Source organism: Type-E symbiont of Plautia stali (assembly GCF_059731115.1).
Genome location: NZ_AP035908.1, coordinates 1 through 57,671, shown reverse-complemented (window position 1 = coordinate 57,671; position 57,671 = coordinate 1). Strand labels below are relative to the sequence as shown.

Genomic DNA, 57,671 nt, shown 5'->3' with positions numbered 1-57,671 from the left:
AACGATATAAACATCACCGGCGCCTCACTGAACGCAGGCGGCGACCTGCTGCTCAATGCCTGGCATGACCTCAGTCTCAACAATATCGCCACCAGCGAAAGTCGCAAAGTCGGCAACAAAGAAACTCACAGCTCCGGTGCTGAACGCTCAACTGTTTCCAGCGGGGGCAACCTGACGCTGGTCGCCGGACAGGATATTACCAGCCAGGCAGCAGCGCTGGCGGCGGAAGGTGATATCGGACTGAAAGCAGGCCGCGATATTAACCTGAACGCCGCAGAGTCGGGTTCCGGTAACAGCGAACGCGGCAGCAAGAAAACGGTCATTAACGAAACCGTGCGCCAGCAGGGTACTGAAATTGTCAGCGGCGGTAGCACCACGATGCTGGCGGGCAATGACATCACAAGCCAGGCCGCGACCGTAACAGCAAACAAAGATCTGGCGCTGCAGGCTGGTCACGACGTCAACATCACCACGGCGACAGAAAGCGATTACGCCTACAAAGAAGAAACCAAAACCAGTAAAGGGCTGTTCAGTAAGAAAACCACCCACACCGTCAGCGAAGATAGCTCCACCACGGAAAAAGCCTCCAGCCTGAGCGGCGACCACGTCGCTATTGTGGCAGGCCACGACCTGGCTGTGAGCGGCTCCTCTGTCGTCGGCGAGAGCGATGTCGGCCTGAAAGCGGGCAATGACCTCAGCATCACTGCCGTCACCGATACCCAGACAAGCTATCGCCTGAGCGAGACCAAAAAGAGCGGCATGTTCAGCGGCGGGGGCATTGGCGTGACCTTCGGCAGCGCGTCATCAAAACAGGAGCTGAAGCAGGACGGCACGACAGAAAGTCAGAGCGCCAGCACTATCGGCAGCACCGGCGGGAACGTGACGCTGGTTGCGGGACATGACGCACGCATTGCGGGTTCTGACGTGATTGCGAAGCAGGATATCAGTGTGGTTGGCGGATCAGTCACTATTGATCCGGGCAACGACACCCTGACCCGTCGTCAGAGCTTTGAACAGAAGCAGAGCGGCCTGACGCTGCAGCTGACCAGCCCAATAACAGATGCGTTACTGAGCCTTGGGTCCCAGGCAAAAGCGGCCAGCGAGGCGGGGGACGATCGTCTGAAGGCTCTCGGCGCAGTGAAAGCGTTAGAAAGCGGCTGGGCGATGTCAGGTGCGGCCGGCCAATCGGCGACAGCGCTGGCGAATGGCGATATGACTAATGCCGGCATTAAAATTTCGCTCAGCGTGGGGGCCAGCAAAAGCAAATCATCATCGGAATACAGCAGCAATACTGTCAGCGGCAGCTCGCTCAGCGGCGGCGGCAATGTCGCCGTAGTAGCGACCGGCGCAAACGGCACCAGCGGCGATGTGACACTGGCAGGCAGCGGGATCACTGGCAACAACGTCACCCTGGCTGCCGCACATGATCTGAACCTGGTTGCCGCCAGCAATAACACCGAGCAGAAGAGCAGTAACAAATCTTCCGGCTGGAGTGCCGGCGTGCACGTCGCCATCGGCCAGGAAACCGGCATTGGCGTACAGGCCAGCGGCTATATGGCCAGCGGCTCAGAGAACGGCAGCAGCACCGCATACGTGAACAGCCGCGTCAATGCCAAAGACAACCTGACGCTGAGCAGCGGCAACGACACGCTGCTGTCCGGCGCCCAGGCGCTGGGTAACAGCATCAGCGTGAATGCCGGCAATAACCTGACGCTGACCAGCCTGCAGGACACCGACAGCTATCACAGCCAGCAGCAGAGCGCCAGCGGCGGCTTCAGCTTCACCTTTGGCTCGATGACCGGCTCTTTCGGTCTGAGTCTGAGCAAAAGCAAGGTCAACAGCGAATATGCCAGCGTCGGCGACCAGAGTGGTCTGTTTGCCGGTGACGGCGGTTATAACATCTTCGTCGGTAATCATACGCAGCTGAACGGGGCGGTGATTGCATCAACGGCGGATGCGGCGAACAACAAACTGTCCACGGGCACGCTGGGCTGGGACAGCATTGATAATCATGCCGAATACTCAGCAAACAGCACGTCTGTAGGTATCAACATGAGTTCGTCGGGTCAGCAGTTTGCCGGCGGCGCACTCCCTGCGGTGGTAAACATGCATGAAAGTGCATCTGGCACCACGCGTTCAGCCGTGGCTGACGGGGCGATTACTGTTCGTGATGTGCAGAACCAGAAGCAGGACGTCGCGGGTCTGAGCCGGGATACCGAAAATGCCAATGGCAGCATCGGCAAAATCTTCGACAAAGAGAAAGTCGCCAACCAGATGGCGTTTGCACAGGGTGTGCAGGAGCTGGCCGGAAAAGTTGTAGGTGACGTTAAAGCTTACAAACTGGATGCGGCCGAAAAAGAAGCCTCCGACCGCTTGCTTAAAGAGCACCCTGATTACGCAAATCTATCGAAAGATGAGTTTAATGCGCGCGTACAGAGCGACCCTTCCTACAAAGCGGTGGCGGATTTGTGGGGTACTGGCGGGACCTATTCGATGGTCGCTACCGCCGTGGCTGGCGCACTGGGCGGCTTAAGCGCGAATAATCTCGGCGCAGCAGCGGGCGGAGCAATGGCGCCGTATATTGCCAACGCCATCAAACAGGCCACAACGTCGTATGACGCACAGGGCAACCCGCAAACTAACGTGTTGGCGAATACCATGGCGCACGCTGTTGCAGGCGCGGTGCTGGCACAGATATCCGGCAACAGTGCCGCAGCGGGGGCCTCAGGAGCGGCAGGCGGTGAGCTGGCAGCGCGGGCGATTGTGAAAGTGATGTATCCGGACACAGACATTAGCAGCCTGACAGAAAATCAGAAGCAGATAGTCAGCAGCCTGAGTCAGCTAGCTGCTGGCCTTGCGGGCGGGATTGCATCGGATTCGTCAATGGGGATTGGGGCTGGAGCAGGTGCAGGGAAGAATGCGGTTGAGAATAATGCACTGTGCAGCACCGTAACATGCCTCGCCAACCCAGTTGACGCAGGTAAACTTACTCCGGGTGGCGGCGGTTTAGTAGGGGCAGCCATAGGGGTTGCTGCTGGAACAGCAATTGCAGAATCCTTGAAGGATGATGATGATAAAGATCTACCTAATGTTGGCAAAGATAAGAGCCCTGATGAAAAGCTCGAACTGGGTGGAACAGGATCTAGCACACCTGGGGGGTGGGGCCCAGAAGATGAAGAGAATGGTAGGCAGGACAAGAACTCGACAACAGTCGATGAGCTCATCTCCTCATCAGATAAAGGAAGGGATACAACCGGTAGATCCAAACTCTTTGAGAGAAGTGGCGGTAATGATGCCGCAAATAGAGAATTTAACTCGTTAAACCCCACTGACGTTAGAGACATTCCAGGAGGAAGGGTAGGAAAACTCTCGGATGGCCGTAATGTAATTGTCAGAGAAAATAGTTCTGACGGTAGACCCACACTTGAAATACAATCTGGTAAAAACAGAATTAAATTCAGATATGGTGAGTGAGGAAAAATATGAGCATGAGAATTAAAGAGTTAGAAGGCACCAAGTTAAAAATGAAAAACATGCCCCTTGAAGGATTAAGTTTTCTGCAAGGAGTTTTAGAGATTTCGTTGCTATCTAACATTCCCGATGTTAGCACTAAAAACAAAATTATCTTTGACTGTGCAATGTCATTCCGAGTGACTGATGAGGGAGATCTATTAAAGACTCAGAACGACTTGAGTGGCGATATGATTTGTGGAGTTTATACTGTTGAAAAATCTGATTACTTAGTTTGGTATCATGAGCAAAGTTATGGTATTCATCAAACAGATTCGCTTTGTCATTACTTAGTGGTAACCAGCACTGAAGTGATTGACGTGTTATCAGCTTCTGAACCTGAAATAATCACTATAAACTAATTACCTAAGCCGTTTAAGAGGGCGTGTTAATTTATATAAAGTTACTGAAGGGGTGATGTAGGCACCGCAGCACAAGCCTTGGAGCCAAGTTGTTGACAATTTTTTGTATTACAATTCTTCAACGAACACATTTGCATCTAAAGACGCGATTGATGTGCCACGAACCATGTTTAAACCCCAAAAAGGTATGGAGTATTAGAATAAACAATGATTAATGCCCAGTTTCATCCTTGTGCTTGCTGTGGAAAAAATTTAATCGGAGAACCAGGCACTTATGAAATATGCCCTATATGCGAATGGGAAGATGATCCTGTGCAGTCAGGTGATCCAGATTTTACCGGAGGAGCTAACAGACCGGCCTTGAACGAAGCCAGGAAATTGTTTTTGGATAAGCAAAGAAAACCTCAGTATGATAGTAGTTTTTACAGGATTAAGAATTGAAAATGTTCGGTATTTTCCCCGAAGGCAAACCGATAAGAGAGAATGGAGAGTTAGTTATTCCTTCTTCAATAATAATTGGTGACTTCACTGAACGACTGCATATTCCAATATCATATTGGTCCTTTGGGGATTATAAGAGGAATTGGCTCTCATCTCTTCTGCAAGGTATTGATAATAAAAAACACTCCGCCTTGGCGGTGTCGATGTATGAACCTGATTTTACAAGTTTTATATTTGTTTGGGTGGTGTATTATCAAGGTGATGCGGCCTATATTCAGAATAAAATTATTTTTTTGGATGAATACCAAAATTTCACCCCTGATACCATAAATGAATTTATTGGTGAACGTGAAACTTACAATGAAGATGGTATGAAGATTTCCGAATGGGAAACTGATTTGAATAGTATTATTACGTTTCTGGCCAGCATTAGATAATATTTATTTCGGCTGATGAGGTTGAGAATAATACTCTGAGTCCCGGTTATTTTGGTAAAGGTTTTTCGGATAATGCTCAAGCGCAGAGTTCTCTGGGTATATCAATGCTGCAAAAAGGCGCGTCTCCTGATGAGATTGCCGCAGCTTTAGCTTATGCACTCGCAGGATACTGCCAACTCCTATTTGAACACCGTCAATCCGATACTTAATGACTCGATCGCGCTGAAGGTTGACCGGACATGGGGCCGCCCGAAACTTAGCACTAATACACAAACTGCTGCGTATTAAGACTTAAGTTGGTAATGCGTCGGAAGAGTTGGATGCATTGAATGGTGAGTAAATGGAGCATCACGCAGAATTGTCGCAACTCTTGATTGTTAATTTAACATAATAAGTATTTCGCGCACCTTAATAAAGCACTGATAATTATACATAAATAGCATTACCCGTACTTTTATTGAGAGCCCAATTTGATAATGTCACTTTTGGAGGTGCGGATAGTAAATATGGGCGGGTTTACCGTCAGTGACGTCAGGAGCCTGGCATGACTGTGCTGTTAACTGTATCAGTTCTCTATCATGGCCATTCAAAGACGCCACTGAGTCCGTGGCCTATTCTGTATTGTCTAAAAAAAACCCGTCAGAATACGATTTTAACGCCGGTGCTGGCACTGACTGGCGACTCGCTGCGCTCGCCGCGCGCCCAGCCCGCGTCCAGCCACAGCGTCGCGGCAGGCGTGACCGATACGCTGACGCCCGCGCGCCGCTGCCGGCGAAGTCGTCGGCAAAGTCATAGCGGTCGTTGATGCGCACGGTGCCGCCCTTTGCCAGCTCCTGCGTCAGCGCGGCCCGCAGGTAAGGCGTGACCGGCACGCCGCCCGTGCTGGCGGTCATCCCGTTGCTCAGCTCCACGCGCCCGGACTGGTTCTGATAGCCGGTGAGGCTCACGTAGGGGGTCAGGCTCAGGCCGCCGCTGTACTGCAGCTGGCGACCCGCCTCCAGCGAACCCCCGTAGCCCCAGGAGTTCCAGCTTCCGCTGACGTCAGCGCCGTCCCCCATGCGTGCAGACAGGCTGTTCTCAAAGCGGTTCAGTTTCAGCACCGCGTCGGCGTACCAGCCCGTGCCGGACTGCTGGGTAGCGTACAGACCGCCACCCCAGGCGTCGATACGACTTTTCCACCGCGGGCGTGCTTCACGCGACCGGACGAGGAGCTGACGAAGGCGCCGGTCACCAGCGAGCCGTAAGCGTTGTCCCGCGCGACGTCCGCGCCGAGCATCAGGCCGTCCTGCTGTAGCCGGTAGGCGGACTGCCAGGCACCCTGAACGCGGTCGCCGTTATGCAGGTAGGTGCCCCAGACGCCGCTCTGATGGCCACCGCGGACGGACTGCGCGCGGGCGCTCAGGCTGCTGAGCTCGCCGTAAAACATGAACCTGGGGGCGGAGGCCATGCTCAGCACGGCGTCGGTGGACGCAGAGGTGGACGGGCCGGGCTCAGGCTCCGGACCCGGTTCAGGGTCTGGCTCCGGTTCGGGATCAGGAGCAGGTCCGGTACCGGCCTGAACCAGAGCCCATTCGTTGCCATTCCGGACCAGCGTGTACTGCCAGGCGCCGATGTCGACCCGCCCGCCGTTCAGGGTAAAACCGGCGTCGCCGCCGCCGGTGCGTACCAGGCGCAGCGCGTCTTCGGTCTGCGCGGGCTCGGCGCCGGTGTTGGCGACGTGCAGGAGATAGCTGCCGCTGGCGCTGCCGGCAACGTCGATAAAGTCGCCCTGCATGCCTGCGGCGTCGGTGTTCATGTAGAAGCTGCCGCCGCCATCGAGAGTGCCGAGAGACAGGGTGCGAAAGCCGTCGCCGGAAGACGGTGCAAATCGCACGGTTCCGCCATTCAAGGCCAGATTAGCTACGTCAGAGTCGGCGGTTACATTCCAGGCGGAGGAGTCATCAAGCGCAACGTGTCAACGCCAAGATTATTGACCGTTTTGGGGGTGCGGACGATTTCCTGGACTCTCAGGAGATAAGTTATGTATTCCGAAGCGGATCGCCTTCGTGCAATCGAGCTGTACTTTAAATATGGCAAAAAGATCGTAGCCGTTGTTCGTGAGCTGGGTTATCCCACAGAACGTCATCTCAGACGCTGGATAGAAGCATGGAAGGCAGGTGACGGTACTATAAAGAGTGTTAAGCGCAAACCACGCTACTCCACTGCGCAAAAACAGGCTGCTATTGATCATTATCTAACACACGGGCGTTGCCTGGCCTTCACGTGCCGTGAGCTGGGCTACCCCTGCACCGCAATACTCAACTGCTGGCTGGATGAACTTCTGCCGGGAAAGCGTCGTATCATGACCAGCACCTCAAATCCTGCAGCGCCCTTTACATCAGAGGTTAAGCGTAAAGCCGTTGGTGAGCTGTGCACGCGTAACAAACCCGCCCGGGAAATCGCTCAGCATGTGGGTGTCAGCCGCCAACTGTTGTATATGTGGAAGGATGAACTTGTTGGTGACGAGGCCTATCGTTCAATGCGCAAACTCAAAACAGCATCCGAAACAGAAGATATCGATAAGCTGCGAAATGAGCGGGACAGGCTCAGGCAGGAAATCCAGCGGTTACAGATGGAACACGATATCCTGAAGAAAGCGGATGAAATAATAAAAAAAGACCCGGGCATCAGCGCAGGTCTCCTGACAAACAGGGAAAAGACTAAGGTCGCTGATGCCCTGAGAGAAACATATCCGCTGTCGGCGCTGCTAAGCACACTGAGGCTCGCCCGTAGCAGCTATTTTTATCACCGCGCTGCGCTGCAGGCCGGTGATAAGCACGCTGTTGTTCGTGTGACCCTGGCCGGTCTCTTCCACACCAACTACCGGTGTTACGGCTACCGCCGCCTGCACGCCATGCTCCGTCATGAAGGCGTCCGGCTCTCTGAAAAAGTCGTACGCAGGCTGATGTCAGAAGAAACACTTGTTGTGAGCAAAGCACGCCGCCGACGCTACAGCTCGTACTGTGGAGAAATCGGCCCAGCCCCTGATAATCTTCTTGCGAGAGACTTTAATGCAGTGCTGCCCAATCAGAAGTGGCTGACGGATATCACGGAGTTCCAGCTGCCTGCGGGTAAAGTGTGGCTGTCACCGGTGGTGGACTGCTTTGACGGTAAAGTGGTTAGCTGGTCGGTAGGCACAAGGCCAGACGCAATGCTTGCAAACAGCATGCTGGAAAGTGCGATCGAGACGCTACAACCCAACGAACGCCCGATCATACATAGCGATCGTGGCGGGCATTACCGGTGGCCGGGGTGGTTACAGCAAATATCCTCCTCGGGGCTCACTCGTTCAATGTCTCGTAAAGGGTGCTCGCCAGATAATGCGGCATGTGAAGGGTTCTTCGGGCGGCTGAAAAACGAGATGTATTATGGTCGCAACTGGTCTGGTGTAACGCTTGAAGACTTCATGAAGAAGGTGGATGGTTACATCCGCTGGTACAATAGTCATCGGATCAAGCTGTCGCTGGGTGGAGTGAGTCCAGATATGTACCGGCAAAAACTGGGGTTATTATAATAAATCAGTCCAGGAAATCGTCCGCACCCCCGACATGACATTGACTTCAGGCTGAATTTTTAGATTTCAACGAAGAGACGATTATGGATGCGAGTCATTCCCTAAAAATTGAAAATACGCCGGTGACGTTACGTGAACTGGCACTGGCCAAAGTTCGTCAGGCCATTATCTCGGGATACTTTAAAGCTGGCGACCGTTTGGTTGAACGCTCACTGTGTGATGAATTAGGTGTAAGCCGAACCGTGGTGCGCGAAGTCATTCGCTATCTGGAAGCGGAAGGTTTAATTGAAAACCTGCCGAAAAAAGGCCCGATTGTGGCGATATTAACCTGGGAAGTGGCCGAGCAGATTTACGATATTCGTATCCTGCTGGAATCCGAAGCGGCGAAGGATTGCGCAAAATTAGCCACCAGCAGTGATAAAAAGAATCTGCACAAGAAACTTCTGCGCATTGCTAAAGCCTCGCACGATCATGATGATATTGTACGTGTAGAAGCGTCTCAGGCCTTTTATGAAGAACTCTTTTCCATTGCAAAACATCATATTGCGTGGGAAATCGTCCAGCGTCTGAATAGTCGTATCAGTCGACTGCGCGCACTGACCCTGCGTAGCCCTGAGCGTCAGGTGGCAGGCTTTGAGCGTATGTCGCGTATTTATGAAGCGATTGAAGAAAACAATGCCGAACAAGCGAAAGAGGCCGTCAAACAGCATCTGTCTGAAGCTGCGACCCTGGCTAAATCTATTCTGACTGCCGAGGAAAAATAATGTCTGCTTATTGGATCGCCCACGTCAATATTGAGTATGCACAGCAGTACCAGAATTATATTGAGCTGGCACCGCTTGCGTTTAAAAAATATCAGGCGAAGTTTATCGCTCGCGGTGAAAATGCCACCTCACTTGAGGGCGATGAATTTAAGAAGCATGTGATCATTGAATTCCCCGATTATCAAACGGCGCTGGACTGCTATCATTCTGACGAGTATCAGTTAGCCAAAAGCAGCGTGAGAACGTGGCAACAGCCATGATCACCATTGTGGATGGGCTGGCGTAGAATTGGACCAACTCCCCTGGGTTGATTTGCCGCTCAATTCCTCAGTTTAAAAAGCTAAGCAATCAGATCGCTCTGCCCCGCTTCAGCCCCGCATATCCTTAGGTGCAAAGCCATATTTTTTGCGGAAAGCGACGGAGAAATGGGCGGGCGAATAACCGACTTGATAGGCCACTGAAGAGACGCTGGCTTCCCCCGTCGACAACATACGCCAGGCGGTTTCGAGTCGCAGCGTTTGCAAATAGCCGTAGATGCTCTGATTAAACAGGCGTCGGAACCCGGCGGTGAGTTTACGCGTGTTCAGGCCAACTTTAGCGCTGAGATCGCGAATGGAGGGAGGTGAGTCGATGTGCTCAGCGAGCAAGTTTTTCACATCATGCAGCCGGGCAATATCGCAGGCGCTTAGGCGTAATGTTGATTGCTGCAACGTCCTGTCTTCACTGACCAAACTATCCAGCGTGTGAGCAACGATCTCCAGCGCTTTGCCCGTCATGTACAGCTGCCGGGCGACCCCCTGAAGTGGATTAGTAAACAATTGGGCTCTCAGACCACACAGGCATTTCGGCGTCGTTTGAATGCGCATGCCGGGATTTGCGGATAAGTCGAGATGCATACCTGCTGTAAGCGTATTAATGGAGTCGGCGCAAAGATGCTGACTTAACGAGTGTGTAGAAATATTCACTGCGGTGTAACTCAGATTCGCACCAGGCAGTAAGCACTGACTTGCGTGCGCTAAATCCTGACTCCAGACAGCACAAAGTGCCGGACCTTTGATATGCCGCTCTGCTTGCTGAGGAAAACGGCACAGCAATTCACCGCTCTCAATAATGATAATTTTCAGACCCATAAACAGCTGCTCATCCTGCCAGACCGCGCGCTGCGGACTCACGCTGCCACTGCTTAGTGAAATATCACCATGTAACAACATCTGTACTTCACCTTCGCCCGACTGGCGAAGGCTGTTCTTCCCGGCGGTTAGCTTGTGCGAATCCATGGTTGTCCCTGCTGTTCAGATGATTGGTATTGATAATCATTCTCATTGTAAGCGTATTGTAAATTTCTGTCTATGACTTTGACTAAGCCATTTAATTCCCGCAGCTATCCAACCTCATTATAAATAAGGTTAATCAATTTTAACTGGTCCGATTTTCATCAATTTCTAAAGAATTAGTTTCTATACCTAAAACTTTGGTGATTGTCATAAATAACCTATCGGCATAACAATATTACCGTTTAGCATTTGGCGTTGGTCATCTGCATTTTGTTCTCACACATTATTCTTAGAGCTGGTGAAGTTATGCAAAACTCGTCTTCAGGTGCTGCAAGTTATAAAATTCCGGATTGGCCTAAGGATTTTCGTGAGAATTATTTCCGCGAGGGACTCTGGAACGATGAAACTTTCGACCAACGTATCAAGGATATTTCACAAACTTATGCTGACGATATTGCCTTGTGCTTTAATAACGAGAGACTGACGTATAAACGGCTTTATCTGCGTGCTGTTCAACTGGCGAACAAACTTCATAGCTTTAATCTTAAAAAAGGTGATGCAGTTATATTGCAGTTACCAAATTCAATTAATTATGTCGAAACGCTTTTTGCTTTGTTTATCTCAGGTATCGTCCCTGTATTCGCCCTACCCAGCCACCGGGAAAACGAGATATTGTCATTTGCCCGCGCAGCGCAAGCCAAAGCATGGATCTATCAGGATACCTTTGAAGGTGAAACAACCATCGGTCTAACAAATGCTGTGAATCAGCATTTTCCGACCCTCCTGCAGCTAAAAGTGTCAGCAGGAAGCACCCTGCATACTTCCTTTGAAGCCCATCTTGCGCCAGCAAAGCCAAGGGTCGTGAACCATCCTGATGATTTAGTCTGCTTTCAGCTTTCTGGTGGAACAACCGGTACGCCCAAGCTGATCCCCAGACGTCACCGCGATTATCTTTGCAACATTCGGTCTGCGATCTCAGCCTGCGATTTTTCGCGAAAAACCGTTTATCTGGCGGTACTCCCCCTGGGACACAACTTCCCACTGGCCTGCCCTGGTTTTATCGGTACGCTATTTGTGGGTGGCCGTGTGGTCATCAGTGACCAAACCTTTCCCGATCACTGCTTCTCTTTAATCAAACAGCAAGGCGTCACGGTAACCTCATTAGTTCCTCCACTGGCGATGGTGTGGCTGGACGCGGCGGAAATGTGCCCTCCTGATATCGACTCGCTTAAAACTCTGCAGGTAGGTGGTGCGAAAATGAGCTACGAGGCGGCGAAGCGTGTCACTCCAGTACTGGGATGCGCTCTACAGCAAGTTTTTGGCATGGCGGAAGGACTGATTTGTTTTACCAAACCCGGTGACATGTCACTACGTACATTAACCACTCAGGGCCAGCCGATGACCCCGGCTGATGAAATACGTGTGGTGGATGAGGAGGGAAAAGATGTCGCCGCAGGAGAAGTAGGATATTTATTAACTCGCGGACCTTACACCATCAGGGGGTATTATGGACCTGACTCGTTAAATGTCGGCAACTTTAATAATGATGGTTTTTATCGTAGCGGTGATTTAGTTCGTCTGACCCTCGATGGCGATGTGATTTCCGAGGGTAGAGATAAAGATCAGATCAACCGTGGTGGTGAGAAAATTGATTGCGGCGAATTGGAGGATATATTACTTCGCCACCCTAATATTAAAGATGCAGCGATCGTGGGGATACAGGATGATTATTTAGGCGAAATCATCTGCGCATTTCTACTGTGTGATGCGCACCCACCCACTGCTGTCGCATTACGCCAGTTCCTTGCTGGTGAAGGTGTCGCGCGCTTTAAAATCCCCGATCGTTTCAATTTCCCGCCTGCTTTTGATCTGACCGGTGTTGGTAAAGTCAGCAAAAAACAACTGCGCAGTAAATTAAAACAGGAATATCTTCTGAGCATTGAGGGGAAATAAATGCATCCAGCCTATATTCAACTCACAGAACATACCGCAGCGCTACTGGGCTTAACCGTTGCAGAAATCGACTTTGACAGCTCACTGCTGTTGCAAGGTATGGAATCGATTGGCTTAATGCGCACGGTCAATCTGCTACGCAAACAGGGAGTGGCGTGTTCTTTTGATACGCTGAAAAAACATCCCACGCTGAACAGCTGGCTTGCCATGCTTGACGATGGCGCCTTAATCCCCTCATTAGAGAGGGGATTGCCGGCATCAGATATGAGCAAGCCTTTCGCATTAACACCGGTTCAGCAGGCTTACTGGATGGGTCGTCAGGAAGATCAGCCACTGGGCGGTAACAGTTGCCAGGTTTACATGGAATTTCAGGGCGCTGACCTGTGTCCAGAACGCCTTGCCCTGGCTTGCAATCGTTTGATTAAACGGCATCCCATGCTGCGTGCACAATTTACCGACCAGGGAGAACAGCATGTGCCGACTAACTTACGGACGTTCAAACTCTCAGTTGAGGATCTTCGGACGCACTCTGCTGAGCAAATTGCTTTTCGCCTTAATCAGCATCGTGATGACTATTCTCATTATTGCGCGGATATAAATGAGGGATGGCCATTGCGTGTAGCGCTCTCACGCTTACCCGGAAAAAGCAGCCGTCTTCACCTGAACCTCGATTTGCTGGTCGCAGATGTGCTAAGTATCAGCATTCTATTGCGAGATTTAGCCTATTACTATCAGCATGACGCACCAGAATTAGCGCCCTTCACGGCTAACTTTTCCCAGTACCTGCAACGGCATGAGCTTGAGAGTGACAAACGCCGGCGCACCGCGCAGGATTACTGGAAGCAACGTTTACCTTTCTTACCGGGTGCACCCACATTACCACTGGCGCAACAACCTGAAAAACTGACTAAACCACGCTTTACCCGCCGTGACTATTTAGTTAAAAACCCTCAATTAGATGCGCTTGAAACCAAGGCCAAAAAGCAGGGGGTGACACTCGCAACCGTGTTTTTAACGTTATATTGCGAGGTGCTGGCACGCTGGAGTGAGAACAAGCATTTCCTGCTCAACATTCCACTCTTTAACCGCCATGAACTGGTTCCCGCGGTATCCGATATGGTGGCCGACTTCACCTCTCTGCTGCTGCTTGAAGTGGATTTCCGTCGCCCGGCAAGCTTCACCGAACGTCTTCAACAATTACAATCGCAATTGCATCGCGATATTACGCACGCTGACTATTCGGGCGTTGAAGTGTTACGCGATCTGGCGCGCGCCGATGGCACGGCTCCCCGCAGCGCACCGGTGGTATTCGCTCTCAATCTCGGAAAACCGTTCGTCCCCGATGAGGCAGAAAAGACGCTCGGGCAGTTAGGCTGGATGATTTCGCAAACCCCACAGGTCTGGATAGATCATCAAAGTTACCCCACCCGCGAGGGGCTGATACTGAACTGGGATAGCGTCGATGCCCTATTTCCAGCCGGTATGGTCAGCGCGCTTTTTAACAGCTGGCTGGCACGCCTGCATCTGCTTATTGAACAAGAGTGGGATCTCCTGCCAGAGAGGGGACTACTGCCCGAAACGCAGGCAACGCGGAGCCGCATTAACGCCACCACAGAAAGTCTGCCACAGGCGCAGCTGCATGACGGATTCTTCGCACAGGCGCGCAGGCAGCCTGATGCCCCTGCCATTTTCACCGCAGAAGGCTGTCTGAGCTATCAGGTGCTGTCACAGTACGCCTTACAGATGGCACATCGGCTTCAGCAGCTAGGTGTTAAACCGCAGGATCGCGTCGCGATCAATCTCCCTAAAGGTGGCGAACAGATCGCTGCTGTACTGGCCGTTCTGGCTGCTGGCGCGAGCTGGGTGCCACTGGCGATGCACCATCCCCTCGCCCGCCGAGCTCTAATTTGCCAGCGAGCAGAGGTCGTCTGTGTGATCACGCAACTGTCAGAAATCTGGCCTGAAACGATCGCCGTTTATGATCTACAACAGCATGGGTTTAATGCATCCTCTGAATCTTTGCCTGCTCCGTTACCAGGCGAGGGCGAGAGCCTGGCATATATCATCTACACCTCAGGCTCAACGGGCGAACCCAAAGGCGTTGCTGTCACACATCGAGCCGCCTGGAACACCATCGCCACCTTAAATCATCGTTTTGACATTAATCGCGATGACCGTGTACTGGCGCTATCCGGACTGGAGTTTGATCTGTCGGTTTACGACATATTTGGATTGTTGTCAGCAGGTGGCGCCATCGTGATGCCCCGAGAGGATGAGCGGCGCGATCCGGATACGTGGCGACGCTTGTCGCAGCAGCATCGCGTGACGCTCTGGAATTCGGTACCAGCCCTGATGGAAATGCTGCTACTAACGAACTCAGAGACACCGTTTCTGCCTCATTTGCGCCTGGTGTGGGTATCCGGAGACTGGGTCGCCCCCGACCTTGCACAACGCCTCAGGCATAAGCTCTTACAAGCGGTACGTATCGTTGCCATGGGCGGCGCAACAGAAGCCGCTATCTGGTCAAACGCCTTCGAAATCACACCAGACTTTGATGTCAGAGAAGGTGTGCCTTACGGCTATCCCCTTTCCAACCAGCAGTTCAGAGTCATGGATGAGTGCGAATGCGATTGCCCTGATTGGGTACCCGGCGAGTTATGGATTGGCGGCGAGGGGCTTGCTTGCGGTTATGTAGGCGATTTGCAACAAACGGCGCAACGCTTTGTGCAGCATGATGGCCAGCGCTGGTACCGAACCGGCGATCGCGGCTTTTACTCGCCTGAAGGGCTGCTGCATTTTCTGGGACGGCAGGATAGCCAAATTAAACTCGATGGTAACCGTATTGAACTGGCTGAAATCGAATCGGCTTTACGTCAGCTAAGTGGCGTTAAAGCGGCGTTTTGTCTGGTGGTTAACCACCACCTTGCTGCGGTAGTGACTTCGCATATCGCCATAAATACCTCTGCACTCGTAGAACAGCTGGCCACAACGCTACCCACTTACATGGTGCCAAAACGCATTTTAGTGACAGAGGATTTGCCCCTTACGCCAAATGGAAAGGTAGACAGAGCCGAATTAAGCCGCCGGGTTATCAACGCTTCGACTGAAGTCGAGTCCCCCGGCACGGTCACCACTGAAGAAAACCCGCTGCAGGCACAGCTCCGCCATTACTGGCTGGAAGTGCTGGATCTGCCGTCACTGGATGCAGAGATGAGCTTCTTTCAGTTGGGCGGCAACAGCTTACAAGCCATGAGGCTGGTAAACCGTATCAATCAATCATTGAGTATCCAGCTATCACTGCGCCAGTTCCTGAGTCACGCCACATTGTTGGCGCTCACCCATTTCATTGAATCAACTTGTCCTGCCGTCATAACGACTGAAGAGGGAGCACTATGAATTTGTCCACATTAATCCAGGAGTTTAAAGCGGCCGGCATAACGTTATGGTGTGAAGGTGATGCACTCCGATATCGTGCCCCTGCAGGCGCGATGACAGCAGAAAGAATTGCTCTGTTGCGCCAGCACAAATCCGATCTGCTCAACGCGCTGGCAACACCCGACTGGATAGAGGACAGCGAAAACCGTTTTGCACCCTATCCGCTCACCGGATTGCAATCCGCCTACCTGATGGGCCGCAACGAAGCCTTTACCTATGGTGGTGTGGATTGTCACGGTTATCTTGAGTTCTGCTTTACCGAACTGGACGTGCCCCGTCTGCAGGCAGCGTGGCAATCGCTGATTGCTGCACATGATATGTTGCGTACGGTGGTCTATGAAAATGGCACACAGCAAACACTCCAGGACGTACCCAAAGCCATGATTTCGGTCGAAGACCTTCGCTCTCATTCTCTGGCCACTCAGCAGCAACGCTTGCTGCAGCGAAGAGAAGCCTTTAGCCATTATCAGAGTCAGCCCGATTGCTGGCCATTAATCGGTCTCAATGTGACAAAGATGCAAGACAGTGCCGTGTTGCATATTTCATTCAACCTGCTGGTCTGTGACTTCCAGAGCGCACGACAGCTGCTCGCACAATTAAACGCGGCCTATCAGGGCGAAAACATAACAGCGCCGACAGTGACATTCCGGGATTATGTGATAAACAGCCAGCGCCGGGATTCAAACCGCGCCTTTCAGGACGCAAAAGACTACTGGCTCACACGTGTGGATAGCCTACCCGCTGCGCCCCTCTTACCCTCTTGCACACTGCCTGTGACAGCTCGCTTTTATCGTGAAGGTTTTGTGTTGCCGCCTGATCAGTTCAGCCAACTCAGTCAGCAAGCCGCCGATCATGGCACAGGCCTTAGCGCTTTGTTCGCAACGATCTATGCCGCAACCTTGCAGCGATGGGGAGCCGGCAATCACTTTGGTCTGAGCCTGACCATGATGCAACGCCAGCCCCTGCATCCGTCGATTGACGCGGTGATCGGCGATTTCAGTGCGGTGGAGTTGCTTGAAGTGAACTATAAGCCGCAGCACTCACTGATTGCGCAGGCCACTGCGTTACAGGATCAATTATGGCGTGATCTTGACCACAACGCGTTCACGGGCATTGATGTGATGAGGGAGATTGCGCGCAGACGCGGACGTGAGGCCGCACTCTACCCGGTGGCCTTCACCTGTGCCATCAGCAGTGGAATGGATTGCTGCGCTCAGTTACTGCAGGGTGCACAGCAAACTTACAGCATTACCCAAACGCCGCAGGTTGCACTCGATTGCCAAATCGCGCCGGGCGAAACCGGGTTGAATATCAACTGGGATATTCGAGAAGGCACGCTGGAACCGCAGACTGCCGCAGAAATGTTCAGTGCGTTCCGGGAAACCATCCTGTCCTTATGCGACAACCGTCAGGACTGGCAACAGCCCATTACCATCCCCCTCCCTCTGGCCCAGCGTCAGCGCCATCAGGCGCTAAATGAGACAGATATGCCATTGCCGCAAGGCCTGATGCACACCCCCATCTGGCAACAGGCGCAAAAAACGCCCTCTGCTTTGGCCGTCATGGACACGCATGAACAGCTTAGTTATCAAGAATTGATAGCAGAAGCCGATGCGCTTGCCGCGTGTCTCATCACGAAGGGTATCCAACCCGGTGGACGGGTGGTTATCGCCCTGGAGAAAAGTGTGCGCCAGATTATCGCTGTGCTGGCCGTGATGCGCGCGGGCGCAGTGTGGATCCCACTGGACATCTCTTTACCCCATAAACGCCAGGCGTGGCTGCTGAGCCTGGCACAACCGGATATCATTCTGGCGCACAGTACTTATCATCTCAACACAGATGAATACGCGATGATCAGCACTGATCGCGTTGAGGCCACACGCATGCCTGCCTTCTGGCCGGAGGTCAGCCCAGCGTCGTTGGCTTATGTGATTTATACCTCAGGTTCAACCGGTGAACCAAAAGGCGTGATGATCAGCCACCAGGCAGCACGCAATACCCTGGAAGCGATGAATCAGCGACTGCAACCCACGCAACATGACCGTCTGCTGGGATTAGCCAACCTGAGTTTTGACCTCGCGGTTTACGATGTTTTCGGTATCCTTGCTACCGGCGCCGCACTGGTACTCCCGGCTCCAAAATACCGTAGCGATCCCTGGCAGCTAACCCAGCTGATTCGCGAGCATCAGATCACATTATGGAACTCAGTGCCTGCGCAACTCGCCATGCTGGTGGACTATCTGCATAGCGATGGCGACACCCAATGCCCTTCTTTGCGCGCAGCGCTGCTCTCGGGGGACTGGATTCCGGTCGACCTTCCTGCCCGCACCCGAGACCTCTTACCGAATGCTCAGCTTTTCAGCTTAGGGGGCGCGACCGAAGCCGCAATCTGGTCAGTCATATATCCGATTACCACCGTCCCCGCAGAGTGGGTCAGCATCCCTTATGGCCGTCCTTTGCCTAACCAGCACATCTATGTGCTGGATGCAGCAATGCGTGAGCTTCCAGACGGCGTGGCGGGAGAATTGTATATTGGCGGATCCGGTCTGGCACTGGGATATGCCGGCGATGCGGAAAAAACCGCGCAGCACTTTCTCACGCACCCCGTGAGTGGTGAGAGACTTTATCGCACGGGTGATTTGGGCGCCTACCTGACGGATGGCAATGTGCAGTTTCTCGGACGGGAGGACGATCAACTCAAGGTGCGTGGCCACCGTATTGAGCTGGCGGAGATTGAAAGCACGCTCATTCGCCACCCTGATGTTGCCTCCGCCAATGTGCTGGTGATGGATCGCGGACAAAGTACGCAACGCTTAGTGGCTTTTGTGACCGCGGCACAGCGGCATTGTGCCCTGAACGCCTCACAGGTTGGACACATCCTGCCGCAACAGGCGCAATCTATTGCCAGCCAACTGGATCGCGCGGCCGTCCTTCAATTGGCACAGGGCATTGAAGAGGTGTCATTGCTGGCAATGGCCCAGGCATTGTTGAGCCTGCCGCAGTTTGCCAGTGCGAGAAAAGCCCCGGTTGCATTGACTGACCTGGTTAGCAGCGGCGCGGTGGCTTCACGCCATGAACGCCTGATTGGGCGCTGGCTGCGCGCGTTGACGGAACAGGGCTTTTTACAACAGGTCGATGAAGAGCGCTTTGTTGCACAGCGCCAGGTCACTTCGCACGACGTAGAGCAACGCTGGCAGACGCTCCACCAGTTGGGGCACAAAGTGAACTGGGGAGCGGCCATCCTTCGCTATATGCATGACAGCCATCTGGCGTTACCGGCACTGATGCGCAATGAAGCAGACCCGTTGGATTTACTGTTCCCGGAGGGACAAACACATGTAGCCGAAGCAGCCTATCGCGATAACCTGGTGAGCCGCACGGTCAATGAGCTGGTCTGTGCCACCATTTGCCAGATTGCTCGCGAAAAGAACGGTGAAACATTACGTCTGCTGGAAGTCGGAGCGGGCGTTGGTGGAACCAGCCTCGACCTCATTCCCGCACTGGCAGCCTTCCCGGTGGATTACCTGTTTAGTGATCTATCCAACTACTTCCTGAACGAGGCGGAAAAGCGCTTCAGCCAGTGGCCCTGGGTACGCTACGGTCTCTATGACATTAATCAGCCCGCACTGCCGCAAGGTATTGAGCCTGCGTCACGCGATGTCATTCTGTGCGCAAACGTACTGCACAATTCACGTCACGCGGCAGATGTTATTGCGAAACTGAAAGAAATTCTGGCACCCGGCGGGTGGCTGGTGTTTATCGAAGCCACCAGTAACAGCTATCAGATTATGTCATCAATGGAGTTCAAAGAGGGATTAACCGGCTTTAAGGATTGCCGTCTTGAACAGGGCACCACATTTATTAGCCTTAATGAATGGCATCACTATTTGGAGCAGGCGGGCGCGACGGAAATTGTTATCGCGCCACAGGAGGCATTAGCGTTGAACGATTTGGGGCAGCATGTATTTGCTGCGCGATTTAAGACTCATCAAGCCACCGTGCATCCAGATGAATTGCGTCACCATCTAAGCCAATGGCTACCCGCGTGGATGTTACCGGATGAGATCCACCAGCTCGATCACCTGCCCTTAACGTCTAATGGGAAAATTGACCGCCGGGCGCTGGCATCACTGATACCCACCAAAAGGACAGAACGTTCAACAACTGCAGCAGCACCCGCCAGTGCTCTGGAAAAAGATATTGCCAAAATCTGGCAGTCGGTGCTCAAAATCGACAGCGTCGGTCGTCACGATAACTTCTTCACACTGGGCGGAGATTCACTGCTGGTGGCACAAGTCGTGAGCCGACTCCGCGCTACCTTACCGCAAGCTTCGGGATGGCGCTGGGATACGCTGCTGCGCGCCATGATGAACGAGAAAGATTTGGCCGCGCTGGCGCAGCGTTTTAGCCAGCCACAGGCCTCTCACTATACGTTGCAGGAAATCCAGCCCGGGGAGGCGAGCGCTACGACGCTGCTACTGGTTCACGATGGCAGCGGCACGCTGGCACCTTATCGCGCGATGCTGGAAAAAATCGACAAGCGCCAGCGCGTTCTGGGCCTGGCACTGAATACGCCGGAACAGTTCCTTGCTCAGCCAGCGGAAAGCGGGATTGCGCGACTGGCAAAGCAAGCTGTCGAGGTTATCGTTCAGGACATGAACTCGGCTCCACTACACATTGTTGGCTATTGTCTCGGAGGGATGCTGGCGCAGGAAATCGCCTCTCTTCTGCACGCAACAGGTAAAGAGATAGCGCAACTCAGTATCATCAGCAGTTATCCAGTCCCATTCCGTATCGACGATGATTTATTGGCTGAGTATATCTTTGCGCGTGTCGTCCAGGCTGACCCGAGAGCCTTGGGATATCCCGAAGATGAACAGGCTTTCCAGCGTTTGATTAATGACATACTCCAGGAAACGCCAGGTGTCATTCCGCAAGGTTCACTCGCCGCTTTCTCGCTCGGTAAACAGGATGCGGGTTCGCAAGCGATTACTGCGTTAGCCAGTCGCAGTCCCGATACACGACTGGAAGCTATTCGCCGCCATTGTGCCTTAGGCGATAGCGACCTGAATACGCCGGCACGCGTGGCAGAACAATTTAAACTGATTCGTCACAGCCTGCTGGCGGTAAACGGTCATCCTCTCCAGGCTTACGATCATCCTGTGACTTTCCTGCGTCAGCTGGGAGAAATGCAGGTGCTGCCCGGCATGAATACGGAGATGACCACTTTCTGGCAGCAACACACTACTCTGCCACTACATATCCACGATATCCCAGGCGATCACTTCAGCTGCCTGAACAGCAAAAATTGCCATCACATCCTGAATGCACTGGCACTTTCAGCTGGAGAACACAATGATTAATCGGCCGGTCATTGCTCTCCTCGGTGCGCGCGGCGCGGTTGGTGAACAGGTTATAGCGCAATTGGCTCCAGTGGGTCACCTGCGTGCCGGAAGCCGGCAACTCCCTGTCCAACGTCATCCCGATGTGGAATACCAGCGTGTTGACTTGTTAGATGAGCGCGCGTTGCGTCAGTTCTGCCAGGGTGCTCAATTAATCATTAACTGCGCAGCACCCGGTCACCTGATTGGCGATCGCGTCGCACGAGCGGCTGCGGCGCTGGATTGTGATTATCTCGATCCTGGCGGGGATGAGCCGCTCTTCGCACGACTGCAAAACACGCAGAAAGCTTCTCCGTGCGCAGTTCTCTCTGCGGGCATGCTTCCGGGGTTATCCGGACTGCTGCTGCGAAGCGCTTTTTCCGCTTTTGACCGTCTCTACGAAGCCAAGGGCTATGCGCTGAGTTGCGAGCCCTTCTCACAAGGCGGGGCGGCCGATTTTCTTGCCAGCCTGGATAACGGTTATGGCGTCACAGGAGTAGCACTCCGTCAGGGTGAGTTGCAGCACTGTCCGGGTGGGGCTCGCATCCAGCTACCTCTGGCACGGGCGAGCGCCATGGCGTATCCCTTTATGACCAGTGAGTGGCAGCGCATTGGGCAAGCGCATCCTCATATTGACCTGACATGGTACAACCTCTTTTCTTCTGAAGCGCTCGTGCACTGGCTCAGCCAGCGCATTAAGCGTGATGCGCGCGCTGTAGATGATTTAGTCGCGTTAAGTGTACAGGCATGTGTTGGACAGCAGCCACAGCATCTGGTCGCCGTTGAGGCCAGTGGTGAGCGCCAGGGGATATTTGAGCGCCGGGCCTGTGTGATTGAATGTTCTTCTGGAGCACAGTTAACCGCAGCCGTAACCACCTTTACCGCATTAAATATGGTGCAAGGCAAAATCCCTCCCGGCCTGCATTTTGCAGCCGATGTTTTACCCGCCACAGCAACTCTGCAATTTATGCAGCGACAGCTGGAGAACTTCTGCTGGCTCGAACTTCCCTCGTTAACAAGTCATGAAGAGGGGGCAATTTGATGCATGCTTCGCTATTGCAACAACTTAACTGTTGCCCCGCTCCACGCAGCGAAATTCTGTGTTTTCCTCATGCTGGCGGCAGCGCCAGCTATTTTCAGCGCTGGGCGGCCCATCTGCCTGAGGGCGTGATTTTACGCGCACTGCAATTACCTCTACGAGAGGACCGACTGGAGCTCCCACCGCTGACAGACATGGCTGAACTGGTCAGGTTGTTGATAAAAGAAGTCACCGCCTTACCCAAAAGGCCGCGCATCCTGCTGGGGCATAGCATGGGCGCAATAATCGCCTGGGAAATGGCACTGGCATTAGAGCAATGCAGGCAGCCGGTTTCTCATTTGTTCATCTCCGGGCAAACACCCCCTGATGTGATGCGGCAAACTCAGTTCCATCTGGGGTCTGATCAACAGTTAATCGCTGAGGTCGCACGTTTTTCGGCGACACCCGCGTCCTTGTTTGAATTCCCTGCTCTACGCGAGTTAGTGCTGGAGCAATTGCGACATGATTATGCATTGATAGAGCGCTGGCAGCCCACCACTACAAAGAAGCTTTCCTCTCCGATTACGGTATTGCACGGGCGAGAGGATAGCGAAGTCACTCAGCACCAAGCGCAGTGCTGGAGCAAGTTTACGTCCAACGAATTCAGGTTGTACAACTGGCCCGGAGACCATTTCTACCTGACGACGCACTGGCAGGCCATATTACATCAACTGTGCCAAAGACTTTTTTCACACACATCGGATATGCCGTAAGGAGCTTCTGTGATCGCCGCTAATGAGTGTAAAAACCTGATGGAGATTCGCGCCGGAATTGATGCTATCGATCACCACATCGTGTCCCTGTTGCAGCAACGAATGGAGTACGTTCTGTCAGCGGCACAATTTAAACCTAATCTGGAAAGTATTCCTGCTCCCGATCGTGTTGAGCGCATGCTGAGCGAACGTCAGAGGTGGGCCGTGGAGAAAGGATTAGATCCACACTTTGTCATCGGCTTATTCCATCGCATCATCCCCTGGTATATCGAAACGCAAACCCTCTACTGGCAGCAGAATCAGCACAGATCCTAAATAAACTTCCCGGCCACACCGGGAAGTTTCATTTTGCATTTTTTTCTAAAGAAAGAGTTCGGCAAGCGAAAGTGTTGCTGATTGTCTGTCCACATTCTCACTGACACACTTTTAGCCGACAAAAAAGTCGCTTCTATTGTGGAGAATACCTTGGAAAACAATAATAAAAATTGGGCGCGCTGGACCACGCCCCTTACCTGCCTTGCGCTGTTAATCCATGCTCATTGCGCGCTGGCAGAAGATACCTTGCAAGTCACGGCAGACAGCAAAACGGCACCAGAAAAAGGCTATGTTGCACAGACCAGCACAACGGGGAGCCGCACCAATGAATCCCTTCTCGCCACGCCCCAGTCAGTATCGGTGATCACCCGCAGCGAAATGGACGATCGTAACGTGCAGAGCACCACCCAGGCCCTGCAATACACTCCGGGAGTGTATGCCTCAACCTCTGCGATCTCGTCCCGCTTTGACTACTTCAACATCCGTGGTTTTGATTCAACACTGAACGGGACCTTGCTGGATGGATTGCGATCCACCACTCAGCAGTCCTACGTCCGCTACGAACCTTACGGATTGGAACAACTGGACGTGCTGCGTGGCCCCAATGGTTTCCTTTACGGCGCAGGATCGCCAGGCGGTATTATCAACGCCATCAGCAAGCGTCCCACGTTAAATGCACAGCATGAAGTGGCCATTCAGACCGGCAGTCATGGCCGCATGCAGGGCCAGTTCGACACCTCCGGGCCGCTTAACGATGATAAAACACTGCTCTATCGCGTGGTGGGTGTGGGGCGTGACAGCAATACCCAGTTCAACAACGTCCCGGATGACACCCTGTACCTGGCGCCTTCCTTGACCTGGCGCCCCGATGCAGACACCTCATTGACCGTATTGGCCTCGGTTAGCCGCAATAAATTTGGCCCGCCACGCCCTTACCTGCCGCTGTATGGCACCTTACTCAGCAACCCTAACGGGCAGGTTAACCGCAACAGTTATCTTGATGGGACCAATCTCGATAACCATATGACCCAGAGCAATCTGGGTTACGAACTGGACCACCATTTTGGCGACCGCTGGACCTTCCATTCTGCCAGCCGCTACACCGAAACCGACCTGATGACGCAAACGCTTTCAGGCGCGTCGCTGGCGGCGGACATGCGCACGCTGAATCGCGTCGCCTATGAGTTCGGTATTAAAGGGAAAGTCTTCGCCACTGATAACAACCTCAAGACCGAATGGGATGCAGGGCCCGTGCACGGTTCCAGTGTTGCGGGCGTGTCGTTCCGCCACACCGGGGAGGATTACTATCTGAACTATGGCCGGGCCAGCAGCATTGATATTTACCAGCCGACGGGTAATGGTCGCTTCCCGACAACCTCGCCGTATACCAGCACGCAGCAGAATGCTAACGAAACCGGCGTTTACCTCTCTAACAGCCTCGCGTTGTTCCAGCATCTGAACCTCGACCTCTCTGCGCGTCAGGACTGGGCTTCGGTGAACACCAAAAACCGTCTCAACGAAACTTACACTTCGCAGGACGATCAGCGCTTTACGTGGCGGGCAGGCTTAAGCTGGATAACGGATATCGGGGTGGCACCTTATGTCAGTTATGCCACCTCATTCGCGCCAGTGCTGGGCACCAATTTCTATGGAGACGCCTACAAACCCACCACCGGCAAACAGTGGGAAGTCGGTGTGAAGTATCAGCCAGAACAGTTTGACGCACTATTTACGCTGGCATGGTTCGACCTGACGCAAGACAACGTGCAGACCACCGATCCCGACAATACGTTGAACAAAATTCAGACCGGACAGGTCACCTCGAAGGGAATTGAAGCCTCAGCCACCGCCAACCTCACCGACGACTGGAAACTGATTGCCAGTTACAGCTGGAACAATCTTGAGACCAGCAAGACCACGGTGGCCGGTGTACAGGGCAAAACGCCCACCGCCATGCCTGAACACATGGCCTCTCTGTGGAGCAATTACACCGTTGCGAGTGGCCCGCTGGCTTCACTGGGCTTAGGCGCGGGTGTGCGCTATGTCGGCTCGACCTGGGCTGACACCAACAACACCATCAAAGTACCGGACTACACCCTGGTTGATGCCGCCATTCACTACGATTTGGGACAGATCAATGCCCATCTCCATGGACTGAATGTGGCGCTCAACGCCAATAACCTGCTTAACAAACATTATTGGGTCAGTTGCTCAACCACCACCTGCACCACGGGTTATGACCGCTCGTTAAGCGCCACCCTGTCCTATCGCTGGTAAGTTAAGGAAAACATCATGATGAGAAAATCCAACCTGATAATGTGGCTATGCGCACTCTGCCTGATGTGCAGTGCTTCTTCAGCGTGGGCAGCGATTACGGTCACCGATATGCTGCAGCGTAAAGTGACTCTGCCTGGACCAGCAAAACGCGTGGTGTTGGGAGAGAGTCGCCACATCATTACGCTGGCGCTGCTGGAGAAAGATCCTTTCCATAATCTGGTGGGCTGGGGAGACGATCTCCAGCGCTACTCACCGGCCACCTGGGAGGCGATAAAAAAACAGTATCCCGCGGCCAGCCACTTACCGGTGCTGGGCACCATGAACAGCGGCACCTTTTCAATGGAAGCGACGATCGCGGCTAAACCCGATCTGGTGATCTTCACCCTGTATGGACCGATTCCACCGGGACTCGATGCTCTGGATGCTGCCCACATCCCCTATGTGTTTGTTGATTTCTTCCGCAAACCGCTGGTGAACACCGTGCCAAGCCTGAAGATGCTCGGTCAGTTACTCGGTCAGGAGGCGCAGGCCGATCAGGTGATCGCGTTCTGGCAACAGCATATGGATGAGGTTGCAAAACGCCTGGCGAATGTCAGCGATCGTCCCTCGGTATTTTTCCATCTCAATCCGGGTAAGGGCGATTGCTGCTTTACCTCGGGACCCAGCAATATGAGCGATTTCATTGCTGCGGCAGGGGGACATAACATTGGCGCCGACATGCTGAGCGCGCCGATCGGCAAACTGAACCCGGAATACATCCTGTCACGTAACCCTGATTTTTATCTGATGGGCGGTGGCTCCGCCGTGAGCCGCGACGGATTACAAATCGGCACCGGAGTCGATGCAAAGCAGGTCGCCCAGAGCAGTCAGCATCTCCTGACCGCGCCAGAAATCGCCCATTTACCAGCGGTCAAAGCCGGGCATACGGGTGGCGTCTGGTTATTCTTCTTCGACAGCCCGCTCTATTTCGTCGGGATCGAGGCCATGGCGAAAATGTTCCATCCCGCGCTGTTTGCTGATGTGCACCCTGAGGCGACGCTAAACACCGTAACCAGCAAGTGGTTGTCGGTGCCGCTAAAGGGCACATTCTGGACGGCACTGCCTGCGCAATAAGCACTGCAGGGCAGCGCTGTTTGGCGCTGCCCTCGGGGAAACCACGATGAAATCACCCTTGAAGCTTCTGACGGCGCAGATCCTTCCTGCGCTAACACTCAACCTGCTGTCAGGCGTGTTGATTACCGTAAGCTACCTGCTACAGGCACTGCTGTTCACGCAATTGATCATGGAGCTGAACGCATCCACATCGAATACGCTTATGACGCTGATTGTGATGCTGACGGGAAATGCACTGCTCAGGGCCGCGTTGATGGGTTTCAGGGCCATGCAAACCGAGCAGTTAGCTGCAAATGTCCGTACCCGTTTGCGTCTGCAGCTGTTTCGCCCTCTGCTGACACCTGGCTTTGATATCATGCAACACCATTCAGCGGCAAAATTACAGGCCACGCTGGTTGAGGGCGTGGAAGTGATGGAAGGATTTTACAGCCGCTATCTGCCCGCACTGCTACTGGCTTTACTCAGCGGTGCCGCCACGGTGATCACCCTGGCCAGTTTCGACCTGCTCTCAGGGGCCATATTGCTGCTCTTTTTGGTAGCCTGCCCGATGATGGATCATCTGTTTATGCGTCAGCAACGTCGGCATATTGTGGGTGTGTTTGCCGCCATGCAGCACTTTGCAGAGGATTTGATGGATGCGCTACGCGGCATGCTGACACTGAAAGCCTGTAATGCTGTGCCACGCTTTCGCGCCAAAATAGCAGACCACGCGGCATCACTCCGCCGCGAATCCATGACAACCCTGCGAGTGACGATGATGCGTGGCGGTATCACTCGCTTCGTATCGCTACTCGGTACTTCCGGGCTTCTTATCATCAACGCCTGGCGCACCATGCAGGGTACTGTGGATCCCGCCCTGTTGCTAATGACGCTGTTTATCACCTGGGAGGCGTTTCGCCCTATCCTTCAACTGGAAACGGTATTCCATACCTTGTGGGCCGCGCAGGAGATGCGCCCGGCAATGCAGGAATTGGCCGCCTCCACTGCCACCCTCCACGATCCTGACTTTCCCCACCCGATGCCGGCTGGCAACACACTGTATTTAGAGGCGATCACTTATCGCTGGCCAGGTCAGCATCAGCCGCTTTTCAACAACCTGACGCTGACCATTGCAGAGAATCGCCACACCGCCTTTATCGGACCTTCAGGGTCGGGCAAGAGCACGCTGTTTCAGCTGATCACCCGATTTATCGCACCGCAATCAGGCGCGATTTTTTTAGGGGATGAGCCGATCAGTGAGCTTTCGATTGCCGCATTTCGCCGTCGTATCAGCTGGGTGTCGCAGCAGGTTTTCTTGATTGACGGCACCCTGGCTGAAAATTTGCGGCTGGGCCGCCCTGACGTCACTGAAGCGGAAATCTGGCAGGCATTGCATCAGGCGCAACTGGCAGAGTGGGTTCAATCACTGCCTCAGCGCCTGAATACACTGGTGGGTGAAAATGGTGCGTTGTTATCCGGCGGGCAGCGGCAACGGCTTGCCATCGCGCGCGCGTTGCTCAAACAGTCCCCTATTCTCATTCTGGATGAAATCACCTCGAATCTTGATGTCGTAAACGAGGCAGCCATCCAACGGGTCATCTCATCACTCAGCGGTCATTGCACACTCATTAGCATTGCACATCGGCTGAACACCATTGCGCAAGCCGATCACATCGTGGTGCTGCAGGACGGTGACATCATCGAACAGGGTTCACCCTCCCGTCTGAAGTTTGAAAACGGCTATTACGCTTCGCTGCTTCAATCGCAGGAGACAATCCTTTGAACACCAACACGCCTCCCGTTGCCCCATCACTTTGGCGAGCGCTGCTTTCGCCCCTCAGGGCACATCAGTCTCGGCTCTTCTCCACACTGGCAGCAGGGATCGTAGCGCAATGCACAACCTTCACCTGCATGATTATCGCGGGCTGGATCTGCACCCTGGTGCTCAGCGGTTCATCGCCCGATACCTTGTGGTTCTTCACCGCTGTTCTGGCCTTCTACGTGGTGCTGACCGCCCTGGCCCGCTGGGCTCTGGCGTGGTTATCACATGACCTGGCCTTCGCACTGATTGAAACGCTGCAAATGGGCATTTTTGATGGCATCGCACGCACCACACCCGGACGTTCAAATCAGCATCGTATGGGGGATATCGCGGCGACAGCCACCAGCGATGCCGAGCTGATGGAGCGTTTTTATGCGCACATGCTGGTGGACTACCTCACCGCGTTTCTGATGCCTGGGATTGCCCTCGTCATATTGCTGTTCGTGAGCCCCTGGCTGTGTGTGATTTTTTTGCCTTGTGTGTTGATGATTGTCCTGGCGCCGTTGTTCTCTGCGCGATGGGCGAAAAAACAGGGAAAAGCCGTCGCAGAAAGCAAAAGCGTGTTAAACAGCCATATTGCCGAACTCGCACAGGGCTGGAGAGACATTCAGATGTTTGGTGCTGAAGGTCGCTACAGCATGACGTTGCAGCAGGCCAACGCCAGATTAAACAACGCACAACGCAAATACGGGGCGCGTAACGGACTGGAGCAGGGATTGCGGGATGGCCTGATGGCGCTTTCACTGATTGCACTGCTTGTGGCCAGTCTTAACTCCTCTCATGACGCAGGACTGTCGCTCGCCTGGCTGCCGTTTATCCTCAGTATCGGCGCCGCGGCAATCGTTCCTCTGCTGGAAGTTTTGCAGGTCGGCGGGCAATGGGGCGCATTGAGAGCCAGTGCCGAGCGCATCTTTTTACTCCAGCAGTTACCTGAACAGGTTCATGACGGCCTGGCGTCAATAAATCCTCAGGGGCATCGACTGCAATTTAACAACGTCAGTTTTTGTTACCCGCAAAGCGATACCCCAGTGCTGAATAACCTGAGCTTCACCATTGAACCGGGAGAAAGAGTAGCCATCGCGGGTATGTCAGGCAGCGGTAAGACCACCCTCGCCTATTTATTGCTGCGCTTCTACGATCCGACATCAGGCACGCTTTCACTCAATGGCACAGACCTGTCGGCATTTAGCCTGAAGACGTTGCGACAGCAGATTGCCTGGGTATCGCAGGAGAGTTGGCTGTTTAACGATACCATTGAGAACAACATTCGCCTGGGCCGCCCCGATGCCACCTTTAGCCAGATTGAACAGGCAGCGAAATCCGCCTGTGCGAATGAATTCATCTGCAAATTGCCACAGGGCTATCAAACCATCTGCACTAAAGGAGGCGAAAACTTGTCGGGAGGCCAGCGTCAGCGTATCGCTTTGGCACGAGCTTTAGTCAGTGACGCACCGGTGATAATACTGGATGAAGTCTCTGCCGGTTTAGATGGGGAAAATGAGCGCATGATCCTTGCCGCCCTTGAGTCTCTTCCTAAAACCTGCACCCTTATTATGATCGCGCATCGTATCCCGATGCTCAAATCCGCCGAACGCATTCTGCTGCTCGCCAACGGACGAATCGCAGCAGCGGGCAGCTTTGATGCGTTAACCGCTGAAGGCACATCTCTTTCAGCATTGCTGGAGAATCCACACACAAAGTAAGCACTCGCCTATCGCGTGCTGTAAGGTTCAGTAGCACGTACACCCTCATGATGACGCTGGTGACGCCTCAAATTCTGGCGTCACCATTCTCTTTGAATTTGATCACCCCATAATCTGAATACAGATCACAAAATCGGCACGCATAATTTTGTAATCGATTACTTTAAGTTAGTTTGTAATCGATTACTTATGATAAGGAGCTGAATTAAGATGAAAAAATTGATGGTTTTAGCTGGGATATTATCCATGTTGAGTGCTGTGCCCTCGCAGGCGTCAGCAGCAGGTGTTGAAGATGAAATTGGACTGCAGATGTACACCTTACGTAATGTCGGCACCCCGGCAGAACAGTTCACCATGGCCCATAAAGCGGGCTTCGAGCACGTTGAGCTGGTAGGCACGCAGGGTCTGGCAGCCAAAGAACTGAAATCCTTGCTGGATAAAAATCACCTGACCGTAACCTCATCCCACGTGCAATTAACGGCACTGGAGAGCGACTACATGCAGACCGTGGCGTTCAATAAAGCGGTGGGTAATCACACCATCGTGGTTCCGTGGATCAAACCGGAAGATCGCCCGGACAGCACCAAAGCATGGATAGACTATGCACAACGCCTGGATAAACTCGGCGCGAAACTGCGTAAAGACGGCATGCAGCTCGCCTATCACAATCATAATTTCGAGATGAAAAAGTACGATGGCGTGACCGCGCTGGAGATCATCTTCAATCATTCACGGGCAGAAAATCTGAAACTGGAGATGGACGCGGCGTGGGTTTCACGCGGCGGTCAGGATCCGGCGCGCCTTTTGAAAGAGTATCCGGGACGGATCTATGCGATTCACGCCAAGGATAATGCGTCGATTGGTATCCGCGACGATGAGATGAATTTTGCGCCGCTGGGCGAAGGCTTGCTGGACTGGAAAACCATTCTGCCTGCCGCCAAAGCCAGCGGCGTGAAGTGGTTTATCATCGAGCACGACAAGCCGAAGGATGCCTGGAGCATCATCACCACTTCACATCAGAATCTGCGTGCGGCGCTGGAAAAACTGCCGCATTAAGCAATCAGGCACTGGCGCGCACGATCAGGCGCCAGTCCATCATGACGCGTTCAGTTGGCGATTGCGGATCGTCTATCTTCTGCAGCAGCAGGCTGAACGCGGTCCGCCCGATATCGCGCGAGGGCTGCGCTATGGTCGTCAAAGGCGGAGAGATCATTTCAGCCAGTTCCGAGCCGTCAAAGCCCGCAACGGCGATATCTTGTGGCACCTGATGTCCAGCGGCCTGGATGGCGGCCATCGCCCCGGCCGCCAGCGTGTCCGATACGGCAAATACAGCGTCCGGTTGCGTGTCGGCGTTGAGTAACGCTTCCATCGCACGCTTGCCAGCGTTGTAGCTTAGATCACTGGCGTAATTCACCGCCTGCCAGGACAGACCGCGCTGTTCCAGCTCCTGCTGATAGCCCTGCTGACGCAGTTGGGCGTACTTATAGCTCAAATCATGATTGATCAGGGCAATGCGTTTACGTCCGCTGGCCACCAGATGCGCCACCAGCTGGCGCGAAGCATGGACATCATCGATGCCCACACAGGAGATATCGCCGGCATCGGCGTATTCGGCGCACTGCACCCAGGGCATGTTGCCAATCAGCTGTGTCAGTTCAGTCAGGGTGGTGAAGGCATCCATGGTGATCACCCCATCGACCATTTTGCCTGCCAGCAGTTGCAGGCTTGAGCGGGAGCGATTGATGTCCGATCCGGAGTTACACAACAGAATGCGATAACCATTCTGCTCGGCCTGCTCTTCGATACCTTTCACAATTTCAGCGCAAAACGGGTTGGAGATATCAGAAACCAGCACCAGCACCATGGAGCTCCGCGCCGTACGCAGCTGACGGGCTAACAGATTTGGCTGGTAGTTGCTGGCTTTAATGGCTTCCAGCACCTTATCCCGGTTTTTATCCTTTACGGTGTCACTGTTATTAAGCACGCGTGACACCGTGGCCACGGAAACACCGGCCAGCTTCGCGATTTTCTGAATGGACATGATGACTCAACTTCCTGCGTCAGTTTCTGAATTGCAGGCTACCATAAATCGACGCGTGACAATAAGTTAGGCAGGGTGGCTAATGCGGAAGATCAGGCGCGCCGGAACGCGCCTGTGTGTCAAATGCGAACGTCGACCCAGCGTTGATCGCGGTGGCTTTTTACAATCGCCTCAACGATGGCCATCACCTGCGCGCCGTCGCTGAAGTCAGCAAAGTGTCGTTCATCTTGCGCCGGCATCTCACCCTTCTCCACCGCCTGATAAAACTGCTGCATCATGGCGCGAAATGCATCTGGCCAGCCTTCGATGTGCCCGCCAGGAAAACGGGCACGGGCGGCAACATCGCGGTTCATCAATGTTGCATCGTCCGTCAGGGTTTGATTGGCCTGATGACGATGACCGACCCACAACTGCTGTGGCACTTCCTGATCCCACGCCAGCGAGGCCTGACAGCCGTTCACCTCCAGATAGAGGCGATTTTTGCGCCCCGCCGCCACTTGTGACACGCTCAAACAGCCTTTACTGCCATCATCGAAACGCAGCAGCACAAAGCCCAGATCTTCCGTATTCACCTGACAATCCTGATACTGGGCCTGCTGCGTCTGCGCGCTGAAGGTGGCCTGCCCGGTTAGATTGGCTTTGCGGGTTGGCCAGACGATGGCGAGGTCGGCCATCACCGCCACTATCTTGCGGCCTGTAACAAACTGTACAGTGTCGCACCAGTGAGAACCGATATCCGCAACTGCACGCGATGCACCGCCCTTGTCGGCCTCCACACGCCAGTTGTAATCCGTCTCTTCCAGCATCCAGTCTTGTAAGTAGCTGCCCTGAACGGCAAAGGTGCGGCCCGTTTCGCCGCTGCGCACCATGCTCGCGGCTTGCTGGACCATGGCAAACTGTCGGTACACAAAGCTGACTCCGTTGACCACGCCAGCCTGTTCTGCCAGTGCCACTAATTCACGCGCTTCGCCCATCGTCATGCAAAGTGGTTTTTCCGAGAACAGGTGCTTGCCGGCGAGTAAAACCTGCTTATTGATGGCGGCATGAAGGTGGTTTGGCGTGCAATTGTGCACAGCATGCAGGTCTGGATGCTGCAAAAAGGTGACAACGTCACCATAGGCGTGCGGCACGTGCAATTGCGCCGCCTGTGCTTGTGCTTTCTCCAGCGTGGAGTCGCACAGTGCCACAACATTAATATTGCCAAGGCGCCTTAGAGCCTCAATGTGCGCAGGGCCGATAAATCCGCTGCCGATAATCCCAACATTAATCATTTACGACTCCTCATTAAGTCCGAGCTGCGCACGGATACTGCCGCTGTCATCCTGCGCGGCAAAATCATCAAATGCCCGACTGGCGACCGGAATGATGTGACGTTGAATGAATTCAGCGCCTTCCCTTGCACCGGTTTCCGCATCTTTCAGGCAGCATTCCCACTCCAGTACCGCCCAGCCGTTGAAATCGTACTGCGCCAGTTTGCTGAAGATGCTTTTGAAATCAATCTGCCCGTCGCCTGGCGAACGGAAACGCCCGGCGCGATCGATCCAGTTTTGATAGCCGCCATACATCCCGCTGCGGCCGTTGCGCTGATACTCCGCATCTTTGACGTGGAAGGCTTTGATGCGCGAGTGATAGATATCGATGAACTGCAGGTAATCAATGTGCTGAAGATGCAGATGGCTGGGATCAAACAGGATATTGCAACGAGGATGGTGGTTCACCTGTTCAAGGAAACGCTCAAAGGTAGCGCCATCGTGCAGGTCCTCGCCTGGGTGTAATTCGTAACACACATCCACGCCATGCTGATCGTAAACATCCAGCACCGGCTGCCAGCGACGGGCGAGTTCCTTAAAGGCCTCATCCAGCAACTGCGGGTTGTGCGGCGGCCACGGGTAAACATAGGGCCAGGCGAGCGAGCCAGAGAAAGTGGCATGGGCAGTCAGTCCAAGTTTACTGGAGGCGACTGCGGCATGTTTAACCTGCTCGATCGCCCAGGCCGTGCGCGCTTCCCGCTTGCCGCGTAGGTGTGACGGTGCAAAATTATCGAAAGCGGCATCATGCGCGGGATGCACGGCAATCAACTGCCCTTCCAGATGCGTCGATAACTCGCTGATGCTGAGGCCATACTGCTTCAGCAATCCCAGCACTTCATCGCAGTAAGTCTGGCTGGTGGCTGCGCGTTGCAGATCAAATATCGCTGGGTGATTGCACGGGATCTGCAATGCCTGAAATCCCAAAGCGGATGCCCATTTCGCCAGTCCTTCCAGTGAATTGAACGGGGCATCAGCGCCGATAAACTGTGAAAGGAAAATGCCCGGACCTTTTAACGTTTTCAAAAAACCACCTCCAGTAACAACAAAAACTCAATCGCGATACTTAAATGTGAACATAAACAACAGGGCAATCACGGCAGCCGCGATCGCCGGGATCCACCAGAACATGCCCCAACTGGCGGCCGATACCTGACCCGCGACCAGGTGGTTATACAGCGCACCTGAAATCTGCGATCCCAACAGCATGCCAATGCCGTAGGTGAACATCACAATCATGCTCTGCGCTTGTCCTTTGACTTTGTCTCCCGCAATGCGATCGGTGTAGATGAAGCCGACGACAAAGAAGAAGTCGTAACAGACGCCGTGTAGCAGAATCCCCAGCCAAATCAGCGCGCGTCCCTCTTCGCCCATGCCCATGGCAAACAGCGCATAACGCACAAACCAGGCGCACATGCCGACCAGCAGCATGTATTTCACGCCCAGTCGGCGAAACAGCAGCGGAATCACCAGCATGAAGAAGATTTCAGACATCTGGCCGAAGGACATCAGTGAGCTGACGTTTTCAACACCGGCGTCGGCCAGCCAAGAAGCGGTGTAGGCGTAGTAAGTGCCCAGCGGAATGGAAATCAGCGTGGCACAGAGCGAAAAAATGAAGAAGTGACGGATTTTTAGCAGGGCAAACGCATCAGCGCAGAACAGATCGCGCGGTCTGAATGGCAGGCCTTTAGCGGGTGCGGGTGTATGCGGCAGCGTGAGGCTGTAGATTGCCAGTGCCACGGAACAAATCGCCGCCACCGTGAAGACACTGACGCTGGAGGCGATTCCCGTGAACCCGATGAATAGGCCAGCGACAATCCAGCCGATGGTGCCGAACACGCGCACTACCGGGAAACTCTTCTCACTGCTGGCGAGACTGTGAAAAGCAATATTATTGGTCAGTGCCAGCGTGGGCATGTAGCACAGCGTGTAGCCAAACAGTAAGCCGATCAGCAGCGCGCCGTTCTCGGCGATCATCGCCTGAGGCACAAACCACAAAATCACTGCACCGGCCAGATGCATCACTGCCAGGACTTTTTGCGAGGGGAAAAATCTGTCCACCAGCATGCCGAGACAAACGGCGAGAGAATGGATGCAATAGGCCCTGCCGAAAAAGCATCACCAATCAGCAAGGACATGTTGTGCTGCGTCATCACCAATCCCAGCGTGACCGACCAACTGCCCCAGATAAAGAACTGAAGAAACATCATCAGTGACAGCCGTGGAACCAGCATGCGCTGCATTGCCTGGTCTTGCGCGGTGCCTTGTGTCGCAGCAACCATTTCCAACCCCCAAAAAGTAATCGATTACAAAATGCGAGAAAATAAAAGTAATCGATTACAAAATGGAAATCATCGTGGTTGATCACAAATTTTTAATTATGAGGAAAGAGAGGATGGATGGCTGGTGTGGGAGATGGCGTAGACCCTATTAGGACTGAGCCGCTTAACGATGAGTTTTTTTGGTTTTTTAAAACACTCGAGCAAATCCAGGCGCAAAACAGGTCAGGGTTTGATCTGAGCAGTTTATGCCTTAACTCGTTTTTTTGTGTAGCTGAAGAGTAGCGGGCTACTTTAATAGTGACTTTAAACACCCTTAAACAAGGTTTTAGCCATTAAAAGACTTTATAAACACCTTTAACCAACTCGCGCTACAATTTTTACTTTAAAAGCCTTATAATGAGCTCATAATCTTATTTTATGACGCCAGGAGGTTTTAAAATGTCTCTTAACCTCTTCTCTGAATCTGAGATGATTGCTGAACTTGGGCTGCGTCTCAAAGCATATCGCCTTAAGCGCAATATGCTGCAGAAAGAATTGGCTGATAACGCCGGGATTTCAGTTTCCGCACTGAAAAAGCTGGAAAATAACGGTAAAGTGACGCTTGAAAACTTTATGAAGGTCGTGTTTGCACTTCGTCTTGAAAGAGAAATGATGAATTTGTTTACGCCACCCGCATTAAGCATTGCGCAGGTTGAAGCGCTCAACGCCCCAGGCCGGCAAAGAGCAACGAAGCGTAGTTCAAAAAAATCAACCCTTTCATCTTCCAAACAAGGACCCCTTAACCATGAATCCTAGTTTTTCGGCTCTTCAGCGCCTGGAAGTCATGTATGAAGGCTGGGGAGAACAATGGAGCATGGGCGTGCTGGCGGCAGGCAGGCAGCGTGGCGAGTGGCTGTTCGAATATTCCGAGCAAAGTCTTCAGCATGGCATTGAGTTTTCGCCGCTGCTACATCCACTTGCTAACACAACATACGCAAATTTTGAACGTCATCAGGAAGGCATACCGGGCTTTATCGCGGATTCGCTCCCCGACGGTTGGGGACGTTTATTGATGGATCGCCTGTTACGCCGTAACAGTATCGAACCCGCACGTTTGTCCATACTTGATCGGCTGGCAATGCTGGGCAGCAACATCATGGGTGGATTGACCTACCGTCCGGTATTAGATATTCCAGGCCAGCAAGGAAATGCGCAAAATATTGATGATTTGATTGTTCTTGCGCGGGAAATTCAGGTGGAAGTGGCTGGCCTGGATTCCGATATATTACCCGAACTGGTACGTCTGGGCGGTTCACCACATGGAGCACGTCCTAAAGCGTTGCTGGAGTTTAATCCTGCCAGCGGTAGGATGAGCTCTTACCCTGCAGAAGGCTGCGAGCCCTGGTTAATTAAATTCCCTGCCGCACAGGAAGAATCCTGGGTGTGTGCGCTGGAGGAAGTCTATGCACGTATGGCACGGATGTCAGGTATTGATTTTCCGGAAAGCCACTGGTTTGCCTTGGGGAATGGCTTGTCCGCTTTTGGCGTCAAACGCTTTGATCGTATCAATGGCATGCGGATCCCTACTCTGAGCATGGCTGGAGTGCTACAAGCTGATTTTCGGCTGCCGTGCCTTGATTACAGCGATATTCTGCGTGCAACTGCGATGGTGACACGTTCAGTAAAACAGCGTGAGGTTCAGGCCCGTCGTATGGTATTTAACGTCATCATGAACAACCAGGATGATCACGCGAAGAATTTCGCTTTCACACTCAATGAAAATAAAGAGTGGCAAGTCTCACCGGCGTACGACCTGACCTTTCAGAGCGGTCCGGGTGGCCAGCACCAGTCATCTGTAGTGGGTTATGGAAGCAGTATCTCTCGCAATGCATTGCTTAAGGCTGCCAAGTCTGTGGATATTAGCGAGAAAAACCTGAATCTTATTATTGAGGAAGTCAGTGATGTTGCCCGGACATTTGTTCACACCGCCAACGCATTGGGAGATATGATTCCGGCTACGGTCATCAAAGCAATCGATGCGCAAATACAAGCCAATCTTAGAGCGCTTTAACAGCGTAGGATGCGGAATGACATCAATCTGACCGCTCCATGGATTCATGATTGCGCTTTTACACGCATATAAACATCTAGCTTGCTTGATATTCACTGCCAGAAATTTACACGAGTAACCTCTCACCACGCAAAATTGAGCCCCTATCCATCATAGCTATCTTGTAAACCGTTAAGATGATTAGCAGTGACGCAACGTGAGGTTATCTGCACGAGTGAACACTTTATCCGGTCATTAATTAAGTAGCCATTAACGTTTGCTTCCTCCCAAAGGTGGGCTTGACAATCATTGTGACCGGGTAACATAAGTTTTTCTGCGTCGACATACTTAAAAATATAACCAAACGCTAAAATCACTGATAGTTAAAATAGAGTTCATAGCGCAATTATCGACTTCTCAACGCATGGCACACCCCGAATTTTTGAGAAATATCTAAAAATTGACACTTTGCGGGCTTTATTCTTGATATCTGATGTGTTGTACTTCTGCCAAGAGAGTAACATCGATATACTCTTCCCTAATTTGTTATCTACTGCACCACTTAATTTATTTCGTTCAGCGACAAAATATTCAGGAGAAGTTCATGAGTGATTCACTTAAAGCGTTAAACAATATCCGTACGCTTCGCGCGCAGGCACGTGAAGTGCAGCTTGCCGATCTGGAAGAAATGCTGGAAAAATTCACTGTTGTTGTGTCTGAGCGCCGTGAAGAAAACAACGCCAGCGAAGCCGCCGTGCGTGAAAAAGAAGAGAAACTGGCTAAATATCGTGAACTGCTGCTGCAGGACGGCATTGACCCGAACGAACTGCTGGGCGCCTTAACGCCAACCGGTAAGACTCGCGCTAAACGTGCTCCACGTCCGGCTAAATATAAATATACGGAAGAAGGCGTTGAGAAGCACTGGACCGGTCAGGGTCGCACGCCAGCTGTGATTAAAGCTGCTGTTGATGCCGGCAAATCTCTCGATGATTTTCTTATCTAATCGGGCTTTCCCCGTTTAATTTGAGTTATCGAACATTTTTGGTGGGTGTTTCGCCCACCAGAACTTAAATACTGATTGATATCTTCGCTCTCTCCCGCTTTCGTGGAATCCCCTTATTAAGATAATGACGGGGTTAACTATCAACTATTGTCATAGTCATGTTCAAATCGCCCGTCCCTGACTTTAATAACGCACAATAATGAGTGCGCCGCTATGACATTGTTCTGCCTTACTCAGGTTTAGCTCGCCTTAAAATCAGGTTAAATTCCCGATCCGATTCCAGACTGTTATTTTCAAAACCTTATAAAAGCCAATATATGACTCAATGTGCGGCAGAAGTGGGGTTGATTGCAGCACGAACATACTCACCACTCATTCAACCGGCTTCTGCAATATAAACACTTGATGACCAGCAAACGAAAATGACGTCCCCGGCTGAGGCCAATCACCCATCAGACAAAAACCGTGGTGCACAAATGCCTGCAGCCAGGCTTCACGCGAAAGAGATAACGTGAACTGCAAATTATGCCCTTCTGTTGCCTGCTGCAGCACCGCAGCGGCAGTTATCCACCTCAGCGAGGAATCTTGTGTGGGTTCCACCACAATCAGTACACCTTCAGGTTTTAATGCATGCCAGATGCCCTGGAGCATGGCTTCGAGGCCTTGAGTTGTGTGCAATACGTTGGTTGCCAGTACGGCATCGAGTTGTGACGATGGACAACCTGGCCAGTCCCGCAATGGTTGAAGGTCACCATGGTCAGTGTTTGCGTTAATTTCCAGCACCTTTGGACAATCACTTCCCTGCATTGCCGTTTGTAGCAGTGAGGCGGTAATCTGGCCGAGGTAATCCGCCAGCATGCTCTTTTGATGCATCGCTGGATAAAGGGGGCAGCTCTCGTGCGGTGATAATCGGCTGGATGCTAACTCGGGATAGCGCATCACCTCGCACAGTGAGTGCTGGTCTGCGAATAATGTGTTGAGGAAAGCCTCTCCCTCAACGTGCCAATCGAGACAACGGCGCAGACGAATTTTTGCATCGTCGATACGCTGTTCGATGGAAGGCAGACTCGGGGCACAATCGCCAGCAAACCAGCGCTGATCGCGCTGCTCCACAATCCCTTCTTCCTCCAGAATGCCGTGCCATTTTTCCAGCATAAACTGAAAACAGTCGGCAATCCCTGCTCGCTGGCGCGCATCCGCAATCAGCCAACCTTCAACGGAGATAAAAGAGAGTTCATGCAGGAGTTGCCAGATCATTAACGGCGCCATTGACTCGCTCTCCGTCTGGAAAGCAGCCAGTGAAGCAATCATTTCAGGCGTCGGTAATCGATGCGCAGCCTGATGCCCTGCCCGTTGCCAATCTTCATATTTTGATGAGGCAGCAGTAGCGGGCGAAAAATGGCTGTCCGTCTGTGAGTTCGCTACGCCCTGATGCGCGCTTTTATCTCCATTCATAACCACTCCAACGATCAAATGGGGTGTGAATTCATCACATTCTTTGTAAGGGTAAAATTGGCTTTGCTAATGATGCGTGCAATTTTAAGCCTTAACCCTGTAAATGATAATCATTATTATTCATCGTACAAATAAAATTTATAACACTTCACCCGATCTGTTTGTTGAATACAGAGTCATGGAGCAACGGGGAAAAGGTGAGTTCATAGTGGAAGGAGGTTTAGATGGGTCAAATGATGGCATCCATTAATCTTTAAGAGAGTGACGATTTTTGCCAGAAATGCATGAATGAGAGTCGTTGAGAATAAACTTTATAAGCGCAGCGTTAATTATGATTAAACTCTTTATTTACAATAGCGTATGAGGACAAATTTATATTTAAAAATTAGGAATGCCGGAGATCCAATTATTTAAGGGTATCGGTAGAGGTTCAGATATGACACACTGTATTTTTATACAGAGTGTGGAGTCGCGGTGAAGCATGATGGCCAGATTACACAAGATATATTAGCGTTGTTAGGCTCCACGGTGTCAGCGTTTATCCGGGAAGGCTTAGCTTTTGAGGTGCATGAAATTTCGTTAGCCCTGCAAAAACTCAAAGACAATGAAGCGGATTCAGTTTTAAGAGAAAAATACGAAACGCTTATCCGCTTACTTTCGAAAATGATGCACTGATATGCGCGAGCTAGCAAAGAATCAGGCATTAATCATCCGGTGTTACGCCCACAACGATTTCAAGAGTCTGGCGTAAGAGCTGGGCTTGAGAATCATCGTGAGTTGATTCAAGTGCCCGGATTAAACTGATGATAATGGCTTTATTCGTTATCTGCCCTTCCGATGCCAGCACATTACGGATGATGACGCCTAAAATCTTCGCCTCATCTTTCAAATCCGGACCCGCATTGCGGAAACGTTCAGCCAGTTCCTGATCGGCAAGCGCAGAAAAGATGTCTTCTGATGTATGCATGATTTGTTTCCGAGCTAAATGGTGTCAGGGGTTAATCACTGATAGTAATCGAGTCGATATTCAATGCTTTCTGTTATTACCTGAATGATGTGAGTCCGTGTACAAGTGCTGGACAGAGTTTATTCCCTCCGCCCTCTGCTGTTTAACTCGTTCTCCTTCGGCGATGCTCTTCCTTACTTCAACAATTGTTTGGGCGATCAATTGCCGCCTGTCAGCATCATCTGACTGGTCTTCCATAACCTGAAGTTGTTCGATGAGTGCACGGAAAGAAACAGGCCCCGCACGCTGGAGCAGAACCAGTGTGGCTTCACCGAGAATTTCATCGACTAACTGCTGGTGTTCACTTCTATTCATATACTTCTCTGATAACGGCATCTGCATGGCAATTCTGCTGTAAACAGACTGCAAATTGCAATTTCTGTCACGGAGCCAGGAATCATTCTCATTCCATGCAAATTCAGAACGGTAATGTTGTACAACTTAGGCCTAAATACTGAATCACTCATCCCGATCGAAAAGCAGTCCGATAAGCTGATGATAGTGGTGTTCCTCTTCAGCGTTGGAGGAAATTTCCAGACGACGAAGTAACTTAGTGCAGAGTGATTTACGGTTCAGATTCTTGCCCTCTCGCAGGATTTCCACCACGATCTGACCCAATGTTTCTTGCTGAGAAGGCAAAGAGGCTTTATTAAAATATTGTGCAATAGCTTCGGAAGAGTTCGGAGTGTATCCATTCTGACGCATGTGTTAACCCTCTCATGTTGGGTCAGGCAAATGACCTGATAAAGTTGTACAGTTATTGCAAAATCTGTACAAAAATATAGTCAATGTCAGGTGCCCATTTTTTTGCAAAAAGTGCTATAGGCTGAGAGGGACTTCGCCAAACAGAAAAATCTTAATCGTCTGTTACGACAAGTATTTTGATCGGTTCTTAATATTTGAGTTAAGTACTCTCGCTACTTTTTAATATTTTCAACTGGCAATAATGTGATGCTGTCAGAGCTTTCACTCAGACGCCGTAACGGTGAGCTGCTGCGCTTATCTTCTGACGAGGGTTGCCGATAATCATTCAACCAGTCAATCGCAGCCAAAACGGCTTGTTTACGCTCTGGCGTATTAGCCTCGTCGGCCATGCGATGCAGTTCCTGATTTAATTGAATAACACTGATTTTTTCGCGGCGGGCGAGAATCTGATAAGTAGCCTCGCCTAAAATTTTATCTGAATTGTCCATTCTCTTACCTCCTGAGAATCGGGCTTACGCTGAGTCCTCGGGATCTATTGTAGCCGATGGGATATTTGGGTTAAACCTGGCGCAGAATTTATGCGTCACTCAGGATTTATCCAGAGGCAATATATTCTTGCCATTATCAGGCGTTAACGCCATTGCTGACAGTGATGAGCACACTGACAAACCCATGAAGAGTTTATGTGGATGAACCCTGCAATAACAAGGAAAGCACGATGACAAAAACACAATGGATCCTGAGCCAGCTTACGCGGAAACTGTGGTTCAGAAGTTCCCTTTTTGCTGTTCTGGCGGTGATGACAGCCCTACTCGCCATCGTGATTAAACCCTTTATTCCTTCAGGAATTACCGGGTTAATCGGCACGGATGCCGTGGATAAAATCCTGGGTATTCTGGCTTCCAGCATGCTTGCGGTCACCACCTTCTCACTCAATATTATGGTGTCAGCCTATAACACGGCGAGCAGCAGTGTCACGCCGCGCGCCACGCGTTTACTTGTAGAGGATCGGACCACGCAGAATGTGCTGGCAACGTTCATCGGGTCTTTTCTTTATAGTCTGGTGGGCATTGTTGCACTGAGTATGGGGGCTTACGGATCTCAAGGACGTGTCATCCTATTCTTTGTCACGCTGGTCGTAATTGTGATGATTGTGATTACGTTGTTGCGATGGATCCAGCATCTGGCGCAGTTTGGTCGTATGGCAGAGACTTCCCAACGTGTCGAAGAGGTCACTCAGGCTGCGCTGGTTAGTCGGTTACAAGACCCTTATATGGGCTGCTCTCCCTGGCATGTCTCCGATGGACTGCCGGACTCATTGATACCGGTTTATGCTGAAGAAGTGGGTTATCTACAACATATTGATTTCAGTATGTTGTCTGATTTCGCTGAAGCACAAGGGATCTATCTGTATATTGCGGTTCAACCAGGCGCCTTCATACATTGCTCGACTCCCCTGGCCTGGCTTAAGACATCAAAAAGTCTTGCTGCTGAGACGGTAAAAGATGCGTTCACAGTTGATCAGCAGCGTTCTTTTGATCAGGACCCGCGCTTCGGGTTGTGCGTTTTGTCTGAGATTGCGTCACGAGCGCTCTCTCCGGCAGTCAACGATCCCGGGACTGCCATTGATATTATTGGCAGACTGGTCAGGCTCTTTTGCTTGCGCGTGCAACCTGACATTGGCGATACCCGCTTTCCTCGTCTCTTTCTGCAAAAACCGTCCATTAAGGATATGTTCGATGACGCGTTTTCCGCTATTGCACGTGACGGTGCAGGCATGATTGAAGTACAAATTCGCCTGCAGAAAGCGTTTATCGCATTGGCACAATTTAATGCTGCCAGGTATGGGTCTGACGCCAGGCGTCACGCGGAGCGAGCCATTGCCTTTGCCAGTGCCGCTATACCGATTGAGACGGATATAGAGAGACTCAGAACGTTGGCCAAAGGCCTCCATCAACCTTAGTGTCAGGGATGGGCAAGTGACTAATAAAACGTCATGTCCTCATACGGTTGTGCCATGCATGCATTTAATCTGCTTTCCAGATCACCGGCATGGAGTTCCAGCTTGTGGCCGTCCGGATCGAGGAAATAGAGTGATTTGCCCTCACTTTTGTTGACCTTCCATTCTTTTACGCCTGAAGCTTTCAGCCTTTCGGCAAAAGCTTCAAACACTTCATCTTCAATGCTGAAGGCATAGTGCGTGTAATCTTTACCGATGGAAACGGCATCCAGTGAGAGGCACAGCCAAAGCTCACCTATCGAGAGATAAGCGCCATTCTTCCATTGTGCGCGGGGAGTGAATCCCAGCGTCTCAACATAAAAGGTGAAACTCGCAGAGACATTGCTTACAGCTAGAGTGATGTGATTCAGACCGGTCAGCATATTGAACTCAATACAAGAAGTTGTAGGGTTAATTTATCACAGGCGATGAGATGGAAAGCGGCTGCCACGTGGGTCGCTAAGCAAACTTCTGCAGAATTCTTATCGCCATTTCCATGCCCTGCTCACGCTCGGCATCATAGTGATGACCATCGTTTTGCGCTTCCTGCAAGACATCAATCAGCGACTGAACGGCGAACTCGCTTTTTCTGCCCAGAACTTCCAGCACCGCACCGCCTATCTCATTGCAAATGGCTTTTCCTTCCGCGTGTTCATTTTGCTCAGACATGACTGACTCCTTCGTGAACGTTAAGGTATTCAAACTCGCCATTAGTAACATGGACAGTGACGAACTTCATTTCATTGCAAAAATGAATCCCGTTAAAGCACCATTGCCACAAGCACAACAGTCAATAACAGCACATAAATTCGCGCATGCCAGACATCTGGCACGGCGGGAATGTATCTTTGTGCAACCAAAATGCCGATGAACCCTGTGACCACCAGCAACATAACAATTTTGAGACTAATAAATCCGAGGAAACCACTTGCCGGAATTATTTGCCAGCCGCCGATGGCATAAGTGATGGTGCCACATAGCGCTACCGGCAGCGAAAGCGGATTGGCAACGCTGATGCATTCCCGCATCGGATAGCCATGCCGTCGCAATAGCGGTACCGTCATGACACTTCCACCCACACCCAACATCGCAGCAATTGAACCGATAAGTATGCTGCCGCCTGTCACAGTAGCCCTCGATAGCCGGCGTGACGTGCTACCACTGAAGAAACCTTTACGAAGCAGGCAATCAGCAATCGTGACCAGCATATATAGGGTAAACAGTGAACGAACCCACTCTTCGCTTAACATTCCTGCCAGCCATGATCCGACCACCGCACCTATAGCGATAAACCAAATGAGGGGAAAACAGGCCTGTACTGCGATGGCACCCGCTCGCCAGTTTCGATAGCTCACCCACCCAGCGTTAAATATCATCACCGCCGTGGAGGTGGCGACGGCAATATGCATCGCATTGCCTGCCATTTCGGGCTGCCCACGCAACAACTGATAAACAAATGGCACGACGACAAAGCCGCCACCAAAACCAAACAGCACCGTAGTCACGCCAGTGGTAAAACCAGCCAGCACAATCAAGAGAATATCGCTCAAGGGACGTTCCACTTATAAATAAAGCCATAGCCTAACGCTCGCATGACCCACTTCCCATTTGAGCAACGCTCAATTACCCTTGCCAATCGGTCATAAGGAGTGAACGTGCGCAACACAAGCATTGACGATGTCGATTGGATAGAACGTGATGTGGTCGCGATGGGGAATGACTATGCGCAGGGGTTTGTACTGGCCCCCCACCAGCACCGCCGGGCCCAATTGCTTTATGGCGCAACGGGGCAGATGCATGTATCAACTCAGGACGGAGAATGGGTCGTGCCGCCACAGCATGCGGTGTGGATCCCGCCGGAAACCCTTCATGCGGTGAAATTTGTCGGCGTAACGACGCGAAGCCTGTACATCACACCTGCGTGCGCAGCACGGATAAGTGACCGCATTCGCTGCGAGGTTATCAGCGTATCGCCCCTGTTACGTCAGCTGTTGCTGGACGCAGTGGACTTGCCGCTGCTTTATGGCGGTGAACGTGAATGCGCGCTGATCAACTTGCTATTACTCGAGCTGGGAGCGATGCCTGCGCGAGAATTCGATATCCCCCTGCCACGACAACCCGCATTGTTGGCGCTGTGCCAGGCATTCCTGCTTGCCCCCTCCATCCACGATCCTGCAGATCGCTGGGCAAAAATGATGTTTATGAGTGCCAGCACCTTTCGCCGCCATTTCTTGCAGCAAATCGGTATGACTTTCTCCGCCTGGCGTCAGCGAGCCTGTGTGGTCAGCGCGCTGTCCTTGCTCATTAAGGGCAAGTCGGTGAATGAGGTCGCTTTATCGCTGGGTTATGACAATGGTTCGTCTTTTGCGACTATGTTCCGCCGCGTAACCGGCCAGCCGCCTTCGTTTTATCATCCCTTTTGAGATATAAGCACTTAGTTATCCCTACCAGAAACTACGGTTCCTGAAGTACGGACTTTGCAGCTTTTACGCCAGCCGTCTTTGAACGCAGAAATGGAAGTTCATTTCTTAACTGCGTCAGCAACAACAGCAGTGACCGCTTTAAACCGGAAGTAATTGCGCCAGCATCTGACCAGCCATGCGTGCTGTCTCCCGTAAACGCTCCACGCTTGCGCCCTGCCGTGAGCGAGCCGACAAACCCGACATGATCGTCACCATAAAATCGGTTATTCGAACAGCCTGTTCTGGATAGCGCTCGGCAATATAGGCATGGAACATCTTCTCGGCCGCTGTATGAAAACCGCAGGCCACCTCGCGCGCAGAAAGATCATCGCTATGGATACCTTCCAGCACCAGACATCCTGTGGCTTCTGGATCGGCAGCATAGCGACTTGCAGCTTCATCCAGTACCGCAGAGAGACACTCCGCCACCGGACGATCGTGACGCAAAAGCGCTTTGAAACTGATAGCGCCATTTTGGGCATATCGATCAAGCACCAGCCGATAAAGCCCGAGTTTACTGCCGAAGGCGGCATAAAAGCTGGGCGGATTGATGCCAAAGGCTTTGGTCAAATCCCCCACACTCACCTTGTCGTAACCACACGAGTGAAACAAATTCTGTGCAATGCATACCGCCTGTTCCGCATCAAACTTGCGTGGGCGGCCTGGCGTACGGCTAATTTTTGTAGTCATCACTACATATTCCTTTGACAACCTGACTGACTCAATAATATTGTAATGACCACTACAATACAATTGAGGACACTCTAATGGCGGTATTTACTAACAAATCGGTACTGGTGTTGGGCGGTAGTCGGGGCATTGGTGCGGCAATCGTGCGGCGTTTTGCCTCCGAAGGTGCTGCGGTGGTGTTCAGTTACGCCGGCTCGAGCGAAGTGGCAGAAAAACTGGCGGAAGACACAGGCAGTAAAGCGGTTCAGGCGGATAGCGCCGATCGCGATGCCGTGACTAAGCTGGTACGCGATTCCGGGCCTCTGGATGTGCTGGTGGTGAATGCGGGCGTGGCAATTTTTGGTGATGCGTTAGAGCTGGAAAGCGATGCCATAGATCACTTATTCCGCATCAACATTCACGCACCTTATCACGCTGCGGTGGAAGCCGCCCGTCAGATGCCAGAAGGCGGTCGCATTATCGTCATTGGTTCCGTCAACGGAGACCGGATGCCAATGCCAGGCGGCGCAGCCTATGCCGTCAGTAAATCGGCCCTGCAAGGATTAGCGCGCGGTCTGGCCCGTGACTTTGGACCACGTGGTATTACGGTGAATGTCGTCCAGCCGGGTCCCGTCGACACCGATATGAATCCGGCAGACGGCCCGATGAAGGAGCTGATGCACAGTTTTATGGCCATTCAGCGTCACGGTAAACCTGAAGAAGTGGCCGGTATGGTTGCCTGGATTGCCGGTCCGGAAGCTTCATTCGTGACAGGCGCTATGCACACGATTGATGGCGGATTTGGCGCGTAAGATGTCATCGTTGAATTTGAGCCAGGTTGCCCCACTAAAACCTGGCTGCATTTGCTCTTTCAGCTGTGAGTATTCAGATATGACTCATCGCTCCTCACCTGATTTCTGCCCGCCTGCTTAGCGGAATAAAGCGCCATATCGGCCTGCCTGATCAACAACTGAGCCGAGCGATTTTCTCTCTCAGTGTTCAGCGATGCACATCCCGCGCTCAGCGTCACCCGTTGGGAAGCTAACAGAGACGAGTCATGGATGATGTCCTGCTCACGTACAGCTTGCACAGCAGCAGCAGCCACCGCCATCGCATGTTCAATATCAGCACCGGGAAGTACGATGGCGAACTCTTCTCCGCCATATCGTGCCACCAAATCGGTACCGCGCAGAGAGATGGCGTTTATCGCCTGCGCCACACGCTTCAGGCATTCGTCCCCGGCCACATGGCCGTAAGTGTCGTTATAGCGTTTGAAATAATCGATATCGATCATCACCAGCGAAACCGGCTCGTTGTGCGTGTCAGCGGCCAGGATGCACTCCTCAAGGTAGCGATCAAATGCACGTCTGTTCGCCAGCCCCGTTAACGCATCCGCATGCGCCAGTCTGTTCAGTGCATGGTTGGCTACGCTCAGTTCATCACGAAGATTGGTCAGTTCAAGCTGGTAATGCAAGCTGTGCCGGGCCTGACGCAGCACGAATACGCCCATGGCAACGATGGCGGATAATAGTGCAAGACTCAGCAACACATCCTGTACGCGTCCTTTCATCCATTTAATGAATAGGCTATGCGTGTCATACCCTGCTGCAACCACCAGCGGGTAACGATCCGATCGTGCAAAACCAAAGATACGCGGTTTGCCATCAAGTGCAGAGGTCCACTGCCCGCTTCCGCGGTTGGTGCCCTGCAGCATCTGCTGAAACAGGTGACTGGAAGAGAGATCTTTGCCGATAAAACTATCAGGCATCGGCCGTGCGTATAACACCGAACTGTCTGCCAGCATCAGGACCAGTACGTCCTTCGCCCCCATCTCGTAATAAGCGTAAAAGTGCCGGAAATAGTCAACTTTCACCGTAGCCAGCAAAACGCCCTGAAACCCGCGCAGCGCATCGCTGATGCGAAGTGAGACGGGGATCACCAGATCACCGGTGCTTCGGCTACGGATCACCGGACCAAGATGAATGCTGTTGCGCGGATTGTCGCGTTGAAACCTAAAGTATTCGCGATCGGAGTTATTGATGTCTGCCGGTATCTGCGATGCAGAGGTGGCTATCCATTTGCCCTGGGCGTCGTAATAGAAAAGTCCGTGCAGCTGCGGCAATCGCCCCTGAAGCTCCCGCATGGTCTGGCTCAGATTGCGGCTATTGATACCGGTCACCAGCTGCGATTCAACGTCACGCTGCATTTCACGCATCGCGAGCTCAGTCTGCAAGAAGGTATCTTCCGCCTGCCGCGCCTGCGACAGCGCCAGGTTCGTCGCTGTTTCTTCACACTGCCTGACGGTGTCATTCCAGTCCTGATGCAGCGTCCATATGCTGATACCTAACACCGCGGCGATAAGCACAATGCCTGCAAGCGTGATACTTCTGATGAGGGAGTGATAAAGGAGCCCTGCCTGTTCGCGCGTGTCTTTTTTATCCATCCTTATCCCCATCAACTTTATCCAGCATTCAGTTAAGCAGATAAAGAGAAATGCGTAAGCTTGCCTGGCATTACCCGCTAAAAAGGCTGAACTATAGGATATTTCTTGCTGCCTGGTGTTGATAACGCTCAGGAATGATTACCAATTGATATCAGTAAAAATGACGAAGGGAGTTAAACAAGAACGTCTGAATAAAGATATGTATTTCTGTGATGATTTTTAGAATGCCATAATCAAATTTCTTTTATAGACGCCATGTTGAAACTGACCTGCCTGACAGGCCAGTTTCTATCGATGACAGGTTTTAAATATTTAATCCAGTGCGCCTTTATTATTCAACCTTCTGAAGAAAGCCTTTTTATGACGCACCGGATTAACAACATGAACTGGCTTCTCTTTCAAGGAGGCAGTTCCGACGATTGCTTAGGCCGATTCAGCAATGACCGATTTAAACTGAGCGTGCCACATATTATAAAACTTGCCCTGTTTACCCATCAACAGAGCAAAACTTCCGTTTTCGATCACCTTTCCATCCGCCATCACCACGATTCTGTCGAACTCTCTGATATTTCCCAGACGGTGAGTCACGGCGATAACCGTCGTATCGAGTGAAAGGATTTCATTAAACAGGCGATGTTCAGTTTCTGGATCGAGCGAGGATGAAAACTCATCAAAGATGAACAGATTGGCTTTCCGGTATAACGCACGCGCGATCGCCAGCCTTTGCCACTGCCCGATTGAAAGTTCATCACCGCCAAACTGTTTACCCAGTCGGGTCTGCTGCGGATGAGGAAACGCGACTTTATTGAGTAAATCGCCAACCTGAGTGGAATGCGCTTCTGTGTCATACTGACTCAGTGCGATATTCTCACCGACGGTAAATTCATACTTGCCGTAGTCCTGAAACACAGTTGCCACCTGCTGGCGGTAACCGTCAATCTCCAGACTTTGTAGTGGAACACCGGATACGCTGATATCACCCTGTTCATAGGCATACATCCGCAGCAGCATTTTAATCAGCGTGGTTTTACCACTTCCGTTATCCCCCAGAATCGCCACTTTCTCACCTGCCCTAATCTCAAGATCAATGCCGTCTAAGGCCTTCTTGCTTCGGCCTTCATAACCAAAGCTAAGATGCTTAATACTGAGTGAGAACGGCGTGTTATCGGTGAGTAATCTTTGGCCGTTGGTAACGGGCTCAATCTCCTCGGTCATAAAGGAGTGGTAACTATGAAAAAAGCTGCCCATTGATGTCAGATTGGCACCGTAATTCGCAATTTCATCCAGATGCGATTTCATCATCACAATGGACTGAAACACCATCACTAACGCGCCCACCGCGATATCACTGCTGCGCAGATTGCTCAGGAAAAGATACACCCCGGCAAATAGCATCACCAGGCTAAGCAGCATGGCGGGAATGGGCGTTATCAGCGCCCTGACGCGTTGCTGGTGCATACGTTGATAGGTATTAAATGCTGACCCTGAGAACTTTTTTAGCAGATAACTACCCAGCCCATAGAATCGAATTTCCTGTAAAAAGCTTTTATCCATACTGACACCATAGACGTAACGCATTGCAATTGCGTCCTTAGAGTTTTTGAATAACTCGTGCACGTATTTTTTCTGGATATGGATATTAATGATAATCATCGGTAATACGGACAAGGCGCAAATGGCCGCCCCAATCCCTGAATACGCAATCAGCACCAGTAGCAAGCTTCCAGCCATCACGGTGGCTCTGAATGAGTAAATAATGCAAATGATGAAATTAAGCGGTCGGTATGCTGCTTCTTTTTTCAAAAATTCCAGCTGCTCGTAACGCTCCTTGTTATCAAACAGGCTCAGAGTAAAAGATTCATTCATTCTCCGCATAATATTTGCGCTGAAATGGCTGGTCGAAGTTTCCGTCACATCACCCTGAATAAGATTCACCAGCGGGGTCATCAGTTGAATACCCAGCAAAGACAGACACCAGATAGCGACACTGAACATCAGTGCATGATCACTGATTTGAGGCGTATGAAGTGTGTTAATTATCTTTCCTGTCATGAAGACATTAAGCGCCGGTATCAGGCCCTGAAGAAGGACGATGGCGATAAGTGCAGTAATACGAAGCGGGCTGGATGCAAAGACGTACCTGATTGCCAATAACACTGACTGCCTCTCTTGTTGCAGTTGGAATGGGTCACGCGGGTTGCAAACAATGATAGTTGAGAATGAAATTCATTTACACTAATCGCTCACATCTACTTCGCAGCGCGTAATGAGGAAAAGCGAACAGAATTATCAAACATGTAATTAATAACCATTCTCACTTGCGCTATACTCCTCCCTCCCTTCCGCCAACCCGGTACGAAGGCGCAGTAACAAAGACTGGAGGATGAAGATGATCGCAGAGAAGGTTATCCGCATTGCGGCGGCAATCATGATCAATGCGGAGGGATGCGTACTTTTAGTCCGCAAGCGCGGTACACGTTATTTTATGCAGCCCGGAGGGAAAATTGAGTCGACTGAACAGCCAGTGGCTGCATTGATTCGTGAACTCAAAGAGGAACTGCAAATCAATGTCACCGAGCAGGATACGCAATATGTAGGCCAGTTCACTGACACAGCCGCAAATGAGCCAGGACATACGCTCATCGCTGAAATATTCACTGTTCTTGCACCCACTACGACGATTACGCCAGCAGCTGAGATTGAAGAGATCACCTGGCTCCATCCATCCGATGATGCTTCGCTACCATTAGCCCCACTCACCAGCCAGCAGATAATCCCCCTCATATTGAACGCAGGCCAAAGCGCTCACTGAGTCTACCTATTGCCAGCCAGTCATGATAAGCAAGAGCAAACGTGAAATGAATGGGATCTTCACCTGATCAGGATCGCGTAGTGCGACTCGATCCTGTGGAACAACCACTATAGAGAGTAAACCACTCCTTCATACCCTGACGCGCTGCAATGATGACAATTATCCGTTCCTGTGCACTCGCGCTCATCACCTTTATGTTAGTAATTACTAACACCAGTATTGGCAAGCCTTGCGAGGTTAGTAATCACCAGGGGGGTAGATTAAACATAACCACTGTAGTGAGTAGTTACTCTCTATAGTGGTTGTTTCTACTCTCTATAGTGGATGTTTGATCCTCTGCCCTGCAAATCAACGATCTTGCGATCGATATGGGATCTTCAAGTTCTTCCGATATGTGCATTGCTTGAAATTTTACTCTCTATAGCGGTTAGCCAAAAAATCAAACATCAAAAATGAATACTATAAATCATAGACTTAAGATAATTAAACGAAACCAAATAACCGCTATAGAGAGCAAGCTCACTCTCTATAGCGGTTATTGCAGGATGCGAAAATCCCGCAATAGCGTTCCTGTTAGCAGGATCTCAGGCTAAGCCGCTCATCAATGCCACCAGCAGTGCTATCCACTGTAGTGAGTAACTCCTCTCTATAGTGGATATACATAGAAGGAAAAGCAGTTTTCGGCAGTAAAAGTGAGTAAGTTAAAGATAATAAAGCAATAATCATTGTGATTTAGGCGATATTGAACATAAATCACACTGTTATCTGAACAAATATCCCTCAATAATCATCAGATAACTCAATAAGATAGAAGTGATAACGTCACTTCCGTCGAATAACCACTATAGAGAGCACATACCTACTCTCTATAGTGGTTGTTAAATCTGGGGACGATCCTGGATCATTCCATGACGACTCACCATAAGCAGTCCCCTCTTCTATCACATTGAAAGCTGTCACATTGCGGGTTTTGGGCTGGTAATGGTGCAAATTGTGAGCGACTTCCAGATAACCACTATAGAGAGTACAAGCCTACTCTCTATAGTGGTTACTGGGTCACAAATGTCTTGATAGCAGTGAATGTGGGAGGTGAAAGGCGTGGACTGCAGCAGCAAATAACCGCTATAGAGAGTAAGTGCTCTCTATAGCGGTTATCAAACGGAGGGCTAATTTAGAAGGCTACTTCACTTTACCTTTGCGGATTTCCTCGAGGATCTTCAGCTCCGCTTTTGACAGCATCACCATTTCACCCTGCGGCTCGCTGACTGCAGCAACATCATTGGTCTCTATAGGATCATCCAACTCCAGCTCATCTTCGAGTATGTCCGGCAGCTTGAGTGGCAGCTCTGCAGGTTTGAGCTTAGGTCGGCGATAGTGAATGTGGAATACCACGGAGCTACCGCGTTTTAGTTCAGTGTAATCAAGGTAACCAATGTCTTTGAGCTGTTCCATCGCCCTGCGTACGGTCGCGTTTTGCGTGATGGGACGAGATGTCAGATTTAGACGCTGTCGCAGGCGCGCCATGGAGATGGGCGCCGGATTAGGAGGCAGGCTTTCGATAAAGGTATAAAGCGCCTGAGCGGACTCCTTACGAGCCAGAGCGTTAATGGCACGAAGCTGCAGCAAAACCTTGCGATCAAACTGATACAGCTCGAACAGCTTGGGATCGGCCTGAAGCTCGACCGTATCCTTTTTGACACTGTATTTAGCGGATTGCACCAGATGCGTGACATAGAGTTCATCTTTGTCAGCAGTACCGAACTGGATGGTATTGGATGCAATGCGGATCAGCGAAGCTTCCAGTCGCTCCCTCAGCTTGGCTGAAGATCGAGAGGAAGGAATGCCACACAGTTTGACGAACTCGACGAAGGGTAAAACGACTTTGTCATTGGTGACGTTGTACTTTGCAAACGCGTGAATGATCCCGACCCACGTCTTGAAATCATTGTCCATATCAAGTCGCTGGCCAATGATCCTGATCTTCTCATAACCTTCTGATTTAACGAGCGACAGTAACTTGAGTTCGTTCGTGACATCAGTAACGGCTGTCGTGTCGTTTTTACGGTTATTGGTCGATTTTAACGTAGGAACGAACAGGCCCAATCGCATTAAAGCAACCGGTTGAACAGTGTTATCTCTGTTGGGGGTAAGTACAACCAGTTCGCCAGTTCGTTTATCTGTTTCTGAAAAGGCTTCAACTATCTTGTTGTTTTTTAGCTCATTTTCCGACATTTTCGAGGATCCGGTTTATACACAGGGACATCGCGCGTTTACTCTCTATAGCGGATACTAGCACTCACTTCATCGGTTAGACTACTCTCTATAGAGGATAATTTACTCTCTATAGCGGTTAGTTTACTCTTTATAGCGGTTAGCGATATCTCCTCAGGGCTTGTGGCACAAGGCTTTAACCGTAGTGGGGATCTATTTGGAACTTCTATGATCTTATGAGGATCTGTTCTTGGATCGGGTCAGTGAATAATGGGGATAACCATTCCGGGATAACGGCGGCTGAAATTCAGTCAATCACGTCACTGGAAATCAAAGTTATGCACAGCGGGATCAGTTACACACAGCTTGCATTCTTGCCTGCTCACTACAGCGGTTATCAGTCACTCTCTTCATCGGTTGTTTCACTCATTTCATCGGTTATTTTCCTCTCCACAGCGGTTAGTTTACTCCTTATAGCGGTTATTAAGGCCCTTTCAGACCAGTCATATCAAGGCCTGCAGCGATCCGGGATCTTCTTTGATCTCAATGGGATCTCATTATGATCGAATAATTGGATCTACCCTGTGGATAAAGGGGATAAAAATCAGCGTTAAATGAGACTGTTAAGCAGATTTCAGCCGGAATACGGTGATTTGGTTCAATTCTCAATGTCGATCCCGAGAAAAGATCCCCTTGTATAACTTGTTGGCCTGGATGACCCCAGATTTTGGTATAAACACGATCATCAATCAGATGTTCGTAAATTCAGCCTGTACAGGGTTTTTGGCGCGTTGAGAGGATTGGGCTTACCAGATACGATAATTGAACTTAAATGGCTTAGAAGGCTGCTGAAGCGCTTAGAAGCACAGATTCAAACGAGCGTGGGTTACTGAAAAGTGGGAACAATAAAAAGGACGTGAAAATCACGTCCATTTAGGATTTGCGTTGTATGAAGGAGCCGGATCAAGACTTAGAAAGGATCGCCTTAATAGCAATATCGATCTCTTCCAGCGTATTGGCAGGCAAACGGTGGAATTCATACTGCACATGGCGTTTTTCTGCGTTAGTTTTGCGTTTAGCGTAAGCGGTACGATCTGAGAAATGGCCAAACTTCTCAGTGGTGACACTTTTGTTTTTCACCGGTTTCACCAGCTGCTTTTTAGCGGTGGTGAAAAACGACAGGATCCGGGTTTTCTGATCATCGGAAGCCAGTTTATGCAGCGCCTGATCGTCATCCATTCGCTCTTTGACCTGAGCGACGACCTCTTTGACCGCCACACCCTCTGCTTTCGCTTCTTCTGCCACATCCAGCAGCAGTTTGTAGTCCGGAATGCTGAGGTCGGAAACAACCGGGATTAACTCGATGAACTCAGCAGGAACCCACGCAGCCTGAAAAGCACGCGTTACTTTGGCGTTTGAGATCCCTTCTGCTTTCGCGATCTCTGTCTTGTTCATACCCTGCGCTTCCATCATCAGGAAACGTTGACCCAATTCTCGCAGATTGTGTTCTTTTGCAGTCTGAATATCGGCGGCCAGCTGGCGGGCATCACTGATATCAATGTCATCCTCGGTCACCAGAACTTCGAGACCCGTACCGGCAAACAGACAAGCTGCGCGACGACGAGATCCATCCATAATTTCAATGCGACCATCCACTAGGCGGCCAATCGCTGGGAAGAACTGCTGCAACTCAATGGTGCGCGTAATGTCTTTTACTGATTCTTCGGTCAGCGCTGATTGATCTCGTCCATTCACCTGCGCGTCAACAAAGGTTTTGCTTTCCACTTCACCACTTGGGATGAGCTGGCGACTGAATGTCGCCGTGTTTCCGGACTTCAGGGTAAATACGCGTGACTGATTGCCGCTGTTGATAAAGCTCGACATCTGCGACTGGCCCATGGTGCGGCCAATTCTTTTGAGAGATTTGGGTTCGGTCACTTGGTACTCCTGATATATTCAATGCGGTCAAAAACAGCGCGTGAAAAATTCTCGGCTTCCTGTTTCGCCTTTCTGAGTGCATCGGCACTGCCTGGGTACGAAGTCGGATTTGCGCTGATCACCGTGTCAAATGACTCACCGCAGCGCTCAAAACCATCTAAACGGGGTAATACCGCATCCAGCATCGATTTTGTGAACACTTCACGTGCATAGCTATGAGACGTAATGTGGTCATGTTTGGTGGTCATCTTCGACATAAAGCCAATATTTGCTTTCAATCTTGGCTCTATCCCCTCGTTCTCAATGCGCTCAAGCATTTCCGGCAGTCGCGTCAGGTATTTCATCGTTGAGTGAAAATCAACCTGTGCTGGCGGTGTCGGCGTGAGCAGTAGGTCACTGGCGGCAATGGCATTGAGCATAAAGGCATCAAGATGTGGCCCGGTGTCGATGAAAATAAAATCGTAATCTTTAGCCAGACGATCAATGACGTTGCGACGCAGGACTTCCGATGGAGCGATGCCGGGTAGATTCTCAGCAACCAGTGCATCCCAGTCGCTGGCGACAAAACCATCATCGATCGAAGCGGGCATCACATCGACGCCTGGCATCACAGTGGGTTTCACAAACTGTTCACGCAGCTGCTCAGTGCTGACATCGTTCAGCATCGCCTGTGCAGCCGTTTCCAGCACCGAACCGACACTGTTGGTATGGCTGAGGAACATGGTGCTGGAGGCCTGCGGATCCAAATCAATCACCAGAATTCGCAGATCATTATGCAGCAAGCCTGGGTGAGCACGTAAACCGTGTGCCAGGGTAACGGTCGTGACGGTTTTGGACACGCCACCTTTGAGATTTACAACAAAAACGACGAAGGGATCTTTATGTTTGTCGCGATATTTGGGCACCTTGCGATGCTTATAGATATCGACGACGTTTTGAATGCTCATTGCATATTGAGAAGTGCTGCCCGTCTGCTTTCTGCCGAATTCATAACCCGCCTCTTCCATCTCACTGATGGCGGCGGCAACCGCGTGTTTACTCAACAGCGGTAAGTTGGCGACGGCATTACGAGTAAAGGTATGGTAGTAGCCTTGCTGGTTAAATTCCTGACGCTGCTGCTCGATATGGCTGCTGAGTCCGTGCAGCATGCCATTCGCACGGTTGGCGATGTCAAACACGTCACCGTAATCACGCTTCAT

43 protein-coding genes and 3 pseudogenes (1 of these 46 running past the window's edge) are annotated in these 57,671 nt (G+C 51.6%); 26 read left to right on the top strand and 20 right to left on the bottom strand.

Translation table 11 applies throughout. The annotated features are described in order from the left end of the window. The 4 genes from AC6I8L_RS24725 to AC6I8L_RS24710 form a co-directional block, all read left to right on the top strand. Positions 1–3,474, top strand: the final stretch of a protein-coding gene (locus AC6I8L_RS24725) for a hemagglutinin repeat-containing protein (RefSeq protein ID WP_498014844.1). Its footprint begins 7,776 nt before the window's first position; only the last 3,474 of its 11,250 coding nucleotides appear in the window; its start codon lies off the left edge, out of view; it ends in the stop codon at positions 3,472–3,474. Positions 3,475–3,488: 14 nt separating this feature from the next. Continuing rightward, entirely contained in the window at positions 3,489–3,872 is a 384-nt protein-coding gene (locus AC6I8L_RS24720; protein ID WP_236699820.1) for a hypothetical protein, read from the top strand. A 207-nt stretch (positions 3,873–4,079) separates the two neighbouring features. Then, positions 4,080–4,313 (top strand): CPCC family cysteine-rich protein, encoded by a 234-nt coding sequence (locus AC6I8L_RS24715; protein ID WP_072226643.1) that lies wholly within the window; start codon positions 4,080–4,082, stop codon positions 4,311–4,313. 2 nt (positions 4,314–4,315) lie between these two features. After that, a complete protein-coding gene (locus tag AC6I8L_RS24710; protein ID WP_058962514.1) occupies positions 4,316–4,750 on the top strand; it encodes a hypothetical protein in 435 nt (144 codons plus the stop codon). A gap of 611 nt (positions 4,751–5,361) precedes the next feature. Here the strand turns inward: AC6I8L_RS24710 and AC6I8L_RS24705 are convergent. Further along, a pseudogene (locus AC6I8L_RS24705) lies at positions 5,362–6,623 on the bottom strand (autotransporter outer membrane beta-barrel domain-containing protein). Positions 6,624–6,770: 147 nt separating this feature from the next. On the opposite strand from AC6I8L_RS24705, the gene AC6I8L_RS24700 reads away from it, so the two are divergent. The 3 genes and pseudogenes from AC6I8L_RS24700 (at position 6,771) to AC6I8L_RS24690 (ending at position 9,353) form a co-directional block, all read left to right on the top strand. Beyond that, complete coding sequence (locus AC6I8L_RS24700) at positions 6,771–8,303, top strand: IS3 family transposase (RefSeq protein ID WP_498014742.1); 1,533 nt, start codon at positions 6,771–6,773, stop codon at positions 8,301–8,303. 83 nt (positions 8,304–8,386) lie between these two features. Then, positions 8,387–9,067: a GntR family transcriptional regulator gene (locus AC6I8L_RS24695; RefSeq protein WP_058962534.1), complete on the top strand. Its 681-nt coding sequence runs from the start codon at positions 8,387–8,389 to the stop codon at positions 9,065–9,067. Beyond that, positions 9,067–9,353: pseudogene (locus AC6I8L_RS24690) on the top strand (DUF1330 domain-containing protein). Before AC6I8L_RS24695 ends, AC6I8L_RS24690 begins: the two are co-directional and overlap by 1 nt. Positions 9,354–9,435: 82 nt before the next feature. Here the strand turns inward: AC6I8L_RS24690 and AC6I8L_RS24685 are convergent. Further along, positions 9,436–10,344 carry a helix-turn-helix domain-containing protein gene (locus AC6I8L_RS24685; RefSeq protein WP_058962533.1) on the bottom strand — a complete coding sequence of 303 codons (909 nt, stop codon included), beginning with the start codon at positions 10,342–10,344 and terminating at the stop codon, positions 9,436–9,438. 303 nt (positions 10,345–10,647) lie between these two features. Between AC6I8L_RS24685 and AC6I8L_RS24680 the strand changes: the two genes are divergently transcribed. From AC6I8L_RS24680 to AC6I8L_RS24630, 11 genes are all read left to right on the top strand, one after another. Then, positions 10,648–12,294, top strand: a complete 1,647-nt coding sequence (locus AC6I8L_RS24680) for a (2,3-dihydroxybenzoyl)adenylate synthase (protein WP_498014841.1) — start codon at positions 10,648–10,650, stop codon at positions 12,292–12,294. Then, positions 12,295–15,690, top strand: coding sequence for a non-ribosomal peptide synthetase (locus AC6I8L_RS24675; protein ID WP_498014839.1), 3,396 nt, complete (start codon positions 12,295–12,297; stop codon positions 15,688–15,690). Continuing rightward, positions 15,687–21,092, top strand: a complete 5,406-nt coding sequence (locus AC6I8L_RS24670; RefSeq protein ID WP_498014837.1) for an amino acid adenylation domain-containing protein — start codon at positions 15,687–15,689, stop codon at positions 21,090–21,092. Before AC6I8L_RS24675 ends, AC6I8L_RS24670 begins: the two co-directional genes overlap by 4 nt. After that, the gene (locus tag AC6I8L_RS24665) at positions 21,085–22,152 is read left to right on the top strand and encodes an NAD-dependent epimerase/dehydratase family protein (protein WP_058962444.1); all 1,068 of its coding nucleotides are present in this window, start codon (positions 21,085–21,087) and stop codon (positions 22,150–22,152) included. The genes AC6I8L_RS24670 and AC6I8L_RS24665 overlap by 8 nt, the downstream gene beginning before the upstream one ends. Beyond that, positions 22,152–22,901, top strand: a complete 750-nt coding sequence (locus AC6I8L_RS24660; RefSeq protein ID WP_058962443.1) for a thioesterase II family protein — start codon at positions 22,152–22,154, stop codon at positions 22,899–22,901. The genes AC6I8L_RS24665 and AC6I8L_RS24660 overlap by 1 nt, the downstream gene beginning before the upstream one ends. A 9-nt stretch (positions 22,902–22,910) precedes the next feature. Continuing rightward, entirely contained in the window at positions 22,911–23,216 is a 306-nt protein-coding gene (locus tag AC6I8L_RS24655) for a chorismate mutase family protein (RefSeq protein ID WP_236699805.1), read from the top strand. A 150-nt stretch (positions 23,217–23,366) separates the two neighbouring features. Further along, positions 23,367–25,493, top strand: a complete 2,127-nt coding sequence (locus tag AC6I8L_RS24650) for a TonB-dependent siderophore receptor (RefSeq protein ID WP_058962442.1) — start codon at positions 23,367–23,369, stop codon at positions 25,491–25,493. A 15-nt stretch (positions 25,494–25,508) separates the two neighbouring features. Then, the gene (locus AC6I8L_RS24645) at positions 25,509–26,606 is read left to right on the top strand and encodes an ABC transporter substrate-binding protein (RefSeq protein WP_498014834.1); all 1,098 of its coding nucleotides are present in this window, start codon (positions 25,509–25,511) and stop codon (positions 26,604–26,606) included. A 46-nt stretch (positions 26,607–26,652) separates the two neighbouring features. Continuing rightward, the gene (locus AC6I8L_RS24640) at positions 26,653–28,368 is read left to right on the top strand and encodes an ABC transporter ATP-binding protein/permease (RefSeq protein WP_498014832.1); all 1,716 of its coding nucleotides are present in this window, start codon (positions 26,653–26,655) and stop codon (positions 28,366–28,368) included. Further along, complete coding sequence (locus tag AC6I8L_RS24635) at positions 28,365–30,110, top strand: ABC transporter ATP-binding protein (RefSeq protein WP_072226646.1); 1,746 nt, start codon at positions 28,365–28,367, stop codon at positions 30,108–30,110. The genes AC6I8L_RS24640 and AC6I8L_RS24635 overlap by 4 nt, the downstream gene beginning before the upstream one ends. Before the next feature lie 210 nt (positions 30,111–30,320). Beyond that, complete coding sequence (locus AC6I8L_RS24630) at positions 30,321–31,166, top strand: sugar phosphate isomerase/epimerase family protein (protein ID WP_498014830.1); 846 nt, start codon at positions 30,321–30,323, stop codon at positions 31,164–31,166. 4 nt (positions 31,167–31,170) lie between these two features. On the opposite strand, the gene AC6I8L_RS24625 is transcribed toward AC6I8L_RS24630, so the two are convergent. The 4 genes and pseudogenes from AC6I8L_RS24625 to AC6I8L_RS24610 all read right to left on the bottom strand — a co-directional run bounded on the left by AC6I8L_RS24625 (position 31,171) and on the right by AC6I8L_RS24610 (position 35,740). Beyond that, complete coding sequence (locus tag AC6I8L_RS24625) at positions 31,171–32,151, bottom strand: LacI family DNA-binding transcriptional regulator (RefSeq protein ID WP_058962528.1); 981 nt, start codon at positions 32,149–32,151, stop codon at positions 31,171–31,173. A gap of 119 nt (positions 32,152–32,270) precedes the next feature. Then, the gene (locus tag AC6I8L_RS24620; protein ID WP_058962527.1) at positions 32,271–33,422 is read right to left on the bottom strand and encodes a Gfo/Idh/MocA family protein; all 1,152 of its coding nucleotides are present in this window, start codon (positions 33,420–33,422) and stop codon (positions 32,271–32,273) included. After that, positions 33,423–34,484, bottom strand: a complete 1,062-nt coding sequence (locus tag AC6I8L_RS24615; protein WP_498014828.1) for a sugar phosphate isomerase/epimerase family protein — start codon at positions 34,482–34,484, stop codon at positions 33,423–33,425. Positions 34,485–34,511: 27 nt separating this feature from the next. Beyond that, a pseudogene (locus AC6I8L_RS24610) lies at positions 34,512–35,740 on the bottom strand (MFS transporter). A gap of 438 nt (positions 35,741–36,178) precedes the next feature. Here AC6I8L_RS24610 and AC6I8L_RS24605 point away from each other — a divergent pair. The 3 genes from AC6I8L_RS24605 (at position 36,179) to AC6I8L_RS24595 (ending at position 38,772) form a co-directional block, all read left to right on the top strand. Continuing rightward, positions 36,179–36,535 (top strand): helix-turn-helix domain-containing protein, encoded by a 357-nt coding sequence (locus tag AC6I8L_RS24605; RefSeq protein WP_058962462.1) that lies wholly within the window; start codon positions 36,179–36,181, stop codon positions 36,533–36,535. Positions 36,536–36,593: 58 nt separating this feature from the next. Further along, a complete protein-coding gene (locus AC6I8L_RS24600) occupies positions 36,594–37,790 on the top strand; it encodes a type II toxin-antitoxin system HipA family toxin (protein WP_236699808.1) in 1,197 nt (398 codons plus the stop codon). 583 nt (positions 37,791–38,373) lie between these two features. Beyond that, the gene (locus AC6I8L_RS24595) at positions 38,374–38,772 is read left to right on the top strand and encodes an H-NS family histone-like protein (RefSeq protein WP_045816870.1); all 399 of its coding nucleotides are present in this window, start codon (positions 38,374–38,376) and stop codon (positions 38,770–38,772) included. 372 nt (positions 38,773–39,144) lie between these two features. Here AC6I8L_RS24595 and AC6I8L_RS24590 read toward each other — a convergent pair whose 3' ends face one another. Next, positions 39,145–40,227, bottom strand: a complete 1,083-nt coding sequence (locus AC6I8L_RS24590) for a class I SAM-dependent methyltransferase (protein WP_058962460.1) — start codon at positions 40,225–40,227, stop codon at positions 39,145–39,147. A gap of 474 nt (positions 40,228–40,701) precedes the next feature. Between AC6I8L_RS24590 and AC6I8L_RS24585 the strand changes: the two genes are divergently transcribed. Next, positions 40,702–40,902, top strand: coding sequence for a hypothetical protein (locus AC6I8L_RS24585; protein ID WP_058962459.1), 201 nt, complete (start codon positions 40,702–40,704; stop codon positions 40,900–40,902). A gap of 28 nt (positions 40,903–40,930) precedes the next feature. On the opposite strand, the gene AC6I8L_RS24580 is transcribed toward AC6I8L_RS24585, so the two are convergent. The 4 genes from AC6I8L_RS24580 to AC6I8L_RS24565 form a co-directional block, all read right to left on the bottom strand. Beyond that, positions 40,931–41,194, bottom strand: coding sequence for a biofilm development regulator YmgB/AriR family protein (locus AC6I8L_RS24580; RefSeq protein ID WP_058962458.1), 264 nt, complete (start codon positions 41,192–41,194; stop codon positions 40,931–40,933). Between the two features lie 60 nt (positions 41,195–41,254). After that, positions 41,255–41,575 (bottom strand): hypothetical protein, encoded by a 321-nt coding sequence (locus AC6I8L_RS24575; RefSeq protein ID WP_236699807.1) that lies wholly within the window; start codon positions 41,573–41,575, stop codon positions 41,255–41,257. Positions 41,576–41,692: 117 nt separating this feature from the next. Next, entirely contained in the window at positions 41,693–41,938 is a 246-nt protein-coding gene (ycgZ, locus tag AC6I8L_RS24570) for a regulatory protein YcgZ (protein WP_058962457.1), read from the bottom strand. Between the two features lie 212 nt (positions 41,939–42,150). After that, the gene (locus AC6I8L_RS24565) at positions 42,151–42,426 is read right to left on the bottom strand and encodes a hypothetical protein (protein ID WP_498014825.1); all 276 of its coding nucleotides are present in this window, start codon (positions 42,424–42,426) and stop codon (positions 42,151–42,153) included. A gap of 230 nt (positions 42,427–42,656) precedes the next feature. Here AC6I8L_RS24565 and AC6I8L_RS24560 point away from each other — a divergent pair, with 230 nt between their 5' ends. Continuing rightward, a complete protein-coding gene (locus AC6I8L_RS24560) occupies positions 42,657–43,901 on the top strand; it encodes a DUF2254 domain-containing protein (protein ID WP_058962482.1) in 1,245 nt (414 codons plus the stop codon). Between the two features lie 20 nt (positions 43,902–43,921). On the opposite strand, the gene fos is transcribed toward AC6I8L_RS24560, so the two are convergent. The 3 genes from fos to AC6I8L_RS24545 form a co-directional block, all read right to left on the bottom strand. Beyond that, a complete protein-coding gene (gene fos / locus AC6I8L_RS24555; RefSeq protein WP_058962481.1) occupies positions 43,922–44,320 on the bottom strand; it encodes a fosfomycin resistance glutathione transferase in 399 nt (132 codons plus the stop codon). Positions 44,321–44,396: 76 nt separating this feature from the next. Continuing rightward, entirely contained in the window at positions 44,397–44,606 is a 210-nt protein-coding gene (locus AC6I8L_RS24550) for a hypothetical protein (protein WP_058962480.1), read from the bottom strand. Between the two features lie 92 nt (positions 44,607–44,698). Continuing rightward, positions 44,699–45,487 carry a sulfite exporter TauE/SafE family protein gene (locus AC6I8L_RS24545; protein ID WP_058962479.1) on the bottom strand — a complete coding sequence of 263 codons (789 nt, stop codon included), beginning with the start codon at positions 45,485–45,487 and terminating at the stop codon, positions 44,699–44,701. 105 nt (positions 45,488–45,592) lie between these two features. Between AC6I8L_RS24545 and AC6I8L_RS24540 the strand changes: the two genes are divergently transcribed. Then, positions 45,593–46,360 carry an AraC family transcriptional regulator gene (locus tag AC6I8L_RS24540; protein WP_058962478.1) on the top strand — a complete coding sequence of 256 codons (768 nt, stop codon included), beginning with the start codon at positions 45,593–45,595 and terminating at the stop codon, positions 46,358–46,360. A 138-nt stretch (positions 46,361–46,498) separates the two neighbouring features. On the opposite strand, the gene AC6I8L_RS24535 is transcribed toward AC6I8L_RS24540, so the two are convergent. Next, entirely contained in the window at positions 46,499–47,089 is a 591-nt protein-coding gene (locus tag AC6I8L_RS24535; protein WP_058962477.1) for a TetR/AcrR family transcriptional regulator, read from the bottom strand. Between the two features lie 77 nt (positions 47,090–47,166). Between AC6I8L_RS24535 and bdcA the strand changes: the two genes are divergently transcribed. Next, positions 47,167–47,880 (top strand): SDR family oxidoreductase, encoded by a 714-nt coding sequence (gene bdcA, locus AC6I8L_RS24530; protein ID WP_498014821.1) that lies wholly within the window; start codon positions 47,167–47,169, stop codon positions 47,878–47,880. 59 nt (positions 47,881–47,939) lie between these two features. On the opposite strand, the gene AC6I8L_RS24525 is transcribed toward bdcA, so the two are convergent. Both AC6I8L_RS24525 and AC6I8L_RS24520 read right to left on the bottom strand, forming a co-directional pair. Beyond that, on the bottom strand, positions 47,940–49,511 hold the full coding sequence (locus AC6I8L_RS24525) for a sensor domain-containing diguanylate cyclase (RefSeq protein ID WP_498014820.1): 1,572 nt from the start codon (positions 49,509–49,511) through the stop codon (positions 47,940–47,942). A gap of 423 nt (positions 49,512–49,934) precedes the next feature. After that, positions 49,935–51,668, bottom strand: a complete 1,734-nt coding sequence (locus tag AC6I8L_RS24520; protein WP_498014818.1) for an ABC transporter ATP-binding protein — start codon at positions 51,666–51,668, stop codon at positions 49,935–49,937. A 232-nt stretch (positions 51,669–51,900) separates the two neighbouring features. On the opposite strand from AC6I8L_RS24520, the gene AC6I8L_RS24515 reads away from it, so the two are divergent. After that, positions 51,901–52,323, top strand: coding sequence for an NUDIX hydrolase (locus AC6I8L_RS24515; RefSeq protein ID WP_201785701.1), 423 nt, complete (start codon positions 51,901–51,903; stop codon positions 52,321–52,323). Between the two features lie 1,179 nt (positions 52,324–53,502). Here the strand turns inward: AC6I8L_RS24515 and AC6I8L_RS24510 are convergent. The 3 genes from AC6I8L_RS24510 to AC6I8L_RS24500 all read right to left on the bottom strand — a co-directional run bounded on the left by AC6I8L_RS24510 (position 53,503) and on the right by AC6I8L_RS24500 (position 57,671). Beyond that, positions 53,503–54,555, bottom strand: coding sequence for a RepB family plasmid replication initiator protein (locus AC6I8L_RS24510; protein ID WP_058962421.1), 1,053 nt, complete (start codon positions 54,553–54,555; stop codon positions 53,503–53,505). A gap of 942 nt (positions 54,556–55,497) precedes the next feature. Next, positions 55,498–56,433, bottom strand: a complete 936-nt coding sequence (locus AC6I8L_RS24505) for a ParB family protein (protein WP_058962423.1) — start codon at positions 56,431–56,433, stop codon at positions 55,498–55,500. A 35-nt stretch (positions 56,434–56,468) separates the two neighbouring features. Continuing rightward, complete coding sequence (locus AC6I8L_RS24500; RefSeq protein ID WP_058962422.1) at positions 56,469–57,671, bottom strand: AAA family ATPase; 1,203 nt, start codon at positions 57,669–57,671, stop codon at positions 56,469–56,471.

What these genes read in the sequence shown, in the direction of transcription:
- AC6I8L_RS24665 (WP_058962444.1), top strand. Translation starts at nt 21,085, where the DNA reads ATGATTAATCGGCCGGTCATTGCTCTCCTCGGTGCGCGCGGCGCGGTT.
- AC6I8L_RS24675 (WP_498014839.1), top strand. Translation starts at nt 12,295, where the DNA reads ATGCATCCAGCCTATATTCAACTCACAGAACATACCGCAGCGCTACTG.
- AC6I8L_RS24630 (WP_498014830.1), top strand. Translation starts at nt 30,321, where the DNA reads ATGAAAAAATTGATGGTTTTAGCTGGGATATTATCCATGTTGAGTGCT.
- AC6I8L_RS24500 (WP_058962422.1), bottom strand. Translation starts at nt 57,671, where the DNA reads ATGAAGCGTGATTACGGTGACGTGTTTGACATCGCCAACCGTGCGAAT.
- AC6I8L_RS24550 (WP_058962480.1), bottom strand. Translation starts at nt 44,606, where the DNA reads ATGTCTGAGCAAAATGAACACGCGGAAGGAAAAGCCATTTGCAATGAG.
- AC6I8L_RS24605 (WP_058962462.1), top strand. Translation starts at nt 36,179, where the DNA reads ATGTCTCTTAACCTCTTCTCTGAATCTGAGATGATTGCTGAACTTGGG.
- AC6I8L_RS24510 (WP_058962421.1), bottom strand. Translation starts at nt 54,555, where the DNA reads ATGTCGGAAAATGAGCTAAAAAACAACAAGATAGTTGAAGCCTTTTCA.
- AC6I8L_RS24625 (WP_058962528.1), bottom strand. Translation starts at nt 32,151, where the DNA reads ATGTCCATTCAGAAAATCGCGAAGCTGGCCGGTGTTTCCGTGGCCACG.
- AC6I8L_RS24535 (WP_058962477.1), bottom strand. Translation starts at nt 47,089, where the DNA reads ATGACTACAAAAATTAGCCGTACGCCAGGCCGCCCACGCAAGTTTGAT.
- AC6I8L_RS24580 (WP_058962458.1), bottom strand. Translation starts at nt 41,194, where the DNA reads ATGCATACATCAGAAGACATCTTTTCTGCGCTTGCCGATCAGGAACTG.
- AC6I8L_RS24670 (WP_498014837.1), top strand. Translation starts at nt 15,687, where the DNA reads ATGAATTTGTCCACATTAATCCAGGAGTTTAAAGCGGCCGGCATAACG.
- AC6I8L_RS24565 (WP_498014825.1), bottom strand. Translation starts at nt 42,426, where the DNA reads ATGGACAATTCAGATAAAATTTTAGGCGAGGCTACTTATCAGATTCTC.
- AC6I8L_RS24595 (WP_045816870.1), top strand. Translation starts at nt 38,374, where the DNA reads ATGAGTGATTCACTTAAAGCGTTAAACAATATCCGTACGCTTCGCGCG.
- AC6I8L_RS24695 (WP_058962534.1), top strand. Translation starts at nt 8,387, where the DNA reads ATGGATGCGAGTCATTCCCTAAAAATTGAAAATACGCCGGTGACGTTA.
- AC6I8L_RS24620 (WP_058962527.1), bottom strand. Translation starts at nt 33,422, where the DNA reads ATGATTAATGTTGGGATTATCGGCAGCGGATTTATCGGCCCTGCGCAC.
- AC6I8L_RS24575 (WP_236699807.1), bottom strand. Translation starts at nt 41,575, where the DNA reads ATGCAGATGCCGTTATCAGAGAAGTATATGAATAGAAGTGAACACCAG.
- AC6I8L_RS24525 (WP_498014820.1), bottom strand. Translation starts at nt 49,511, where the DNA reads ATGGATAAAAAAGACACGCGCGAACAGGCAGGGCTCCTTTATCACTCC.
- AC6I8L_RS24600 (WP_236699808.1), top strand. Translation starts at nt 36,594, where the DNA reads ATGGGCGTGCTGGCGGCAGGCAGGCAGCGTGGCGAGTGGCTGTTCGAA.
- AC6I8L_RS24720 (WP_236699820.1), top strand. Translation starts at nt 3,489, where the DNA reads ATGAGAATTAAAGAGTTAGAAGGCACCAAGTTAAAAATGAAAAACATG.
- AC6I8L_RS24660 (WP_058962443.1), top strand. Translation starts at nt 22,152, where the DNA reads ATGCATGCTTCGCTATTGCAACAACTTAACTGTTGCCCCGCTCCACGC.
- AC6I8L_RS24515 (WP_201785701.1), top strand. Translation starts at nt 51,901, where the DNA reads ATGATCGCAGAGAAGGTTATCCGCATTGCGGCGGCAATCATGATCAAT.
- fos (WP_058962481.1), bottom strand. Translation starts at nt 44,320, where the DNA reads ATGCTGACCGGTCTGAATCACATCACTCTAGCTGTAAGCAATGTCTCT.
- AC6I8L_RS24700 (WP_498014742.1), top strand. Translation starts at nt 6,771, where the DNA reads ATGTATTCCGAAGCGGATCGCCTTCGTGCAATCGAGCTGTACTTTAAA.
- AC6I8L_RS24640 (WP_498014832.1), top strand. Translation starts at nt 26,653, where the DNA reads ATGAAATCACCCTTGAAGCTTCTGACGGCGCAGATCCTTCCTGCGCTA.
- AC6I8L_RS24560 (WP_058962482.1), top strand. Translation starts at nt 42,657, where the DNA reads ATGACAAAAACACAATGGATCCTGAGCCAGCTTACGCGGAAACTGTGG.
- AC6I8L_RS24710 (WP_058962514.1), top strand. Translation starts at nt 4,316, where the DNA reads ATGTTCGGTATTTTCCCCGAAGGCAAACCGATAAGAGAGAATGGAGAG.
- bdcA (WP_498014821.1), top strand. Translation starts at nt 47,167, where the DNA reads ATGGCGGTATTTACTAACAAATCGGTACTGGTGTTGGGCGGTAGTCGG.
- AC6I8L_RS24590 (WP_058962460.1), bottom strand. Translation starts at nt 40,227, where the DNA reads ATGAATGGAGATAAAAGCGCGCATCAGGGCGTAGCGAACTCACAGACG.
- AC6I8L_RS24505 (WP_058962423.1), bottom strand. Translation starts at nt 56,433, where the DNA reads ATGGGCCAGTCGCAGATGTCGAGCTTTATCAACAGCGGCAATCAGTCA.
- AC6I8L_RS24685 (WP_058962533.1), bottom strand. Translation starts at nt 10,344, where the DNA reads ATGGATTCGCACAAGCTAACCGCCGGGAAGAACAGCCTTCGCCAGTCG.
- AC6I8L_RS24715 (WP_072226643.1), top strand. Translation starts at nt 4,080, where the DNA reads ATGATTAATGCCCAGTTTCATCCTTGTGCTTGCTGTGGAAAAAATTTA.
- AC6I8L_RS24645 (WP_498014834.1), top strand. Translation starts at nt 25,509, where the DNA reads ATGATGAGAAAATCCAACCTGATAATGTGGCTATGCGCACTCTGCCTG.
- AC6I8L_RS24680 (WP_498014841.1), top strand. Translation starts at nt 10,648, where the DNA reads ATGCAAAACTCGTCTTCAGGTGCTGCAAGTTATAAAATTCCGGATTGG.
- ycgZ (WP_058962457.1), bottom strand. Translation starts at nt 41,938, where the DNA reads ATGCGTCAGAATGGATACACTCCGAACTCTTCCGAAGCTATTGCACAA.